45 protein-coding genes and 1 pseudogene (1 of these 46 running past the window's edge) are annotated in these 57,671 nt (G+C 53.7%); 27 read left to right on the top strand and 19 right to left on the bottom strand.

From position 1 onward, the window contains the following. Positions 1-759, top strand: the 3' portion of a protein-coding gene (locus tag AMR42_RS17690) for a glycosyltransferase family 2 protein (protein ID WP_099535003.1). It extends 204 nt beyond the left edge of the window; only the last 759 of its 963 coding nucleotides appear in the window; its start codon lies beyond the left edge, outside the window; the stop codon is at positions 757-759. A gap of 74 nt (positions 760-833) precedes the next feature. On the opposite strand, the gene argS is transcribed toward AMR42_RS17690, so the two are convergent. Then, entirely contained in the window at positions 834-2,588 is a 1,755-nt protein-coding gene (gene argS / locus AMR42_RS17685; RefSeq protein WP_099535002.1) for an arginine--tRNA ligase, read from the bottom strand. Between the two features lie 218 nt (positions 2,589-2,806). Continuing rightward, complete coding sequence (locus AMR42_RS17680) at positions 2,807-3,337, bottom strand: pentapeptide repeat-containing protein (protein WP_099534969.1); 531 nt, start codon at positions 3,335-3,337, stop codon at positions 2,807-2,809. A gap of 469 nt (positions 3,338-3,806) precedes the next feature. On the opposite strand from AMR42_RS17680, the gene AMR42_RS17675 reads away from it, so the two are divergent. Further along, positions 3,807-4,586, top strand: coding sequence for a tetratricopeptide repeat protein (locus AMR42_RS17675; protein WP_099534968.1), 780 nt, complete (start codon positions 3,807-3,809; stop codon positions 4,584-4,586). A gap of 93 nt (positions 4,587-4,679) precedes the next feature. On the opposite strand, the gene AMR42_RS17670 is transcribed toward AMR42_RS17675, so the two are convergent. The 5 genes from AMR42_RS17670 to AMR42_RS17650 all read right to left on the bottom strand — a co-directional run bounded on the left by AMR42_RS17670 (position 4,680) and on the right by AMR42_RS17650 (position 9,765). Beyond that, complete coding sequence (locus AMR42_RS17670; RefSeq protein ID WP_199858232.1) at positions 4,680-5,576, bottom strand: tetratricopeptide repeat protein; 897 nt, start codon at positions 5,574-5,576, stop codon at positions 4,680-4,682. Between the two features lie 221 nt (positions 5,577-5,797). Next, on the bottom strand, positions 5,798-6,160 hold the full coding sequence (locus AMR42_RS17665; protein ID WP_099534967.1) for a response regulator transcription factor: 363 nt from the start codon (positions 6,158-6,160) through the stop codon (positions 5,798-5,800). A 59-nt stretch (positions 6,161-6,219) separates the two neighbouring features. Continuing rightward, positions 6,220-6,699 carry a secondary thiamine-phosphate synthase enzyme YjbQ gene (locus AMR42_RS17660; RefSeq protein ID WP_099534966.1) on the bottom strand — a complete coding sequence of 160 codons (480 nt, stop codon included), beginning with the start codon at positions 6,697-6,699 and terminating at the stop codon, positions 6,220-6,222. 547 nt (positions 6,700-7,246) lie between these two features. Beyond that, entirely contained in the window at positions 7,247-8,932 is a 1,686-nt protein-coding gene (locus AMR42_RS17655) for a ShlB/FhaC/HecB family hemolysin secretion/activation protein (protein ID WP_234407083.1), read from the bottom strand. Between the two features lie 371 nt (positions 8,933-9,303). Beyond that, positions 9,304-9,765: a GUN4 domain-containing protein gene (locus AMR42_RS17650; RefSeq protein WP_143473168.1), complete on the bottom strand. Its 462-nt coding sequence runs from the start codon at positions 9,763-9,765 to the stop codon at positions 9,304-9,306. Between the two features lie 292 nt (positions 9,766-10,057). Here AMR42_RS17650 and AMR42_RS17645 point away from each other — a divergent pair, with 292 nt between their 5' ends. The 5 genes from AMR42_RS17645 to miaA all read left to right on the top strand — a co-directional run bounded on the left by AMR42_RS17645 (position 10,058) and on the right by miaA (position 15,989). Continuing rightward, entirely contained in the window at positions 10,058-11,146 is a 1,089-nt protein-coding gene (locus tag AMR42_RS17645) for an isochorismatase (RefSeq protein ID WP_099534963.1), read from the top strand. Between the two features lie 145 nt (positions 11,147-11,291). Continuing rightward, a complete protein-coding gene (locus tag AMR42_RS17640) occupies positions 11,292-11,777 on the top strand; it encodes a SufE family protein (RefSeq protein ID WP_368670752.1) in 486 nt (161 codons plus the stop codon). Between the two features lie 122 nt (positions 11,778-11,899). After that, positions 11,900-13,228, top strand: coding sequence for a recombinase family protein (locus tag AMR42_RS17635; RefSeq protein WP_099534961.1), 1,329 nt, complete (start codon positions 11,900-11,902; stop codon positions 13,226-13,228). A gap of 538 nt (positions 13,229-13,766) precedes the next feature. Next, positions 13,767-14,648 carry a prohibitin family protein gene (locus AMR42_RS17630; protein WP_099534960.1) on the top strand — a complete coding sequence of 294 codons (882 nt, stop codon included), beginning with the start codon at positions 13,767-13,769 and terminating at the stop codon, positions 14,646-14,648. 186 nt (positions 14,649-14,834) lie between these two features. Then, positions 14,835-15,989 carry a tRNA (adenosine(37)-N6)-dimethylallyltransferase MiaA gene (miaA, locus tag AMR42_RS17625; RefSeq protein ID WP_158234534.1) on the top strand — a complete coding sequence of 385 codons (1,155 nt, stop codon included), beginning with the start codon at positions 14,835-14,837 and terminating at the stop codon, positions 15,987-15,989. Positions 15,990-16,209: 220 nt separating this feature from the next. Here the strand turns inward: miaA and AMR42_RS21430 are convergent, their stop codons facing one another. Continuing rightward, complete coding sequence (locus AMR42_RS21430) at positions 16,210-17,940, bottom strand: ATP-binding protein (RefSeq protein ID WP_099534958.1); 1,731 nt, start codon at positions 17,938-17,940, stop codon at positions 16,210-16,212. Positions 17,941-19,369: 1,429 nt separating this feature from the next. On the opposite strand from AMR42_RS21430, the gene AMR42_RS17615 reads away from it, so the two are divergent. From AMR42_RS17615 to AMR42_RS17590, 6 genes are all read left to right on the top strand, one after another. Then, a complete protein-coding gene (locus AMR42_RS17615; RefSeq protein ID WP_099534957.1) occupies positions 19,370-20,596 on the top strand; it encodes an EAL domain-containing protein in 1,227 nt (408 codons plus the stop codon). 1,059 nt (positions 20,597-21,655) lie between these two features. Then, entirely contained in the window at positions 21,656-22,951 is a 1,296-nt protein-coding gene (locus tag AMR42_RS17610) for a response regulator (RefSeq protein ID WP_158234533.1), read from the top strand. A 309-nt stretch (positions 22,952-23,260) separates the two neighbouring features. Continuing rightward, positions 23,261-23,563 (top strand): glutaredoxin family protein, encoded by a 303-nt coding sequence (locus AMR42_RS17605; RefSeq protein ID WP_234407082.1) that lies wholly within the window; start codon positions 23,261-23,263, stop codon positions 23,561-23,563. 24 nt (positions 23,564-23,587) lie between these two features. Then, positions 23,588-25,114 carry a UDP-N-acetylmuramoyl-L-alanyl-D-glutamate--2,6-diaminopimelate ligase gene (locus tag AMR42_RS17600; RefSeq protein ID WP_099535000.1) on the top strand — a complete coding sequence of 509 codons (1,527 nt, stop codon included), beginning with the start codon at positions 23,588-23,590 and terminating at the stop codon, positions 25,112-25,114. A 207-nt stretch (positions 25,115-25,321) separates the two neighbouring features. Continuing rightward, complete coding sequence (locus AMR42_RS17595) at positions 25,322-27,256, top strand: response regulator transcription factor (protein WP_158234532.1); 1,935 nt, start codon at positions 25,322-25,324, stop codon at positions 27,254-27,256. Positions 27,257-27,688: 432 nt separating this feature from the next. Continuing rightward, positions 27,689-28,066 (top strand): response regulator, encoded by a 378-nt coding sequence (locus AMR42_RS17590; RefSeq protein ID WP_099534953.1) that lies wholly within the window; start codon positions 27,689-27,691, stop codon positions 28,064-28,066. Between the two features lie 152 nt (positions 28,067-28,218). Here AMR42_RS17590 and AMR42_RS17585 read toward each other — a convergent pair whose 3' ends face one another. The 7 genes from AMR42_RS17585 to AMR42_RS17550 all read right to left on the bottom strand — a co-directional run bounded on the left by AMR42_RS17585 (position 28,219) and on the right by AMR42_RS17550 (position 39,015). Further along, complete coding sequence (locus AMR42_RS17585; RefSeq protein ID WP_099534952.1) at positions 28,219-29,094, bottom strand: transglutaminase family protein; 876 nt, start codon at positions 29,092-29,094, stop codon at positions 28,219-28,221. Positions 29,095-29,172: 78 nt separating this feature from the next. Beyond that, entirely contained in the window at positions 29,173-29,841 is a 669-nt protein-coding gene (locus AMR42_RS17580) for a pseudouridine synthase (protein ID WP_099534951.1), read from the bottom strand. A gap of 65 nt (positions 29,842-29,906) precedes the next feature. Then, positions 29,907-31,643 (bottom strand): diflavin flavoprotein, encoded by a 1,737-nt coding sequence (locus AMR42_RS17575; RefSeq protein WP_099534950.1) that lies wholly within the window; start codon positions 31,641-31,643, stop codon positions 29,907-29,909. A gap of 263 nt (positions 31,644-31,906) precedes the next feature. Beyond that, on the bottom strand, positions 31,907-33,322 hold the full coding sequence (locus tag AMR42_RS17565; RefSeq protein WP_099534948.1) for an aldehyde dehydrogenase: 1,416 nt from the start codon (positions 33,320-33,322) through the stop codon (positions 31,907-31,909). Positions 33,323-33,592: 270 nt separating this feature from the next. Continuing rightward, positions 33,593-34,639, bottom strand: a complete 1,047-nt coding sequence (locus tag AMR42_RS17560) for an ABC transporter substrate-binding protein (RefSeq protein WP_099534947.1) — start codon at positions 34,637-34,639, stop codon at positions 33,593-33,595. Between the two features lie 377 nt (positions 34,640-35,016). Further along, positions 35,017-35,547: a DUF4214 domain-containing protein gene (locus tag AMR42_RS17555; RefSeq protein ID WP_158234531.1), complete on the bottom strand. Its 531-nt coding sequence runs from the start codon at positions 35,545-35,547 to the stop codon at positions 35,017-35,019. Between the two features lie 309 nt (positions 35,548-35,856). Then, positions 35,857-39,015, bottom strand: a complete 3,159-nt coding sequence (locus AMR42_RS17550) for an AAA family ATPase (RefSeq protein WP_143473167.1) — start codon at positions 39,013-39,015, stop codon at positions 35,857-35,859. Positions 39,016-39,286: 271 nt separating this feature from the next. Here AMR42_RS17550 and AMR42_RS17545 point away from each other — a divergent pair, with 271 nt between their 5' ends. From AMR42_RS17545 to AMR42_RS17520, 6 genes are all read left to right on the top strand, one after another. Further along, positions 39,287-40,411 (top strand): C1 family peptidase, encoded by a 1,125-nt coding sequence (locus AMR42_RS17545; protein ID WP_099534944.1) that lies wholly within the window; start codon positions 39,287-39,289, stop codon positions 40,409-40,411. A gap of 272 nt (positions 40,412-40,683) precedes the next feature. Beyond that, positions 40,684-41,763, top strand: coding sequence for a type 2 isopentenyl-diphosphate Delta-isomerase (gene fni, locus AMR42_RS17540; protein WP_099534999.1), 1,080 nt, complete (start codon positions 40,684-40,686; stop codon positions 41,761-41,763). 579 nt (positions 41,764-42,342) lie between these two features. Beyond that, complete coding sequence (locus AMR42_RS17535; RefSeq protein WP_099534943.1) at positions 42,343-43,392, top strand: diguanylate cyclase; 1,050 nt, start codon at positions 42,343-42,345, stop codon at positions 43,390-43,392. A gap of 112 nt (positions 43,393-43,504) precedes the next feature. After that, the gene (locus AMR42_RS17530) at positions 43,505-43,675 is read left to right on the top strand and encodes a chlorophyll a/b-binding protein (protein WP_099534942.1); all 171 of its coding nucleotides are present in this window, start codon (positions 43,505-43,507) and stop codon (positions 43,673-43,675) included. A 379-nt stretch (positions 43,676-44,054) separates the two neighbouring features. After that, positions 44,055-44,423 (top strand): hypothetical protein, encoded by a 369-nt coding sequence (locus tag AMR42_RS17525; protein ID WP_143473166.1) that lies wholly within the window; start codon positions 44,055-44,057, stop codon positions 44,421-44,423. A 92-nt stretch (positions 44,424-44,515) separates the two neighbouring features. Continuing rightward, positions 44,516-45,424: a 6-carboxytetrahydropterin synthase gene (locus AMR42_RS17520; RefSeq protein WP_099534940.1), complete on the top strand. Its 909-nt coding sequence runs from the start codon at positions 44,516-44,518 to the stop codon at positions 45,422-45,424. 29 nt (positions 45,425-45,453) lie between these two features. On the opposite strand, the gene AMR42_RS17515 is transcribed toward AMR42_RS17520, so the two are convergent. Together AMR42_RS17515 and AMR42_RS17510 are read right to left on the bottom strand one after the other, a co-directional pair. Next, complete coding sequence (locus AMR42_RS17515; RefSeq protein WP_099534939.1) at positions 45,454-45,780, bottom strand: heavy metal-binding domain-containing protein; 327 nt, start codon at positions 45,778-45,780, stop codon at positions 45,454-45,456. A gap of 201 nt (positions 45,781-45,981) precedes the next feature. Next, positions 45,982-47,340: a helix-turn-helix domain-containing protein gene (locus tag AMR42_RS17510; protein ID WP_099534938.1), complete on the bottom strand. Its 1,359-nt coding sequence runs from the start codon at positions 47,338-47,340 to the stop codon at positions 45,982-45,984. Between the two features lie 275 nt (positions 47,341-47,615). Between AMR42_RS17510 and AMR42_RS17505 the strand changes: the two are divergent. The 8 genes and pseudogenes from AMR42_RS17505 to AMR42_RS17470 form a co-directional block, all read left to right on the top strand. Continuing rightward, a pseudogene (locus tag AMR42_RS17505) lies at positions 47,616-47,948 on the top strand (cupin domain-containing protein); the annotation flags it as partial. A 218-nt stretch (positions 47,949-48,166) separates the two neighbouring features. Further along, complete coding sequence (locus AMR42_RS17500) at positions 48,167-49,552, top strand: nicotinate phosphoribosyltransferase (protein ID WP_099534936.1); 1,386 nt, start codon at positions 48,167-48,169, stop codon at positions 49,550-49,552. Between the two features lie 130 nt (positions 49,553-49,682). Further along, entirely contained in the window at positions 49,683-50,258 is a 576-nt protein-coding gene (locus tag AMR42_RS17495; protein ID WP_199291613.1) for a nicotinate-nucleotide adenylyltransferase, read from the top strand. Next, complete coding sequence (locus AMR42_RS17490; RefSeq protein WP_099534934.1) at positions 50,240-51,079, top strand: NUDIX domain-containing protein; 840 nt, start codon at positions 50,240-50,242, stop codon at positions 51,077-51,079. Before AMR42_RS17495 ends, AMR42_RS17490 begins: the two co-directional genes overlap by 19 nt. A gap of 63 nt (positions 51,080-51,142) precedes the next feature. Then, positions 51,143-51,844, top strand: a complete 702-nt coding sequence (locus tag AMR42_RS17485; protein ID WP_234407079.1) for a DUF2834 domain-containing protein — start codon at positions 51,143-51,145, stop codon at positions 51,842-51,844. A 167-nt stretch (positions 51,845-52,011) separates the two neighbouring features. After that, positions 52,012-53,109 (top strand): TRAP transporter substrate-binding protein, encoded by a 1,098-nt coding sequence (locus AMR42_RS17480; protein WP_099534933.1) that lies wholly within the window; start codon positions 52,012-52,014, stop codon positions 53,107-53,109. A 58-nt stretch (positions 53,110-53,167) separates the two neighbouring features. Beyond that, complete coding sequence (locus AMR42_RS17475) at positions 53,168-53,845, top strand: TRAP transporter small permease subunit (RefSeq protein WP_234407078.1); 678 nt, start codon at positions 53,168-53,170, stop codon at positions 53,843-53,845. Then, a complete protein-coding gene (locus tag AMR42_RS17470; protein ID WP_099534932.1) occupies positions 53,845-55,188 on the top strand; it encodes a TRAP transporter large permease subunit in 1,344 nt (447 codons plus the stop codon). Before AMR42_RS17475 ends, AMR42_RS17470 begins: the two co-directional genes overlap by 1 nt. A gap of 218 nt (positions 55,189-55,406) precedes the next feature. Here AMR42_RS17470 and hpsN read toward each other — a convergent pair whose 3' ends face one another. Together hpsN and AMR42_RS17460 are read right to left on the bottom strand one after the other, a co-directional pair. Then, positions 55,407-56,420, bottom strand: coding sequence for a hormogonium polysaccharide biosynthesis glycosyltransferase HpsN (gene hpsN / locus AMR42_RS17465; RefSeq protein ID WP_099534931.1), 1,014 nt, complete (start codon positions 56,418-56,420; stop codon positions 55,407-55,409). Positions 56,421-56,519: 99 nt separating this feature from the next. After that, positions 56,520-57,077, bottom strand: a complete 558-nt coding sequence (locus AMR42_RS17460) for a rhomboid family intramembrane serine protease (RefSeq protein WP_099534930.1) — start codon at positions 57,075-57,077, stop codon at positions 56,520-56,522. Between the last annotated feature and the right edge of the window lie 594 nt (positions 57,078-57,671).

Raw genomic sequence — 57,671 nt, 5'->3', positions numbered from 1 at the left:
CAACTGCATCCTCTTCAGGAATTGACGATTCAGTCGTCCTATGCGGCGCGGAACCGGGGAATTCGGGTAGCGCGGGGGGAAATTCTGGTGTTTACGGATGCGGACTGTCGCCCTCAACCGCAATGGCTGCGATCGCTGATTGGAGATTTTGCCGATCCCGCGATTGGGATGGTGGCTGGGGAAATCACGTCCCTGCCGGGCCATACCCTGCTAGAACGCTATGCCGATCGCCAAGAAACCCTCTCGCAAAAACACACGATCGACCATCCCTTTTTGCCCTATGGCCAAACGGCGAACCTGGCGGTGCGGCGAGAAGTTTTCCAGGCGATCGGGCTATTTCGTCCTTATCTGACCACCGGAGGCGATGCGGATTTGTGTTGGCGGATGCAACAGGCCACGGATTGGGCGATCGCCTTTGCACCGGGGGCCATTGTGGAACACCGCCATCGGGCCACCTGGCAGGAATTTGCCAGTCAATGGCGGCGCTATGGCCGCTCCAATCGGTACCTACACCAGTTGCATGGTGTGCCGCTGATGCGTCGTCGATCGGCTCGCCAGGAATTGCGCCGTTGGGTGCGCTGGAGCCTGCGAGAGTTGCCCCTGGCTTTTGGGCGCTGGCTGTTTAAAAAAGGCTCCCTGCTCGATGCCCTATCAACGCCCATTGAACTGTTGGGCAGTCGTGAACGTTGGCGCGGGCAAGTGCGGGCCCAATTACCCGATCGCGCGGATTGGATTGAGCCATTTGAGGCATTGAAATGAACTGTTGCTGAACCTTTTGGGTTCGCTTCTGAGATAACCAATTAGCTTGTTAACTTGGCTCGGAATTGATGAGCTTAGATTCGATCGAGCACTGCAATACCCAACAAATTCAGCCCCAGTTTCAGGGTACGTGCCGTGGCATCACAGAGCACTAATCGGGAAGTGCGATCGGGTTCTGCGGCATTCAAAACCGGGCAGCGATCATAGAATTTATTGAATTTTTTGCTCAGTTCAAAAAGATATTCACAGAGACGATTGGGCATCAATTCCGCCGCGATCGCCTCTAGAACTTCATCCAGTCGCAAAAGGTGCTTGAGCAATGCCCACTCGCTCTCGTCACTGAGGATGAGTTCGGCACTGTCCAAGTTCTGAAAATCAATTTCACCCTTACGGCTAATGCTTTGAATCCGAGCGTAGGCATAGAGCATATAGGGTGCTGTGTTGCCCTGAAGCGCCAACATTTTGTCGTAGCTAAAGGCATAGCTACTGGTGCGGTTTTGGGACAAGTCCGCATATTTCACCGCGCTGAGGCCCACAATTTGCGCCACCTGTTCAATGAACTCGGGAGTTTCACTGCGCTCTTCTGACTGCAACCGCTGTTCCACGTCGGCCCGCGATCGATCGATCGCCTCCGCCAACAAATCCTTTAGCTTCGGTGTATCTCCCGATCGGGTCTTCAGCTTTTTGCCGTCCTCACCCAGCACCAAACCAAAGGGCACATGCACCAGCTCCACTCCCGCCGGAACCCAGCCGGCCCGCTCGGCCACCTGAAACACCTGGGCAAAGTGGTTTGCTTGCCCCGAATCGGTGACGTAAATGATTCGATCGGCCCGGTCTTGGGTGGTGCGATAGCGAATGGCGGCCAAATCCGTTGTGGCGTAGTTGTAGCCCCCATCGGACTTTTGAACAATCAGGGGCAGCGGGTTCCCGTCCTTATTCACAAAACCGTCCAGGAACACGCAGCGGGCCCCCGCATCCTCCACCAGCAGGCCCGCCGTTTCCAGGGCGCTCACCACCTCCGACAGCAGGGGGTTATAGAACGATTCTCCCCGTTCCGTGAGTTGGATATCGAGCAGGTCGTAGATTTTTTGGAATTCTCGCCGGGATTGATCGCAGAGCAATTGCCAGGCGCGGCGGCTGTCGGAATCGCCGCCCTGCAAGCGCACAACCTCTTGGCGCGATCGCTCTTTGAAATCCTCGTCCTCATCAAACCGCTTTTTCGCTTTTTGATAGAACGCCACCAGATCGCCCAGGTCGATCGCATTGGCGTTGGTGAGGGCTTCCGGAGCCACTTCCCGCAGATGGGTAATCAACATCCCAAACTGCGTGCCCCAATCGCCCACATGGTTCAGCCGCAACACGTCGTGGCCCAAAAACTCCAAAACCCGGGCCAGCACATCGCCAATGATCGTGGAGCGCAAATGGCCCACATGCATTTCCTTGGCAATGTTGGGGCTGGAAAAGTCCACCAAAATGCGCTGCGGTTGCGCTACGGGGTCAATGCCCAGTCGATCGCTCCCTTGGCTTGATCGCAATTGCCCCAACAGGTAGTCGGCCTTGAGGGTCAGGTTAATGAAGCCCGGCCCCGCAATGGTAGGGGGTTCGCAGAAATCCTCGATCGCCAAGGCCGCCACGATCGCGCTGGCGACCTCGCGCGGTGGCTTGCCCCACTGTTTCGCTAAGGACAGGGCCACATTGGCTTGGTAATCCCCAAACTTGGGATTGCTGGCCGGAACCAGCATCGGATCCGTGCCAACCAACTCCGGGCCAAAGGCCTTGACCAGGGCGGTTTCCAGGGCTGAACGAAGGCGGGCGATCGCGTCTTTCACCGGCAAAAAGGGGAACGGTTTCCAGAAAAAAATCTCGCCCACAAGATAAGGCGCGGGGCGTTCGGCCGCGGCCAAACGTGGAGTTCCCCGCGCGCGAAGAGCAAAGGGCAATAGAAGATTTTACTGGAATTGGGGGAGAGCGAGGCCGCCCGCAAGCCGGATTCTGTTGGCTAGGTCAGTTGCGATCGGGTTAGCTAGGGCTAATTAGACTGCTGGCCCTAGCGATTCCGGCAGCGCACCCGCTCCAGATCGCCTTCAACGTTGCGGGGAATCCGCCGTAAATCGACACCGGAGCGGTAGAGGGTTGCAGAATCCCAAAGCTTGGCCCCTTCAAGGTTGGCCCCTTCAAAGTTGGTGTTTTCGTCCACGATCGCCCCGCCCAAGTCCACATTGCGCAGATCAGCTCCCCGCAGGTCAGTTCCGCTGAGGTTGGCATCCACAAAATTGGCAAACCGCAGCTTGGTGTTGCGCAGGTTGGCACTGGCCAAGTTGGCGCAGGTGAAGTAGCTGCCCTCGAAGTTGCTGTCGGAAAGATTGGCCAGTTGCAGTTGGGCCTGACGCAGCCGCGCATTGACCCGACTGATGCCGCTGAGGTTGGCTTCCTGAAGATCGCAACCTTGGCAACTGCGGGCGCTGCCGCTGATGAACTGCTGGGGATCGGTGGTGTTTTGGGCCCAGGCCACGCTGGCCAAGCTGCCTGCCAGCAGGAAGGTGATCGCGGCAGTCCAAGTTTTGTGGGACGTTTTCATGGGTTGACCTCTCAGCAAATCGGCAAGGATGGACAGGGTACGCGCCTTAGGCAGACATCGGTGAAACGGCTGTAATGGCAGGGAACGATCGCGCTAGGATGCTTATCGGTGTCCCCCAGAGTTCCAACCTATGCGAGTTTTACGCTTGTTCCAACTGTTGTTGGCCTTGGCTGACTCGATCGTGACCGGTCGTCAATGGGGTTCGGGTCAGGGTCAGCACAGGGAGCACCGCAGGGAACCACAGGGGCGATCGGCGGTGACCGTGATGGGCAACCGGGTGAGTCGTTCTGGGTCAATACAACTCGATCGTCAGTTCGCCCGGATCGCTTGCGGGACAGTATTCAAACCGATATCTCAATTCGTAACCGTCCGTTGGCTCCAAGTCCAGGGGAGGCTTGAGTCAGAAGGGGCTGAACGCTTTCAATGGCGGTGCTTGCAGGGAATAGGGCGCAGTTTGGCGATCGGGCTGATGGGATTCCTGATTTGTGCCAGTTGGGCAATTGTGCCAATACCGAGTTTGGCCGATGAGTTGCCCCTGGAAGCCCGCGTTCAGGCCGCGCGATCGCTCTTTGACCAAGCTTTTGAGGCCACCAATGGCGGGCAATTTGCCCAGGCCGAGCGTTACTGGACGCAAATTTTGGAACTTTTTCCCGACAATGCGGAAATTTGGAGCAACCGGGGCAATGCCCGCGCCAGCCAAAATCGGCTGCAGGAGGCGATCGCGGACTATAACGAAGCGATTAGCCGTGCTCCCAATGCGCCGGATCCCTACCTGAATCGGGGGGCGGCTCGGGAGAATGCGGGCGATTTGACGGGGGCGATCGCGGACTATGACCACGTGTTGGAATTGGATCCCAATGATGCGGCCGCCTACAACAACCGGGGCAACGCGGAGGCGGGCCTTGGCCAATGGGCGATCGCGGTTGATGACTATGCCCAGGCGGAGCGCTTGGCTCCCGATTTTGCGATCGCCCGGGTGAACCATGCCCTCGCCCTGTTCCAGGTGGGCGATCGGGCGGAGGCTTTGCGCCTGTTGCGGAATTTGGTGCGGAAATATCCCACCTTTGCCGATGCGCGGGCGGCCCTGACGGCGGCCCTGTGGGATGCGGGCGATCGGGGCGAGGCCGAAAGCCAGTGGGTCTCGGTGGTGGGTCTCGATCGGCGCTACAAGGACTTGGAGTGGGTGGCGAAGGTGCGCCGTTGGCCGCCCGCCATGGTGACCGCCCTGGAAAAATTCCTCAAGCTTTAACCTCTAGAGCAATCCAGCGGGCAAGAACTGGCATTGTCCAGCCCTGCTGGATTGAGGTGAAGTTGAGCGAGTTGAAGTTGAGCGAACTGGCATTTAGCGAGCTGCGGCTCGATCGCGCTTGAGGCGATCGAGCAACACTTGTGCATCCTTCAACAGTTGAGTGCCCCAGAGGTTGTCCTTCAGGTACTGCAAATCCGCATAGCGCTCATCGGTGTCCAAAGCTTCCTGGGCCAGGGCCAACCCCTTCAGGCAGTTGGGATCTCGGGCTTGGCTTTGGCAACCGGCAGCGGTGTAGGTGGCCGCAGCGATCGCCAGTTTGGGTTCTGCGGCGGTTGGATCCACGGCCAAAGCCGCTTCCCACTCCTTGAGGGCATTGTCCCGATCGCCCAACTCATACAGCGCCAAGCCGATATTGTTCACCGCTGGCCACATCCGTGCTTCCAGGGTCACCGCTTGCCGAAACTGCTCGATCGCCTGCTGGAACCGGCCCATGGTTAGGTAGACATTCCCCAAGTCAAACCGGCCCGTGGGCGAGTCCTGAAGCTTGAGGCCCGCCTGCAACGTGGTTAGCGCCTCATCCCAGCGCTTCTGTTGCCCGTAGGCCGACCCTAACGCCAATAACACCGATGGATCTTCCGGAGCCAAGGCCCGGGCCGATTCCAGCACCTGAATGCCCCGATCGATTTGCTGAGATTGGAGATATAACCCGCCCATCAATCGCAAAACCTGCGGATTTTTGGGAGCGAGATAGGCCGCCACTCGAATGCGGGCCAGGGCCTCATCGTATTGCTCAAACTGCACCAAACGCGCCGCATCTTGGGCTAGATCCAAAGCCTGCTCAGACCACTGGGGATCAATTGGCGGTGCATAGGGCAGCAACACTTCCGCCCGGGCCGGCATGGATAGCCCCATGCAACCCCAAAGCACAGCCAGAACCTGGAGCGCTCGGATGCTCTGTTGTTTCAAGCTCAGTTTGCCCAGTTTGCTCACAGTCCTGTTTATCCAATGCTGCTGACAACGATCGCAAGGCCATCTTAGCAACCTGAATTAATCCGGCGGGCGGTTAATCCGGCGTGGCGGGTGAACAGGGGCACAAAACTGGGTTGGGTTCAAGACTCGATCGCCCAATATCCCTGGGATCCCGCGCGATCGCAGGTGTTGCCAGGGAGGGGATTGGCCCAATTTCAAGATTCCAGACGCTCCTTCAGGTGCTACTTCAACAGTTGCCGCACCGTGTCAATCAGCTCTTCCGGTTGGAAGGGCTTGGCGATGTAAGCATCGGCCCCTTGTTTCATGCCCCAGTAGCGATCGAACTCTTCGCTCTTACTGGTGCAAAGCACCACGGGCACATCCTTTCGGTTGTTATCCGACTTCATCCAACGACAAAACTCATAGCCATTCATCCGGGGCATCACAATGTCTGTGATCACCAAATCCGGAGCACTGGCCTCAAATTGCACCTGCGCCTCTACCCCATCGCCCGCCAAAACCGTCGTCATGCCGTGTTTTTGGAGGAGTGCGGCAATCATCTCGCGCATCGTTGCGCTGTCATCGACAATTAGCACCTTACTCACGACATCCTCCTTCGCAGTTGGCGGCGGTTGCTGACCGCCATCCCTCGCAATCGGGCGAGTTAACCACCCATGATATGTACCACAACTTCGCGCGTGCGACCGTGCTGTCGATGTTCCCAGAGATAGATTCCCTGCCAAATCCCCAGTCCCAGTTGACCATGCACGATCGGAATTTGTTCAGAAGTGTGGGTCAAGGCGGTGCGAATGTGGGCCGGCATGTCGTCGGGCCCTTCGGCACTGTGTTGGTAGGGAGCCGATTCGGGGACGAGGCCGGCGAGGAAGGCTTCCAGGTCTTGTAACACGTCAGAATCGGCGTTTTCCTGGATCACCAGGCTGGCGGAGGTATGCTGCACAAACAGCGTACAGAGGCCGGTGGTCACTCCCGATCGCGCCACCAGTTCCGCGATCGCGCTGGTGATGTTGTGCAACCGTTTGCCTTGGGTTGAAAGGCGCAGCACCTGTTGCACATGAGTCGTTTGCGATCGCTGGTCGATCGCCCCAACCGAAATGACAGTGGCGGAGGCGCTAGAACGACTCATGGAAACTGGAATAGGGACTGAAAAAGTTCTGCATGGAGCGATCGAAATATTTCAAAAAGCAATTATTCACAAACAACCACGAACAATCACAAACAATTATTCATGGATCCGGATCGGTCGCTCTATTCCGATGCAATACCGCCATCAAAAATAGGGTTGACATCCTCCCCACCGCAAGCGAACGGGGATTCCCAAACCTCGCGATTTGGGTTTCTGCTTCATCGTGCCAGCCCTCTGAGATTGGTTCTCTTCGGGTCTTGCGGTTGCTCCACAGACTGAAACCGCTAGCCCAGCGGCCACCTGTAATTTAGCATGACCTGAAAGGGCGGGGTTTTAGGCCCAAATTTTTCTATAAATCGATTTTTGGCGAGATTTATGGACAGGATTTCCGCCATTGCCCCCGTGGTCTAGTGGTTATTTTGGACGATCGCTCCCCATCGTTCCTAGCGGCAACGGGGCAATGGGAGCCATGAATTTTTGGAATTCGTGCCTGATCGCGCCGATCGCCGTTGGGTCAAGGGAATTCGCCAGCGGTGGAACTCCGCAATCAAAAAGCTCGCCACTGCACGGAAAAATAGAGGCCATTTTCCTGCCAGGTGTCTTGGTCTGGGTTGTCCACCTCCACCAGGGGAATGGCGTAGTCTAGGCGCGCTGTGAATCGATCGCCCTGTTGCCATCGGAGGCCCAACCCGAGACCAACGAGGGTTTGGGGATCGGGATCGGGTCGATCGCCCCGGTTCCAGCCGGTTCCCACATCCAGAAAGGGCACAATTTGCATCACCCCTTTAATTTTGGGCGCGCGGAACAGGGGCAGGCGCAATTCAGCCGACCCAAACAGCCCGCCATCGGTCAGCAGCAAGTCTTGGCGATAGCCCCGAACGCTTTCAAATCCCCCTAGGCCAAACTGCTCCACGGGCAAGAGCGGGCGATCGGCCCATTGGGCCTCACCCCGCACCAGCAGCAGCGTATCGGGCGCAAATTGGCGCACCCACTGGGCTTGGCCACGCCAGGCCAAGAATTGACTATCGGGCGACTCGCGATTGATGGTGGAGTCAAGGGCATCCAGTCCCAAACTTAGTTGCGATCGCAAGGCCAAAACGTAGCTTTCGCTGCGACTAGTCCACTCGTGAAACCACCGCAGGGCAGTGACGCTGGTTTGCCCTTGGTCATCAGCTCCCGGGGAAAGGGGAAAGTCAATGCCGAGCAGGCTGGTTTGGCTGTCTAGGTGCGAGAGGGTCAAGCCCGTGACGACTTCATAGTTGGGCTGCTGCACCAGGGGGCGGCGATAGGTCAGTTCGTATTGGTAGGAGTCGGCTTGGATGTCGAGGGGGCCGAAGGGATCTTCAACGATGCTGCTGCCGGTCCATTGGAAACGGGCCCCGATCGTGCTGTTGCGACTGTCGATCGGGATGGTGTAACTGGCTTCGATCGAGTCGCTGCCGTCGGTATTGGTGTAGCTGAGGCTGATGCCATCGCCTAGCCCCAGCAGGTTGGCTTGGGTGATGGTGGCGCGTCGCCGGACTGTGCCCACGCTGGGCGATCGCCCGTTATCCACCGATAGATCGCCATGGAGGCTGTCGGCTTCCGTGAGGGTGATCCGCAGTAGGTTCGTGCCCGGCTCGGTTCCTGCCGAAAGTTCTGCGGAAACGGTCTCAATGAGCGGATCGGCCTGCAACAGTTGTAAAGCGGTCAGCAGGCGATCGACCTGAAGCGGCGGCTGGGTGGCCCGTTCAATGCGCCGTTGCACATAGCTGGGGCGCAGTCGCCGTAACCCCTGCACCTCGATCGCCTCTAGCCGGCCTTCCAGCACCCGAATTTCCACAATGCCCTGGGCCGGATCAATTTCTTGGGGCGGCAAAAAGGCTCCAGAGGTCTTGTACCCTTTGTTGACATATTGCTGCGTCACCGCCGATCGCGCTTCCAGCAACTCCGCAAAGGTGAGAGGGCGATTGGTGTAGGGCTGCAGCAGGGTCGCAAATTCACTATCTGTAAAAATCGTGCTGCCCGTGACCCGAAAGGCCTTCACAACAATTTGACCGGGAATCGGCGGCAGGTCAGAGGGTGCGGCGGGCTGCTCGATCGGGGGCGGCTGCAAAGTGGGTGGGGGTTGGTCTGGCTCCGGAATGGTGATCGAATCCGGCAGGCGATCGGGACGGGGCAAAGGGGGAGTTTGGGCGATGGCCGCCACGGCCCCACCGCCCAAACAGCCCAAGCTCGCCAGCGATCCCAGCAACCACCGCCAATGAAGATCCGCGCAATGCCTGAATACAGGCTTCAAGTCACGGTTCTGATGGTTCAATTCAGGCTTTGAGATGGGGGATCTAAAGACTGGAGATCTGAAGGCCGGAGATCTGAAGGTCAAAGATCTCAAAGCTGGAGGTCTAAGCGCTGAAAATTGCAAAGATAGAAATTGCAAGGCTAGATATCGCAAGGCCATAGGTTAAGAGACTGATCGACCAAACGATCGCACCAACCGTAACAGATCAGGCAATCGGGGTCGAGCCATCTGCAATCCTTGGCCACAACCCGTTTGTGTTCAAAAGTGGGTAACGGGGTTGCTCCAAAATCGTCCATCACAATCATGCTTTGGCGGAAGCTGTCGCTCTAGCGCTTGCATTGCTCAAAACGGGCGATCGCCAGGGCTGTCAGGTCGGCCAATCCCGGGCCTTGGTGGGTACTGGCCGCATTGGGTAGGCTGCCGGGCGGAGGCAGGGGTGCGGGAGCCTCCTGGGCCGCCCACTCCTGGGCTAGGCTCGTGGGAGCGGCCATGGTGGCCAGGCGCGATTGGGTGCGCAATCCCAACTGACCGTCGCTATAGTCGCTCCAGAGGCGATCGACTTCCAGCAGCAAATCACAGTCCGTCTGCATCAGGCTGTCCACCTGAGCATTAGGAGCCAAAATTTGCCAAGTCAAGACATTGGCCGTTTGCCAATGGCCGCTGGCCAACTGCTCCGCAAGACGGCTGAGGGTCTCGTTGCGAGGCCGCATAACCACCAAGGCCGCAGCCCCGGCCCAAAGCAGAATCGCAATGACCGATAAACGCTTAAAATTCACGGCCGATGTCATGACTGTTCCCGGTTGCCCCTCCATTGCGCCAGGACAATTGGCTGCCTCAGCGGTTGTTAGTGTAGTGGCCGCTGGGCTTGGGTAAGTTGACACGAGTGAATGATGCTGGGGGCTGTTTAACAACATAAGAAGCTCGTCTGCGAGAGAGCCTTGAGCGATCGCTGCTGCTGAGGCTAAGCAACCAATCCCTTCTGTTTATTCATTCTGAGGAAAAATCAGACTATCCGAATAATCTGGCATTCATTTTTGAACCATTTGAATACAGACTTTTCACATTGGAGAAAATTGCTTGATGTCCTTATCATTACCGATTCCTGACTGGTTTGAGGGCGATCGCGTTGGCGAAGTTTGGCGTGTACCCTATGCCCAACTGGCCACCGCAGCTCAACAATGGGCGAAGGCACATCAAATTACACCGGCACAGGAGGATTCGCAACGGATTGCCCTGTTAATGATTGATGTGCAAAATACGTTCTGCATCCCTGATTTTGAGTTGTTCGTGGGCGGGCGATCGGGGCAAGGGGCAGTCGAAGATAATGTCCGCCTATGTCAATTTATTTACCGAAATTTGAGCTTCCTCACGGAACTCATCCCCACATTGGACACCCATGGGATGGCTCAGATTTTCCATCCGATCTTTTGGGTCGATGCCGCAGGAAACCATCCTGCCCCCTTGACTAACATTGATTGGGAAGCGGTCAAAACCGGCCGTTGGCGACCCAATCCCCAATTGCAAGCCAGTTTCCAGCTTCTGCCTGATTCCCTTGGCCAAGGGGCATCACCCGATCGCTCTCCAGAAGCCGGGAAGGTGCATGGAAACTTGGCCACCTACGCCGCCCACTACACCAAAACCCTGGAAGATTTAGGTAAATATCCCCTGACCATTTGGCCTTACCATTCCATGCTGGGTGGTATTGGTCATGCAATGGTTTCGGCCGTTGAAGCCGCCTGTTTTACCCATGCCATCGCGCGGCAAATTTCAACACGATTTGAGCTGAAAGGTGGTCATCCCCTAACGGAAAACTATTCGATTCTCAGCCCTGAAATTCTGAGTGATGAACATCAACAACCGATCGCCCAAAAGAATCAGGCCCTGATTCAGCATCTTTTTGAATTTGACGCGGTGATTATTGCCGGGCAAGCAAAGAGTCATTGTGTGGCTTGGACAGTGGCTGACTTTTTGCGGGAGATTCAAACGCAAAAGCCGGAATTTGTCGATCGAGTCTATTTGCTAGAAGATTGCATGTCGCCCGTGGTGGTTCCTGGGGTAATTGACTTCACGGAATTGGCCGATCAAACCTTCCAGGACTTTGCTTCAGCGGGAATGCATTTGGTGCGGTCTACGGATTCGATCGAGCAATGGCCAATGTTTAATCGCTAATCCCCAAAGGCGAAAAATTCAATCCGAGAACCTGCGCTGAAGTCATTTCGACAAAATGGTAAACTAGAAATAGTTTTTCCAAAAAAAGCTCATTCAACTCGCGCTTCTGCCCATGACTGTTCCCACCTCTGCCCTGCCGGAATCCTTGGCTAAATTAGTTCAGCGATTTTCCCGAGTTACCAATCCTAAGCAAGGTTACGAGCAACTCATCTGGTTTTCGAAGCGGCTTCCTGAGCTAGATGAAGCGGATCGTAGCCCTGAAAATAAGGTTCATGGCTGCACTTCGCAGGTGTATGTGGCTTCAGCACTCACCGATGGCAAAGTTTGGTATCGGGGAGATTCTGATTCGCAACTGGTGAAAGGATTGGTGGCATTTTTAGTGGAAGGATTGAATGGTCTAGCGCCGGATGTGATCATTGCTTTGAAGCCAGATTTCATTCAACAAACAAAACTCAATGCTAGCTTGACTCCTTCGCGGGCTAATGGGTTTTTCAATATTTTCAAAAAGATGCAAGATCAGGCGCGATCGCTTCAGTCAGAGTCCCATGCGGATTTGAATGCTTTGGGTTCATTATCCTCCCCACCGAGCCTTGAATCTAATCATGAAGGGCCTGAAAAGGTGACTGATTGAACTGTTGATGAACGCTCAATGATGCAAACAAAGTGGGAATGCAAACAAAGTGGTGATGCAAACACGGTAACGCAAACGCAATGAACCAAGCGCGATGAATCAAGTGCAATGAACCAGACGCGATGACTCAAACGGTTGCCTATATTTATCATGACCCCATTTTGGAATCGGTGACAGAGCCGATCGATTGGGAAATTGATGTGCAAAACCTGTATGTGGACTTGGGCGATCGGCAGGCGTTGGGGCAGCTCATGCAGTTGGTGAATCAGGGAGCAATTCACACGCTTCTCATCCGACAAATTCGCGACTTGGGCGACTCGATTGAGTCCATTCTCCATGTTTTGAATCAGTTAGAACATGCCAAAGTGGCGCTGCGGGTGATGCAGGGTGACCTCCCCAAGGGAGCCGATCCTAACTGGATTCAACAGTTGCAATGGCTTCAGGAACTGAACCAAGACCAGCACCGACAGGCCATTCAAAAAGGCCACGCCCGTAATCGGTTAGCAGCCTTGCCGCCGCCGGGGCGTGCTCCCTTTGGCTATCGACGGGGCAAAGATCGGTATGTGATCGATCGAGCGGCGGCCAGTATCGTAAAAGATTTTTTTGAAAACTTTTTGCTCTATGGTTCCTTGCGGGGAGCCGTGCGGTTCATTAACCAAAAACATCAAAAGAAAATTTCAATTTCGACGGGCCGTAATTGGCTGACCAATCCTGCTTATCGAGGTGATCTAGCCTATAAAAATGGTGATGTGATTTTGAATACGCACCCCCCGCTGGTGTCTCGCGAAGAAGCGGCCCAGGTCGATCGACTCTTGCGACGTAATCAGACCTTAGCTCCCAAAACGGCCAGCGCCGCGCGTTCCTTGGCGGGGTTAGTGAGCTGTGCCCAATGCCAAGCAAAATTAGCCATAACTTCCACGCGATCGCGGGGATCTAAAACCCCCAACTATCTTTACTTGCGACCCAATCCTTGCGGAAAAGGCCCATCAGCTCCCGATCGATGCCCATTAGCGGACTATAACCAGGTTCTGAAGAAAACAATTCAGCGCATTTGCCGAGAATTGCCACAACGAGTGAGTCAAGCGCAGTTGCCCAATATTGAGCAATTAAAGTCCCAAATTCAACAACAACTTCAAGCCCAGGAAGCACGCTTAACTCAGCTTATTCAGCTTAAGGAAAATGGAATTTTAGATGAAAATACATTGCAAATTCGTTCCTATCAAATTCGGGTCGAAATGGGAACTTTGCAAGATCGACTCTCGCAATTGCCTCCTGCCAGCTTATCGATGATTTCCCGATCGGTGTCAATTCCAGAATTTTGGCAAGATCTATCCGAAGCCGAACGGCGTTTTTACTTTCGCGAATTCCTGAAAGGCATCTGGCTAACTTATTCAGCCAAGGGAAAGGGAGAACCGACTTGGCGCGTGCAATCTCTGGATTTTGTTTTTTAAGATATTTTAAACAATACAGCCTTTACCTAGAATTATTGGCACGCCATATTGCAGATGCCATGAAGCAACGGTTTGGTGGGCAATGCCCACCCTACGGGCAACTGTGCTTAGTAATCGGGGTAAGGGCTGTATTTAAAATCCAAGCTGACGATTAAGGGAATTTTGAAAAATCAAATATTGATATTCTTTTGGTTTCATTGATGAGTGAAAGCAGAGAACTTTCGTCTTTTTTCTATGATTGACTTTCAAGAGAACCCATAAATCTAAAACAGATTTTGAATAGTTTTAGTGTTTTTGGTGGCTACTAATTGGGGGTTTACGCTGCAATTTAAACTGACTTCAAAATCAAATCTTAAATAAATTTTGCGTATTTTTACTTTCTCGTAAAATAAATTGCCCATCTCCACAACTTATAAATCGCTGTCTATAATGTCGCTTATGGGGCAGTTTGATCACAGCTTAAAAGCTGATTGTTCAGGCTTTTGATTAGGCTTGAGCTTTAATATTCAATGGCAGTACTAGTGCTTTAGGCGGATCTATGTTTACGTTTTTTCTAATGCTATTGATTGGTGGTGGTGCAGCCTTTGCTGCTTTGAAAAGTGATGATTTACCCGTCCCATTGCCTATTCGATGGGCCGTACGGGGCGGCGGTGGCTTTGTGGCAGTTTTTGTGGCGCTCTATGTCATTAGTCGTTTCGTTGCGAATGTGCCGACGGGAAGCGTTGGTGTGCGCGATTCCTTGGGTAATGTGGAAGAGAGTCCATTGTTGCCCGGGTTGCATTTCAACACACCTTTTTCGCGAGTGGTGATGTTTTCGACACGCCTAAAAAATATTCAAGAAGGTATTGAAGCAACATCCCAAGAAGGTTTGATTTTTGATTTGAATGTTAGCCTCCAATATCGGATTGATCCGCGAAAAGTGTCGCAAGTTTATCGAACTATTGGCACTAGTGAATCAGAAATTGTCGTGTCTCGATTTCGGGCAATTGTTCGCTCAATTACTGCATTACATCCAGCCGAGTCTATTTATTCAACCAAGCGGACAATGATCGCTGAAGAAATGCGCCGACAGTTGGCGCAACAACTGGAGCCTTTGGGGTTTGTGGTGGAAGCGGCTCTGTTGCGAGAAGTGAAATTGCCAGAAACTGTCCAAGCAGCAATTCAACAGAAACTGAAAATCGAACAAGAAAGCAAGCAAATGGAATTTGTACTGTCAAAAACTCGTCAAGAGGCTCAACGAAAACAAATTGAGGCCCAGGCGATCGCCAACTACAATCGAACGGTTGCTCAGGGCTTGACTAGTCAGGTCATTCAATTGAAGCAAATTGAAGCCATGCAAAGTCTAGCAGAATCCAAAAATACAAAGGTAATCATTACCAATGGCAATTCACCGATTTTGGTTTCTCCAGGTGGTAATTAGTGCAACGCCAAGAGATCTGTAATTGATTGCTATTGAGCTGACTCAGTTCGATCGAGCAATCTCTTGAATTGAGTCATGGATGGCGCTAAATCAATTTGCTGAAAAGCTGTGACCCAAAATTACCTATAATCTTGAGACTCTATTGATTAAACATCTGAATTGGCGACGCAAATGTCGGAACCCACCATGGCAGCAGATGAGCGTCACCCCGATCGCCCATTGAATTCAACTTCAGAAGGTGCGAACTTTACACCTAAGCTGATTGTGATTGTGGGGCCAACAGCTTCGGGCAAGTCTGCCTTAGCGATCGAGCTAGGGCGCTTTTTGAGTTCTGTCATTTTGGGAGCAGATTCTCGCCAAATTTATCGCAATTTTGATATTGGAACTGCTAAGCCATCGTTGAGCGATCGCGCGGTGGTTCCCCACGAGTTAATTGATATTTGTGATCCAGTTGAGGTCTTCACGGTTGCTGAATTTCAGACCCAGGCAAATCAACTGATTAATCATTATCATCAACGTCAAATAATTCCCCTATTGGTTGGAGGAACCGGACTTTATATTAAGTCTGTGGTTCGAGGGTTACGCATTCCCCAAGTGCCACCCCAGCCAACCTTGCGATCGCAATTAGAGCAACTGACTCGCCTCGATCGCCGCCAACTTTTGTTGACTGTTGACCCTGTTTCTGCCCAACAAATCCATGAGCGTGATGATGTGCGAACCATCCGAGCACTGGAAGTTTTTTACGCCACAGGTCAGCCGATTTCTAGCTTGCAAGGGGAAGCTCCCCCCGCTTATCCAATTTTGCAGATTGGTCTAGACTGCCTCGGTACTAAAAGTTTAGATGGCCTAATTGCTAACTCGCGATCGACTACCGATTCAAACGATTCAAAGAGGGCGATCGAGCAACCCGATCGTTCCCAAATTCATCCTCAAAATCCTTCTCGTAAGCTACCTAAAAAGCACGGAAAAGAAAAATCAGCCCCAGATGAAAATGATCGGTTATGGCAGCGAATTCAACAGCGCACTCGCTCGATGTTTGAGCAAGGGTTTGTGGAGGAGGTTCACCAGTTAGTGGAACTTTACGGTCAAGATTTGCCCCTATTTCAAACCTTGGGCTATCGCGAAGTGTTGCAAGCAATGAATGGCGAAATAACTTGGACAGAAGCAGAACAGTTAACCGCTGTTCATACTCGCCAATTTGCAAAACGGCAGCGAACTTGGTTTCGGGCAGACCCTAACATTCATTGGTTGGATGCCGATCACCCAAGACTCTTAGAGATGGCTCTAGAATTGGTACAAAACTTCTTGAGTAACAGTAACAAATTCGATCAAAATTCTTGATTGAGCTGATGTAAAAATAGACTAAAAATGACAAGATGCTCCATCAAATCAACCAAAATTGACTAAGAATCAACCAAGGCTTAACCGAGAATCATATCAATAGCCAGTAGGTTGGGTTGAGGTACGAAACCCAACAACAGTAAGATTCGCGGTGGTCTGAAAACTAATCAAGGTTTAACCAAGAATCATATCAATAGCTAATCAAATTCCTGAACTTTTCTTAGGAAGACGATAGCCTTGGTTCTTGAGAAATGGTGTAAGTAGTTTGGATAATTCCTTCAATGTTATTACTTCGATCCAGACTAGTACAGTCAAGGGAACCTGGTGCAAGATGATTGGCTTCTGGATTTTGAGATTCCGGAAGCTCGCTCCAATTTTGAGGTAAAGAAATATGGAAAGTGCTGCCCTTTCCTAGTTCACTGGTAACCCAAATTTGTCCGCCATGCTGCTCCACAATCCGACGACAAAGGGTTAGGCTAACACCCAGTCCACCGCGCGATCGGGAGTCGGAGGAGTCCACTTGATAGAAGGGTTCAAAGATTTGCTCTAGGTCTGTGGGAGGAATGCCGCAGCCGTGGTCAGTGATATGAAAAATCACATCCTGCGGCGAAAGGGTGACCGCAAATCCTAAGACTGAGCCAGGGGATGAAAACTTGATTGCATTATCTAAAATGCGATCGAACAAATCCAAAATGGCATCGGGATCCGCCCAAACGGTTAAGTCGTTGGGAATTGAATAAGTAATGGATAAATTTTGAGCTTGTAATCGATTGACCACGCGATCGTAGGCTCGATTGGCCAAATCTTGAACCCAACAGCGTTGTTTGGCCAGGCTTTCGGTAGAGGCTAAATCGGCCAATCGCAACACCACATCAATCGCTTGCCCCAGCCGTTCTGCACTTCGCAAGGCCACCGCAATTAATTGTTGTCCTTGCATGGATTGCAAATCACAACGCCCCGTGGCCAAAAGCTTAATTGCACCCTGCAAAGAGCTGAAGGGAGTGCGTAACTCGTGGCTCACGATCGAGACAAATTCATCCTTCATTCGCTCGATCGCCTTGTATTGGGTAATGTTGCGACACATCAGCCGCACACCATCACCCAACTTGCAGGCATCCACCCGAAACCAACTGTTCAATCGCCGATCGAACACCTCGCGCGATTGGTTGGCTTCCTCCGTCACCACCGGCAGCAACCAGGTGAATAACTCTTGGCTGGCCCTTGCCGCCTGCTCCACTTCCGATTCGCCCATCACCACCGGCTCCGCGCTAAACGGCACGGCCGCCCGTGCTCCCGGATCCGTGCCATGGGCCAGCAAACTACGCTGGGCCAGCACCGCCGCCGAGCAGCCCGTTGCCCGCTCCGCCGCCGGATTCACCAACCGCCACTGGAAATTCACCACCCGATCCCGGTCATCCCGCATCACCTGCAACACCGCGATCGCGTCCGGCGACAGGTTCAACACATCCATCAAAAATGATTGGGAATCCGCTAGCCGCAACTCCGCCTGTTTCCGTTCGATCGCATAGCGCATCGATCGCACCAACAGCGTGGGCGAAATTTCCCCCTTAATTAAGTAGTCTTGGGCCCCCAACCTCAGGGCATCAACCCCCGCCTGCTCGTCACCCGTTGCCGTCAACACCACCACGGGAATCGTAGGTTGGGCAGCCTGCAGTTGGCGCAGCGTCCCCAGCCCCACCGAATCCGGCAACGACAAATCCAGCAACGTCACATCAAAACGCTGCTGTCGAATGCAAACCAGCGCCTCTGCCAAGGTGCCCACCGCCACCAGATCAACCCCCGACAGCAAAAACTCCGCCTTCCGCAGCATGAGTTGCACAAGGCGAACGTCGATCGGGCTGTCTTCAACCAGCAACACTCGGGGCGAAAACAGCGAGGACGATTGGTTGAGCAAGGGATTGCCCTGAGATGCAGAATCAGAAAACGTCATACGCCCGACTGTTTGGGCCTGGTACAGCACTTGCAGAGCCACATAAGTTGCACAGAAGCAGCAGACAACATCGCTACCTGAAAAACTTTTGAATTTTAACTGCGATCGACAGGCTCTCTAGTTCATCTTATGCGTTCCCCTGAATTGTCCCCATCGTTTATTGCCTGACCCGCAATCCGATTCGTGATGAGAGCCACCCGATTCGCAATCGCCGAACCCTGGTTTCACCTTTCTTTCATATTCAATTTTATTTGCAGAGGGAGATGAGATGCACCTGATCAGAGACGGATTTGAGCGTCTCCTGTCACCCAGCCACAGAGAATTGATTCGGTATTAACAGAGAATTTAACAAAAATCTGATGAATGAAGCAGTTAAATCAAGCACTTTGGTCTGGAGGATAGAGGTAGCTCCAAATAACAAATCGCTCCATGGCAATGTTTGAATTGCAACGGGATCGCGACATGACCATCAAGCCTTCAACTACACCCGCAATTACGACAGTGCAACCGCCATCGTTTATACCATCATTACGCGAAATTCCGTGTTAGTCATCAGGGAAATACTTCGCACGGGGCCCTTGTCGCGACCTGTTATGGGCAGGTCACCCTCAATTTCCCCAAGCAACGGGCGGCTTGTAGAACTTATCCGGTCTTCCCCTCCATTACAGCATTTGAACCCTCCCGCCGCTCGGGATTTGTTCGATCGCCCTGAAGTTCACCACCATCCGCCCCGATCGCCAATTCAGTGACCATCAGTCCATTGCAAATTGCTCTATTTTAAAAACTCCTTAAATAAATCGCTTATAATAAATCTCGTCAGGTATCTAATCAGATATTTGACCAATTCCGATCCGTCAGGATCTTGTCTGTATGTTGCTCGCGCTTGGGTCGCAAAATTGGTTCAACAACCTTGAAAACTATCTTGAAAACTATTTGTCATGGAAATTGACTATCGTTAAAAGAACTTAACTTGAATTTTTATTCCAAGCATCTCTTGAAATTTGCAACATCAGATCATGATTTTTGATTTGTATCAGCTCTTGGCTCATTCTTGTCAGCAAACTTGCCAAGGATCAAAACTTGATGCAGTGCTATCAGTTCATTATTGATTGATTTTGAGTGCGTCTGCTTTTGTGAGCTTTTTCCAAAAAAGATTGAAAATCATATCTTTTCAAGAAATTTTTAACAATAAATATCAAAACAAAGTTTGAAAAATCGCAAAAACATTCAAAATAATTTCATATTCTGAATCGAACATTGATCGAAATGGCTTGATAAAGGTGAAGAGAACTTGAGGTGTTCAGTTAATCTAAAAAATGCCTCATATACCTATGAAATTTCGCGCAATTCTCGACTTTTTCACCTTTTCTGCCTAGTCTGGCATTGAACAGCGGTGGATCCACGATACCTACTAGAGCGAGTTTGGATAATGTTTCTCATTTCTGACTCAGAGTTATCGCCCAGGGCGATCGACTTACCTGAACCAAACCCATTCGATTCCCCTTCCCCCGCTCTTGCAACGGCCTCCTTGCCCGCCCACGCGCCCGCTAACCTACCCGCTAATTTGTCTGCAAATCTGCCCCCAAATTTGCCCCAAAGTTTACCCACAAGCAATCACCTCAATGCCAAAGATCATCTGAAAACTACCGCTAACACAAACAGCAATACCAACAGCAACACCAGCGTTTCTCTGGGGTACGAATTGCGGGCTTCCCTCGCCTCAATTCACGGGGCCCTGCGACTGCTCACCAGGGATCAAGACTCAGTGACCGACCCCAACGCACGGCGGCTGTTGCGAATTGCCATGTCTAACACGCATCGGTTGCTGAGTTTGGCCGTTGCGATCGAGGGCGAAACCCAACAACCCAACGTCCTGACAACCGCCGCGATCGAACGCCTAAGGCTGGCCAACGAACTGCAAGGGGCGGTTGAGCGGGGAGAATTTGTGCTGGTTTACCAACCCGTGATTTGCTTGGGCAGCGGACGCGCCGTGGGCCTGGAAGCGCTGGCGCGCTGGGAGCATCCTACCCGAGGATTGATGCAGCCCAATAGTTTCATCGAGATCGCCGAAAGTAGCGGTTTCATTGCTGAATTGGGCCTGTGGGCCATTCGGGAAGCCTGCACCCAGCTTCGTCACTGGCAGCGAACGGGGATGATTGACTCAAATCTGTGGGTTAGCGTGAACCTCTCCCCCTGCCAACTGTTGGAACCGAACCTGCTGGGGCAGTGCGAAGCCATCTTGCACGAAACGGAATTACCCCCCCATTGTTTGCACCTGGAGCTAACGGAATCCGTTGCTTTGGACTTGGGCATGGATGTGCTGGCAATTTTGCAAGGATTCCGGCAACTGGGCATTGCGATCTATGTGGATGACTTCGGCACGGGCTATTCTTCCTTGGCCCGACTCCATGAGTTCCCGATCGATGCGCTGAAGATCGATCGCTCATTCATCCTGCGGGAGCAGTGGGAAATCGTGCGCATGATTGCCCTCCTGGCCGAGCACCTGGGAATTCAAATTGTGGCCGAGGGGATTGAGTCGGTACACCACCTGCACACGCTCCAAGGCTTGGGGTGTCAGATGGCCCAAGGATTTTTAATCTCGCGCCCTTTGGATGCGGCGGCGGTGATTGACTTCATTCAAGATCTAGACTCCTAGGAAATCACGATCTGACGGATTGAGTCACTCAGTAGCCAATTTAACCATCAACTCATCTAGTCAGATTTGCCCAAAAACCGAATAACCAGCAGCGGCTACTGGTCTATGGGGGCGTTCTTTAGCTGTTGCTGGCAAGTTCACCAGTTACAAATTCACGGATTATGAGTTTATCATTCGCGGCTGTCGGTTTGGAAGCATAAACACAGCCCCAGCAGCTATTACAAACCTAATTATTGAAACTGTGCACTAGATCACATCCGCAATCGTCACTTAGCTCCTAATATAGCTACCGTTTATGGAATTGGTGTTCAGCCCTGCTGTAACGATGAAGGTGCAACTATTGTCTAACGCATCACTCTCTGATTGGGCATTGTTGCTCTCTATGATCTTCACTACCGGGCTACTTCCCAATCTTTTAAGAGTTTTGCATCAAGTCTGAACACCAACCGAGTCACTGCTCAGCCGAGAGATTAATCCAGAATTCAAGCCGAAAACTCTATTGGATAAGAGTCAAAATTGGTTTGAATTCAGTATTAACACTTAATGATCGAGAGTTGAAATGATCGCTCTTGGCATAAACCTGGCTGAGTCATAGGCTCCGTAGCTGATGGGTGTTAATTGTCACATGCTGGCGTTCAATTAGTTGAATGATCGATCATCCTTTCCGAGTTTTTCACAATTTTTTCCTAAAATTTTGTGCGTAACTTGGGGGTGTTTCTGCCAAATTGACCATGCTTCTAATCAACTCTAAACGAGGAGATGAAGCTGATTAATGAATGACTGAAAATGTCTGAAAAATACCTGAAAACCATGTAATCATTTACCAAATCTTAAAGAATGGGAATGCAAATCAACTACTGAGTTAGTTTCAAGATTGATCGTAAGAGTAAATCCATTAGCTGTAAATAAGCTCTGAGAAATTCTGAGAAATTCTGGGATTGCTCTGGCGATTGATAGACCAAGAGGGATGCGCATTACTGAAATCACCTAAGATCTTCAGTTGCCTTTCCCCGGATGCAAGTCACTTCTATGAACACAGGCGCAGTTGCGAGGCACGCTATGTCAAACCAAGTTGTCGGTCTGCTATCCCTCGCGCGGGCCATCGCCCAGGTGAACCACAATCAGGTGTCTGGAACATTGATGGTTCGGCAGGGCCAAATCCATTGGCGGCTGGAGTTTCATCAGGGCAAGTTGGTTTGCACCACGGGCAGCGATCATCGGGTGCGGCGTTGGCGGCGTGCTCTGATGGGGCAACAGATTGAGCCGGCGGAATTAACGACGGGGCAGCCTCCGACTTCTTATGATCCTTGGGAATATGCGCTGTTGAGTCGGGCGGTGATGGCAGGCCGGCTAGATAGCGGCAAGGCGGAGCAGGTGTTGGCGGCACTGACCCTGGAGGCGCTGACGCAAATTGCGACCGATACGGCGATTCGGGTGACTTGGGAGGCGCGATCGAACCGGTTGCTAGACTGTGCGGCGGTTGGTTCGGGACTGCATTTGCCGGGCGATCGCCTGCAACAATTACTGAAAGATGCGCGGGACTTGAGCCAACTGTTGCCGAGTGACCGGCCGGCCCAAGCTTGGATCGATCGGGGGCTGTCGTTGGATGCCGGCATTGAGCTGGATGATAGCCGTCAGCACACTACCCTGAGCTTGCAACCGCTGTTTAATGGCCGGCGCACCTTTTGGGATTTGGCCCTGAAGTTAAACCAATCCCCTGCCATGACGGCTCGGATGCTGGGTTACTTTTTCCGGCAGCAGTTGCTGACCTTTCAGGTGTTGCCGGATTTGGAGTTTCACCCCATGCTCTCATCCACGGGTTCCGCAGCAGGTTCCGCCACCCCGGCGACTAAAGCCGAACCGCCTTTGGTGGTTTGCATTGATGACAGCATGGTGGTGCTGCAACGGCTGGAACGAATTGTGACCCAGGCGGGCTATCGGTTCTGTGGAATGCGGGATTCGGTGCAGGCGCTGACGCAGTTGATTGAGCTAAAGCCGGATTTGATCCTGCTGGATGTGGTGATGCCGGTGGTGAATGGCTATGAGATTTGTGCGCAAATTCGCCGGGTGAAGGCCCTGGAGCATACCCCGATCGTGATTTTGACCGGGCACGATGGCACGATCGATCGGGTGCGGGCCAAGTTGGCGCGGGCTTCCGAGTTTCTCTCGAAGGTTTCGGATAGCGGGCGAATTCTGGCGACGTTGGAACGGCACTTGCCGAGCCATAATTCCACCCGCCCACATCCACCCCATCCAGATCCGTCCCTGTCCGGTCGCACTGCCAATGGGCAAGATCAGGGGGCTGGCTTCAACCTGAATTCACCCCCCAGCGCGTTCAAGTCTGCTTTGGCCTGAGAGAATCTTGAAGAGGATGGCGAAAAAGCCAAACTTGCATCAGCTCCATAGACCAATCTTCATTCCAGATCCATCCCAGCCAGATCCATCGCAGTACGAATCCGGCGGATGAGCGGTTTCTGTTGCGCCCGAATTGGCCAAGATGCGCCCAAAGTGGCTCCTCGATGTTGTTGCTGGGGGTAGTTGCTGGGAGTATGATTCCGGCATCGGTGGCCGTCAGGATTAGTGATCAGTGAGCGATCGACTAGCCATTCATGAGACCTCATGAGCCATCAGCCGTCATTCAACAAGTCATTCAACGCCCGTCCCTTGTCTCATCATCTGCCCCATCATTTGATTTTGTATAGCAAGCCCGGTTGCCATCTCTGTGAGGGATTGCAGGAAAAGTTGGAAATGGTGAACCTGTCGAGCGATCTGCGCCTCACGATCGAGCTGCGGGACATCACCACCAATGATCGCTGGTTTGCCGCGTTTCAATACGAAATTCCGGTGTTGCGTTGGCTGGCGGATGGGGAATCTGAATTGCCGATTCCGCGGCCGTCGCCCCGCTGTTCGGTGGTTCAGCTCGAACAACACCTCCGGAAAGCCTTTGCCACAATTGAGCCATCTTAGGAGAGGCAACCGCCCATGGAACCCATGACTTTGCGCGAACTGCTGGCCAGCGTCTCCACAGAACTGGTGATTCCCGACCATCCGGCACTCGATCGCCCAGTGAAGGGGCTGACGACCAATTCCCAGGCTTGCCAACCGGGCGACCTGTTCGTTGGTCTGCCGGGGACTCGGGTTGATGGCGGTGAATTTTGGCCCAATGCGATCGAGTCGGGGGCGATCGCGGCGGTGGTGTCGCCGGCCATTGCAGCCGCCCAACCAACCCAGCCGGCCGGGCCCTGCCTGATTGGGGCCATGGACGTGGTGGGGGCTTGCGCAGATTTGGCGGCGGCGTTCCATGGCCATCCAACCCAGCAGTTGCAATTGGTGGGGGTGACGGGTACCAATGGCAAAACTACCACCACGCAACTGATTGAGTTTTTGTTGAAAACGGCCGACCGCCCCACGGCACTACTGGGCACGTTGGTGGTGCGTTGGCCGGGCTTTGAGCAAACGGCGATTCACACCACGCCCTTTGCGGTGGAGTTGCAGGAGCAGTTGGCCAATGCCCGATCGGCCGGGGCGGACTATGCCGTGATGGAAGTTAGCTCCCATGCCCTGGCCCAACGACGGGTGCAAGGTTGTGAATTTCAGGTGGCGGTTTTCACCAACCTGACGCAGGATCACCTGGACTTCCACAACACGATGGAAGAATATTTTGCGGCGAAGGCCCTGCTCTTCCAGCCCAATTATTTGCGGGGCCGGGCGATCGTTAACCTTGATGATCCCTATGGAGCGGCCCTCGCAGCTCAGCTCGATCATGATCGCTGCTGGTGCTATAGCATTGACGACTCCGAGGCCGATTTTTATTTGAGTGATTTGAGCTATGGCCTCGATGGGGTCAGCGGCACGTTGCACACGCCGGCTGGCGCGATCGCGTTTCGATCGCCCCTCGTGGGTCAATTCAACCTGCAAAACTGGCTGGCCGCCGCCGCCACCGGGTTGCACTTGGGTTTGGATCTCTCGGCAATGGTGCAGGCCCTGGCCCAGTTCCCCGGTGTGCCAGGCCGAATGCAGCTAGTCCAAGTGACCGATGGGCCCTTGCCCCAGGACATTAGCGCGATCGTGGACTATGCCCACACGCCCGACAGCTTGGACAATGCCCTGCGGGCGGCCCGTCCGTTTGTGCAAGGGCGCTTGATTTGTGTGTTTGGTTGTGGGGGCGATCGCGATCGCACCAAACGGCCCATCATGGGTGGCATTGCAGCCCAGGAGTCTGACTGGGCGATCGTCACTTCCGACAACCCCCGCACCGAAAATCCCCAGCGAATTTTGAATGATGTGGTGGCCGGGATTCCCGTCGCTGCGAACTACACCGTGGAGGGCGATCGCGCCAAGGCCATCCAACGGGCCATCCTGGAAGCCCAACCCGGCGATTGCGTCTTAATTGCGGGCAAAGGCCACGAAGACTACCAAATCCTAGGTACCGAAAAAGTGCATTTTGACGATCGGGAACAGGCCGAAGCAGCCCTGCGCCTGCGATTGCAAGCAACCATGGCAACTAATGCAAATTAATGCAAGTTGCAGCAGGTTGAAGCGTCTGGATCGGACTCCATGGGATTCAGCGATCGAAAAATCAGGGGCGCATCCCAAGCTCCGACCCCGCCCGCCCGCGATCCATGGGTCAGGTCTGTTAAAAACTGTTAAATCTCATCCCGGAGCGCCCCCGTTTGGATTTGCCCATGATTCTGTGGAAGATTGATACCGTTTCTGCGAAGTTGCGTGAGATTCCTGTTAGTTGAAGATGACCCAGCCATTTCCCACACGCTCGGCGCAGCCCTGGCGGAGCAGTTCTATGTAGTGGATGTGGCTGAGGATGGGCAAGAGGGACTGGACTACACCCGATCGTTTACCTATGACCTGATTATTCTGGATGTGACCCTGCCCCGACTGGATGGCCTGAGTCTTTGTCGCCATCTGCGGCGGGAAAAGTATACGGGCCCCATCTTGCTGTTGACCGCCAAGGGCGAAACCGAAGACAAGGTAAAGGGTCTGGATGCCGGGGCCGATGATTATGTGGTCAAGCCTTGCACCGTCCAAGAACTGATGGCGCGGGTGCGGGCCCTGTTGCGCCGCCAGCGATCGACCGATGCGCCCGTGTTGGAATGGGGCCCCCTGCGTTTGGATCCGAGCGCCGGTCAAGTGACCTATAGCAATCGCCCCATTAACCTCAGCCCCAAGGAATACAGCCTCCTGGAATTGTTTTTGCGCCATCCCCGGCGGTTATTTTCCCGCAACGCCATCCTCGAACACCTGTGGTCTGTGGGCGATTTTCCCGGTGAAGAAACCGTCAAAGCCCACATCAAAGGCGTGCGGCGCAAGTTGGCCCTGGTGGGAGCGCGGGATCTCATTGAAACGGTTTATGGCATGGGCTACCGGCTACGGCCCGGGAGCGCTCAGGTACCGGAACCCCAGGATGGGGATGTGTCCCTGCGGTTGCGCTCAGCGCTCGATCGCGCCTGGGAACGCTTTGAAGGGATGATCTATGAGCGACTGGAATCCCTGGAGCGAGTAACAGCGGGCATTGGGGCTGATCGCCTCTGCGAAGCCGATCGCCTGCGGGCCCTGGAAGATGCCCATAAACTAATCGGCTCCTTGGGGCCGTTTGGCTTAGTGCGCGGTTCCCAACTGGCCCGCGCCATTGAAGAACAGCTACAACAACTGCAACCCTACGCCCAGGATCCCCACAGCCCTCCTGACCCCAACGGCTTCGGTTTCGCCGCCAATTCGGCCGCCACGAGTCCAACGGCCACCAATCGCCACAGCATCCTGCAACTGGCCCACCAAACCCTGATTTCCCTGGTGGGTGATCTGCGCCGCGAAATTCAAAGCCGCCAGCAAATCGAACACAATCGCCTACGGCTGGTTTATTTGGGCAACAACAGCCGCTGGTCTCAGGCCCTGGCCGCCGCTATCGCCCAAGAAGGGGCCCTGATTGACCTGGCGCTGCCCAGTTCTCCCACCACTTGGCTCACACAACCTGCCACCGCCTTGCCCAGTGTGGTAATTATGGATTGGAGCGATTCGGAGCGGGCCGATTTTCTGGCGGTATTGCCCAGCTTGCGCCAGCGCCAACCATCCCTGATCACGATCGCCCTGATGGAGCAGTTTGACCCCAATGATCTGCTGCAATTTGCGAACGAAGGCTGGGACACCGATTGGGCAGTCGATCGCCCGATCACACCCCTGATCCAAGCCCTCAGTCAGTACCAAACCGAACAACGCATTGGGGGCAATCTGCGAATTCTGGCCATTGGCCTGTCTAACAACGCCAACAACCTGGTAAGGCGCTGTTGCCAGCAACAACAATGGACGCTGGCCGCCGTTTCCCAACCCCAACGAGTCAGCGCCAGCATGGCCGCCAGCCGGCCGGATCTCATTTTGCTGGCGGCCGATAGCAGTCCCTGGGGAGGCGTTTTATGGACGAGGGCCCTCCGCAGCGAGGGATTTGGCGGGCGGCGAATCCCGGTGATTGTTTTTGCCTCCGAAGCCTCGCCCCAAACCCTCGATCGACTCTACCAAGCCGGGGCAACTGCCTGTATCCTAGAGCTTCCAAGTGCTGAGGAATTGGCGGATAGTCTGCGACAGCAGCTCATCCGAGCCAGTCGATCAGAATTGTTCAATGGCCGAGCCACCAAACCAATCAGTAAATATTAACTGGCTTTAATTGGCTTGATGAACTGGAATAATTAACTGGAATGAATTAGATTCATGGGCTTGACTCAACTTAACTGAATTTAACCCATTCAATCAACTGGTTGTACTCAATTAATCAATCGGTAAATTGAGCTAATGAACTCGATCAACTCAATTTGATTAAATTCATTAATTTGATTCACTAGTTGAATGACTTGGTTAAATTAATCGATTGAGTTTGTTCGGTGAAACTGATAACCCAATTAATTAAACTGATGAACAAGGCTGATGGTGCTGCTGGCACTCCCTAAGCCAGTTAGACTGCTTGACTGAATCCGATGGCACTTGATTGAATTCCTGGACTGGCCATGGCTCTTGGGTGCATACGAAAAAAGTCCACAATTCATATTTTCTGCAATTTTTCCGCAATTCATATTTTCCTCTCCATCTCCGATGACTAAACAAGTGCTTGTTATTGATGATGAACCAGACATGCGAGAAATTGCGCGCATTGGCCTGGAGGTTTGTAATGGCTGGCAGGTGTTGTTGGCGGCTTCCGGTGCTGAAGGAATTGCCATGGCTGCGGCCCAACAACCTGACGCAATTTTGTTGGATGTGATGATGCCACAAATGGATGGCACGGCGACCTTGGAAGCATTGCAAAAAAATCCCTCCACCAGTCATATTCCTGTCATTTTATTGACCGCCAAGGTGCAAGCGGCCGATCGCCAACGCTATGCCCATTTGAAGGCGGCCGCAGTGGTTACCAAGCCATTTGATCCCTTGGTGTTGGGAGATTCCATTTGTCAGATTTTGGGCTGGTCTTCCTAATAATTTCTAATACAGCCTTTACCTAAAATAATCGGCACGTCATATCGCAAATGCCATGAATCAACGGTTCGGTGGGCAGTGCCCACCCTACGGGCAACTACGGGCGACTGTACTTAGTAATTCAGGTAAGGGCTGCAATCCGGTTGAAATAATCAGGATCTAATTGGATCCAGCGGCTCGATTTCTAATTCAAAGGTCATATGAGCCGAGGCCGATCGCCCGCGAAACGTGCCCGGCATGGGGGCCGTGTTTTGAGGAAAAGCGCTGGCAGCCAGGGGAATATGCCGATCGGCCGTGACCAGCCCTTGGGTGGGGTCATAGCCTCGCCACCCGGCCCCCGGCAAAAAGACTTCAACCCAGGCGTGCAGGTGCTTTTCGGGCAATTTGGGGTCACCCGCCTCATAGCCGCTGACAAACCGCACCGCCAAGCCCACCACCCGGCAAACCTCCATAAACAACACCGACAAATCACGACAGGAGCCGGTTTTGCGCCGCCAAGTCATGCCCGGTGGCATTGGGTCACCGGTTTCTCGCTGCTGATAGCAACAGTGGTTATAGACCGTTTGGTTCAAGTCGCCCAAAAAGTCCAGGGTGTTGCCATGGTTTTTGTAAAGCAACCCTTGGGCCAGCTCCCAAATGGCGGGATCGAGTCGATCGCTCCCCAACCGTTGATCGCTCAGGTAAGGTCGCACCTGGGCCAGCGTTGAGGCGGGATAGTCAAAGGGGAGCGACAGGGCCCAAGGTTCCAGCAAAAAGTTAAACGGGTTCGATCGCAGGGTTTCCACAATGCTGGTGGCCTTCACATGCAAGGACTCCACCAGATCTCGGTTAAACCAACTTTGAATGACCGTGTTGCCTTCCAGGTCAAAAATATCGGCTAAACCCAGGGGGTGCGGTGACACCTGAAGCTGAAAATCGTGCAAGACCTGGGATCCATCGCAGCGGGGCCGCAATCGCAGGGTATGGGGGCCAAGTTCGACGGGTTGGCTATAGGTGTAATGAATTGCGTGATGGATGCGATAGCGCATGGCCCGGCCTAACGAACGATGGGGATTCCATGGCCATTTTAAGGAAGTCGCCCTTGGAAGTGGGTTTTCCGAGGCGGCTTACGATCGCGCCGATCGCCCCCGACGTTTGGCCGGGCGACTTCGGGGCGATCGCGCAGTGGGTTCACCCCTGGCCGCCGAGGCTGGCTGGGAAGATTGGGCGATCGCCCGCAGGCTGGCTAGTTCCGTTGCGGTCAGGAAGCGCCACTGGCCCGGCTCCAACCCCGCCAAGGTGAGCGACCCGATCGCCACTCGCACCAAGCGCAAGGTGGGATGGCCCACGGCCGCCGTCATCCGTCGCACCTGGCGATTGCGGCCCTCGGTGAGGGTTAACTCTAACCAGGCGGTGGGCACGGATTTCCGAAACCGAATGGGCGGATCGCGAGGCGGCAGGGTTGGCTCCTCGGGCAACAGACGCACCTGAGCGGGGCGGGTTCGGTAGTCTTGAATGGTCACGCCCCGTTGCAGTTGGGCGATCGCCTGATCCGGGGGAATCTGTTCCACCTGGGCCCAGTAGGTGCGGGGATGGCCCCAGCGGGGATCACTTAACCGGTGTTGCAGCGGCCCATCATCTGACAGCAGCATTAACCCTTCGCTGTCCCAATCCAACCGCCCGATCGGGTAGATCTCCGGCACATCAATAAAGTCCTTCAGGGTGGCCTTGCCCTCGGAGGGGCTAAATTGGCTCATCACCTGAAAGGGCTTATAAAACAGGACGTAGCGGGCCATGGTCGGGCGGAAAAAAGGGGCAAGGGGCAGTGGGGTGTTGCAGTGCGGTGTTGCAGTGCGGTGTTTTAGTATTGGCTGCCCGATCTCCGGTGGTGAACCGCCGTGACTCCTGTGGTGTCGAGCACTTTGCCGCTGTTGGCAGTGGCATAAACCACCCAGTGATCGCCACATTCCATGCGACTGCGCACGGTGCATTCCAGAAACGCCAGGGCATCGGTCAACACCGGGCAACCATTGCTGGCGGTTTCTACTTGTAATCCCTCGAACCGATCGGCCCCTGGCGGGAAGTTTTTCATGAAGTGCCGCCGCAGTTGTTTGCCTTCCGCCAACACGTTCAGGACAAACTGCGAACCCTCATGCATCAGGGACTCGATCGCCCGTTCCTTAGCCACGGCGATCGTCACCCCCGGCGGCTTGAAGGTGGCTTGGGAGACCCAGGAGGCCAGCATGGCGGTTTGCACATCATCCTGGCTGGCGGTGACCACGCACAGGGAACCCACCACGCGCCCAACGGCCTGGGCCGTGCGATCGGCCGTACCGGCGGCCGGTTTGGGAGCGCGGCGCTTGTTGGCCCGTTGCAGGGCCTGGGCAAAGTCCGTGCCCGCCTCTTCGCACTGTTGCAAGACCGCTTGGGTAGGGGCAAATTTGACCCGGATCGTGGGCATGGCAAATTGGTAGCCCCCGTCCTGGAGTTTGCTTTCCAACAGGTCGATCGCCTCGCCGCTCCAACCAAAGGAACCGAACACCCCAGCGGGTTTGCTCTTGTCAGCGCTGTTCAGAACAATGCCCAGGGCCGTTTGGATTTGGGTGGGAGCATGGCCGCCCAAGGTGGGGGAGCCGATGATGAAACCGGCGCATTTCTCGATCGCCCCTTTAATTTCCTCGGGATCCAAATATTCGCAGTTGATCGACTCCACCGCCACGCCGGCCTTGGTGATGCCTCGGGCAATGCTTTGGGCAACGGCGGCCGTGTTGCCATAGGCCGAGGCAAAAATCAGGGCCACGGAAAGTTCCTTTTCTGTCTGCTGTTGCGTCCAGTGGCGATAGGCGTGGCGCAGTTCCGCAAAGCCATAGCGCACGATCGGCCCGTGGCCCGGCGCGTAGGTGGCGGCGGGCAGGTCGTCTAATTTATCAAGGGCGGTGCTGACCTGTTTGGACTGGGAAGCGTGCAGGCAGTCGTAATAAAACCGCCGATCGTCCTCGTAAATCTGCCAACCCTCATCAAAAATCTGATCGCCGCAAACATGGGCCCCGTAAAGCTTGTCGGTGAAGGCAATTTGGCTGGCGGGGTCGTAGGTAACCATGCCATCGGGCCAACGGGGAGTCGGAATCGGGATGAATTTCAGCAGGTGACCTTGGCCCAGGTCAAGGGTTTCTTCGCCACGCACCACCTCGATCACCAAGTCCCGATCGGGAAAGAGCGATCGCAGGGTGATGGCCGCCGGGTTGGAGCAAATGAAGCGGGGGGGCTGGCTGGCTTCCAGGAGTCTTTCAATGGTGGCGGCCCGGTTGGCGTTCAGGTGGCCCAAAATAACGTAGTCGATCGCCCGATCGCCCAACCGCTGCGCCAATTTGTTCAAAAATACATCGGTGAAGGTTTGCCCCGGCGGGTCAATCAGGGCCACCTGATCGCCTTGGATCAGATAGGCATTGGCGGTAGTGCCTTTTTTGAGGGAATATTCAATCTCAAATTTCAGGCGTTCCCAGGTGCGCGATCGCAACACGGTGGTGCCAGGGCCAATCGGCATCACTTGCACGTCGCGGGGTTTGGCCGTTGGGGGGGTTGCTGTGGCGATCGTCATTGCTGTGGCTCCGTGGTTCAAGCCTGATCCCTATAGTTGCCATCCTAGCGGGATCGTGGGCGCAATCAACGGGCGATCGCTTTGCAAAATGTAATCGGCTGGTTAATCAAATCTGAGAGGGGAGCTGAACAGAGCCTTGAAGTCTTGGCACAGCACCCCTGGTTTTGGGCGCAAGGGGCTGAAGCCCCTTGTCTTTGTGGATTGGGAGGGATCGGGAGGGATCTCGGGAGGGATCGGGAGGGATCTCGGGAGGATCGCCGGTTCTAGCCCATGCCCAGCAATTTTTTAATCAGGCCGACCTTTTGGGCATAGGGGGCATAGCGCCAATCTAAATCGAGCCAAGTGGCCTTTTTCAAAACGCTGCGATGGTGCGAGAAGGTGTCAAAGCTGGCCTTGCCGTGATAGCTGCCGATGCCGCTGTCGCCCACCCCGCCAAAGGGCAGCGACGGACAACCCACATGCATCACCGTTTCATTGATGCAAGCGCCGCCGGAACTGGTGCGATCGAGCAAGTAGCGTTGGGTTTGGGTATTTTCCGAAAACACATACAGCGCCAGGGGTTTGGGGCGACTGTTCACTTGGGCGATCGCCTGATCCAGTTGGTCGTAGGGCAACATCGGCAGAATGGGCCCAAAGATTTCATCGGCCATCACGGGGCTGTCCCAATCCACATCGGTGAGGATGGTGGGGGCAATGTAGCGATCGGCCCGGTTGTGTTGGCCGCCCAAGAACGGTTTCCCAGACTCCAGCAACGCAGCCAGGCGATCGAACTGGCGATCGTTAATAATTCGCCCGAAATCCCCACTCTGGGCCGGATCGGTTCCATAAAATGCCGTGACCGCCCCGCGCAATTGGGCCAGCAACTCCGGCATCACCGCTCGATCGACCAAAAGATAATCCGGTGCGATACAAGTTTGGCCAGCGTTGAGGAATTTGCCCCAAGCGATCCGCTTCGCCGCGATCGCCAGATTGGCATCCGCCGTCACAAAGCAAGGACTCTTACCCCCCAACTCCAGGGTGACCGGCGTGAGGTGCTGGGCCGCCGCTGCCATCACAATGCGCCCAATGGCCGTCCCACCCGTGAAGAAAATATGGTCAAACTTGTTGGCCAACAGGGCTTGGCTGGTGGCAGCATCCCCTTCAAACACCGCCACAAAAGCCGGGTCAAAGGTTTCCCGAATCAGGGTTGCCACCACTGCCGCCGTGGCCGGAGCCACTTCCGAGGGTTTCACGATCGCGCAATTTCCCGCCGCGATCGCCCCCACCAACGGTGAAATCGCCAAAGAAAAGGGATAGTTCCAGGGGCCAATAATCAACGCCACCCCCAGGGGTTGCGGTTCAATCCAAGCGGAACCCGGCCATTGATCGATCGACAACTTGGCCTTTTGGGGCTTGGCCCATTGGGTCAAATTTTTCAGGGCCCCGTCAACTTCCGCGATCGAAGCCAATTCAAAATAGGCCTCATATTCCGGTCGGCCCAAGTCCTGTTGTACCGCCGCCACGATCGCGTCCTGTTTGGCCTGAATCGCTTGGCGCAGCTTGGTTAATTGGTCGCGCCGAAATTCCAAATCGCGGGTGCGACCGGTGGCAAAAAACTGTCGTTGGCGATCGAGGGTTTCCCGAATTTGGGTCTCAAGATCCCAATGAGCCGAATTGGTCGGTTGCGTGGCGATCACCATAACTGTTGATTAACCCTTGAATTAACCCTCGAATGACTCGAAAGGGAGTTGTCCCGCAAGTGTGCGCTAATCACTAATCTACTGAAAAATTCCGATTCCAGCTTCGGAACGGTAACTAGGATCTAGCATCCGTTCAGTCAAGCTCAATGGGCACTGGAAGGCTGTTTTTTCAACCGATCTGACCCAGGCAAGGAGATCAAGCACCTTGTCTTCGATCGCGCGATGATGGAATTAGGCGCTTGGACAGATGCTCACCAGCATTAGCCAGCCTTAGGCCGAGGTGGGCAAATCTTGCACAAAATCGAGGGTGAAAGCCTTGCGATAATCAAGTGTTTTGGGATAGACCCCATACTCAACCATGTTTTCAAAAAATTCCTGCCAGCGGGCTTCGGTCATGTAGCCAATGCCATTAGTAATTGCATCGCCCGAAAGCACAATGCCATATTCCTTGAGCTTCCCGAGACCATAGGTCAAGCGATCGTCTGTCATCTCCGGATAGTCTTTTTTAATCAAGGCATTGCCAGGCGCTGGATCGGCTAAATAGCTATACCAACCTTTGGCAGAAGCCTGCACAAAACGTTTCACCACATCGGGCTTTTCGGCAATCATTTGGGATGTGGTGTCGATGGTGGTGGCGTAGGGTTTATAACCCACATCAGCTAGCAGGAAAACGCTGGGTTTGAAGCCACCTTCTTTCTCAATGGTGTAGGGTTCTGAGGTGACAAATCCCTGCTGGGCAGAAGTTTTATCAGCCAAAAAGGGGGCGGGATTAAAGTTATAAACTCGGCGCTGACTATCCGTAAATCCGTATTTTTTAGCCAACAGTCCCCAAAAATCTGAAACGGCTTGGGGCGTGACAAACAGGGGCTTGCCCTTCAGTTCCGACAAATCTTTTACACCGGGATGAGCCACAATGCAGCGGGGATCCTTTTGGAAATAGGCGGCGACGGTGATTTTGGGAACGCCTTCCGCGACGGCATTCAGGGCGATCGTGCTGTTGCTCATGGCAAAGTCCACCACTTTCCCAAACAGCAGTTGTGTGCCCGTGGCCGCCTGGGGGCCGCCCATCCGAATTTTTACATCCAAGCCATATTCCTGATAAATGCCGGTGGCCAGGGCTTGGTAAAAGCCGCCATGTTCCGCTTGGGCAACCCAGTCTGTGGCGAGGGTGACCCGATCGAGGCCCTTTTCGCCGGTTGGGCTGGGTTCGCTGCTGGTGTTGTTGCCACAGGCGGTGACCAAGCCGGAACCGAGGGCGATTGCCCCGTATTGCAGCAACCGACGACGGGTGAAGGCGGAATCGTTCAACGGAGACATAGGGTTAATTATCGGGAAAATTGAGGATTTTGAGTTCAACGGCTCGATCGGTCAGCCCTGATTAGCCCTGCCCCTTGAATTCTAAACTTCCCATGCCTTGCGCCGTCATTTTCAAGCTTCGTTGCCAAACTTCGTTTCTCAGCCGCGTTTCTAGGTCTTATCGCTGAATCTGCGCTCAATCTGTGGGATGCCAGCAATTTCTAAATCGGTTTCTAAATTAGCGGGATCGCAGCAAGCCCACGCTTGCTTTCGATGGCAGCGTGGGCTTTTGGATTTTGGAATTCGTTTTGCGATTTCGGGCCGGTTGGGTGCGGCTCCTGGCTGTCCAGAGCGAGACCTTCGCCAGACTCTTCGCCAGATTGGGGGTAACCGATCGCCTAGCTGGTGAGGCTGCGGCGGCGGGATTGGGCTTCGTAGCTGGAGCCAATGTCGGTGCGAACGCGACTCAGTTCCCAGCCTCGTTCCAGGCGATCGCGATAGGTATCCAGGCCTTCTTCGTCGGCCGCGCGATCGAGCACTTCTCGATAGATGCGGTGAATCGCCACCTGCGCTTCGGCACTGTTGGCAATGGCCCAGCGCACTTTGCGCACTGACCAACCCTGTTCCAGCGCCCGAGCGTAGGTGCGCAGCCCGGCCAAATCTGCCGGACGACCCAGAACGGATTGATAGAGGCGATCGACCTCGGCCGCATGGCCAGGATCGATGCCCGTTGCCAACAGCGACTCATCCCAAGCGCCGGCCACACTCACGTACTGCGCGCCGGACTCCAGGCAGAGGGACTGTTGGCGATCGCCCACGCAAAGGCTGCTGGCCTGGCTGGGCAGGGCGATCGCGCTGGCGGCGAGGGTGGTGGCCAGCACGGTACTGAGCGATCGGCGGGGCGATCGGCTCGGGAGCATTTGGAGCATCTCGTTGAGCTTCAGCATCAGATGCCAACCTAGGTTGCAAAGTCGGGTAGCAACGGTAAAGTTGTCTCCCCATTCTAAGGGGAAAGTTCCAAACCTCAAAAGGGATCCGGCACTTGTTCATGAAACTTTCACAGAAAACTTTCACAGAGGTTGAATGGCGGAAATTGGATTGCCCAAAGACTCCGCAACGAAAACCCGACTTGAGCTAGGTGGGGGAAGGGGCGTGGGCGCAAGAGGACCCGCGCTAAATCTGGGCGCCAGGTCAAAAGACTTAGAGAAAACCCTAGAGAAAAAACTGAGGGCAAAAACTTAGAGAAAAACGGCCAGTTTTGAACCTTCAGCGGTTTTTTGCACTTCAATGCGGGCGGTGAACGCCTCCTTGAGTTGGGGAATGTGGGTGACCGTGAGGATGCAACCAAAATCTGGAGCGATCGCATTAATGGCTGCCACCAGTCGATCGCGCCCCGCATCATCCTGGGTGCCAAATCCTTCATCAATGATCAGGAGTTGCAACGCCGTTCCCGATCGCTGGGCTAACAGTCGCGACAGGGCAAGCCGAATTGCAAAATTAATCCGAAAAGATTCGCCCCCAGAATAGGTTTCATAGGGACGAGTGCCTTGAGCATCGGCAATTTGAATCTCTAGGGTTTCGATGGTGGCGCTAGCTAAATCGGTTGCCTTCTGTCGCTTAGTTGCAGTTTTTTTGAGGCGTTGAGTCACAAAATTAATGTGCAGTTGGTTGGCACTTAATTGGGACAAAATTCGATTGGCTTCCGCTTCCAGTTGAGGCAAAAGGGTTTCGATCGCCAAGGCTTGAATTCCGTTTTTGCCAAAGGCCTTGGCTAACTCATCGTAAACGCGCTGTTGATGATGTTTTTGCTGAAGCTGTTGTCGATCGCGCCCGATTTGCTCCGCCAGTTGTTGCAAAAATTCCTGCTGTTGAGAAAGTTGGGCTTGCTTGGCCACCGTTGATTCGATCGCCCGTTGCAGATCATTGAGTTGTGCATCGAGCTGTTGTAAATCCTGGCTCGGATCCGGTTGGTTAGCCAGTTGCGATTGCACCTCTGTCCACTGTTTTGCGAGTTGATTTTGGGTTTCGGTTTGGCTCTGTTGGGCTTGGGCGAGCTGACGTTGCCGATCGAGCAGTTGGGGCGCTTCCTGTTGGCATTGACGCAGGGTTTCTGCTCGGGCTAACCACCCCTGAGCCGATCGCAATTTTGCCCGTACTTGTTCATGGTGATCGGGTTGATAATTTAGCGCCGTCAGTTGTTGGTTAATTAGGGCTAATTGAGCGGTTAATGAGGTGGGTTCGGCCGGGTCTAAGTGACTGGTTAAGGTTTTTTGAAGTCGATCGCGCTCTGCCAACAAATCCGGTCGGCGCTGTTGCAATTGCTCTAGTTTGCGTTGGGCTTGGTTCAGCTCATGTTGCTTCAGTTCCACCCATCGCCAGCGATCGACCTCGGCCCGCGCCAAAGCCAGGTTTCGATCGTCAAAATTCAAGGCCGTTAGGCGATCGTCCAACTCAGCTAGTTCATGCCGCAAATCTGGGAGCGATCGCCCCAATTCTGGTAACGGTTCGGGGACTGATCCGCCCCGATCAAACCAATCCAAAGTTGCTGTGAGCTGAGCGATTGTGGCCTCCTGAGCCGCCAAAGAAATTTGCTCTTGCTCCAGGGTTTGCAGTTGTTCTTGCAGCTTGCCCCGTTCCTCAATCAAACTATTCAGGGGCTGCAATTCCTGTTTGAGGTCTCGATATTCCTGGCGCAAAATCTGAATTTCGCGTTCTGTCAAAGCCAACTGCTCTTGAAGCACCCACAGGCGATCGCGCAGTTCCGTTTCTTCGAGTTTTTGCTTGGCTTGCACTCGCTCCAGATGATGTTGATCCAAGGGTTGGTCGCACAGGGGACAAGCACCGTAGTCCTCTAAAATTTCGTGAATTTCCTGGTTCTGACTCTTCTGAATCGCTGGTTGCTCCGCCAATAGGGTCATTTTTTCAGTCAGTTTTGCAAGCTGATTTTCTAAATCCAACCGCATTCCTGTTAAGCGATCAATAAACCCTTTTCGTTCAGTGCCTTTCTCTTGCACCCGATCTTGATAAACTTTGCGATTTTCAAGGGCTTGAATTCGCTGATCAATCTGTTCCCATTGCTGAATGAGTTGGGGACGACGCGCCACGGAAGCCATCGCTCGTTGCTGCAAATTTTGCAATTCCTCCAAGCGAGCTACCAAGCGAGATCGCACCCGATCGCCCTCTTGGATAAGCTGTTGCCGCCGTTGCACCAAGGGAGCCGCCTGGGTTTGCATTTGCTCCAATTGGTTTAAATGGTGGCGTGCAGTTTGCCACTGAGTGGCCGCCGACTCCACCTCCGATCGCTGATTCAGAATGCTGTGTAATTCCTGTTCCTGTTGTGCCAAATCTTGCAAGCGACTATGCAATGTGCGCTGCTCATTTTCCAATCGGTTCACTTCCCGATCGAGCGATTGTTGTTGCCGGTTTCGCTCCGTTGTCCATTGATGATATTGCTGGGATTTTTGACCCAAAATTTCATCTTCTCGTTGCCATTGCTGAAGCTGCTGAATTCCCGCTTCAATTTCCGTTTGGGCGGCCAGGGTGCGATCGATTTCTGCTTGTCGCTGGGCCAGCCGTTGGCCTTCCTGGGCTAACCGTTCCAGCTCCTGGTGAACGGTTTGTTGCTGCTGCTGAATCCATTGCAATTGTTGTTGCTGGGTTTGGCGTTGCACTGCAATCGATCGCAGTTGCTCCAGTCGGGTTTCTGCCTTTTGCCGATCGCCCCGTAACATCTTGAGCTGCTGCTCAACGGTGGCTAATTCTTGGGCCAAACTCGTTCGATCGGCTAGCTTTTGCTCCTGCGATTGAATCGACTCCTCCAGTTGCTTGGCTTCACCCTTCAGCAGCTTGGAGCGTTCCCTCGCCTGTTCTGCCAAATCATCGTATTGCCCCAGCTTCAACAAATCCGCCAAAATATCCTTGCGATCGGCCGGTGTTTTCAACATGAATTCATCGGCTCGTCCCTGACGCAAATAGGCGGAATTAACAAAAGTGTCATAGTCCAGCCGCAAGCGCTGCAAAATAGCGGCTTGGGTCGCCCTTGACCCCCGTTCCGTCAGGCTGCGAAAGGCCCATTGATCGGGATCGCCCTCATCGATCGCCATCTGAAATTCCAAAGCAGTGGTTTGGCCCAATCGGCGTGTTCGAATCACCCGATAAACCTCATGCCCAAACCGAAAGGTAAAGTTAACGGTTGCTTCCGTTTCGCCTGCGAAGATCACATCATCTTCAGTGGAAGCGCGACTTTTACCCCAAATTGCCCAAGCCATGGCTTCCAGTAGTGATGACTTCCCTGCACCATTGGCTCCACAAATGCAAGCCGTTTGTAGCCCCCCAAAGTGTAGGGTTGCTTCTCGATAACTAAGGAAATTTTTGAGGATGAGCTGTTCGGGGATCACGGTTAACCTCTGCCCTGCCTCTCCCAACCCACTGCCGATGAATGAGCTGGATTAATCTTGCTGAATGAGTTACTTTTCAGGCTCATTTTGACATTTTTGGTACGTCTTTTGGGTGCTCATTCAAAAACAGGCTATAACCAGAAACGGCAGCCCCCACATGGGGGGCGATCGCCCAAGCCCTGGCTACGGTGCGACCCGGGCAACGATCCAGCCTCCTCCAATGCCTACCCTTCTCAACCACTGATCGTCTATTTTTTAGGCTCTCTGAACCATGGCAAAAATTGGTTATTTGGTTAACCGCCGCAGCGGCAAAAAAATTCGGGTTGGCGCTTGTGTCAAATCCACGAGCAAGCCACCGAGATTTAGTCTGTTTCAGTCAAAGCTTGGTGCTGATCAGTTGCCCAGCCGCGTTGATTTGCGTCAATACATGACCCCCGTTGAAGATCAATCCACCGTGGGCAGTTGCACCGCCAACGCGATCGCCGGAGCCTATGAATATTTAGCGCAGCGAGCCCACGGAGAAGCGGGCGATATCAGCCGTCTGTTTATTTACTACAACACGCGGCGCGCGGAAGGAACCGTGGGCGACGGTGGCAGTTCCATCAGCGGCAGCATCCAAGTGCTCGAAGAAGTTGGCGCTTGCACCGAAGAAACCTGGCCCTATGTTCCTGAAGACTTTGACACGGAACCTTCCCCCGAAGCTTACGAGGAAGCACAGAACTTTTTGGTGGATGAAGCCCGTGAAATTCCCATTGATTTAGCAGCCATGAAAGGCTGTTTAGCAGAGGGTTATCCCTTTGCCTTTGGCTTGATTCTCTACGATTCTTTTAATCAAGCGGGAAAAGGCGGCCGCGTTCCGTTGCCCAGCCGCAATGAGCAAATTCGCGAAACCCACGGGGCCCACGCCATGCTCTGTGTGGGTTATTCCGATCGCAATGAAGCCTTTATTGTACGCAATTCTTGGGGATCGGATTGGGGTGATCAAGGCTATTGCTATATCCCCTATGACTACATGACCAACACGGATTTGTGTTTCGATTGCTGGGCAATTCAACAAGTTTCGGATCTAGATTTTTCGGCTGGTATTGACAGCGAAGATGACGAAGAATTTGCCAGTGACTACAACTCTGAGGACGATGAGAGTGATTATGATTACTCAGAGGAAGAGGACGAAGAAATCAGCGTCTCAGTAGACTACGACGGCGAGGAAAGCGACGAGGAAGAAGAGGAAGGCGACGAGGAAGAAGAATACGACGAAGAAGATTACGAAGATTCAGAAGAAGAGGAAGAGGAGGAATATGATGATGAAGAAGTAGAAGAGGATTACGAGGAAGAAGAGGAAGATTACGAGGAAGAAGAAGAGGAATATGATGAAGAGGAGGAAGAAGAAGAGTAAGTTGCTGATTGGGCATTCGCTCGATCGAACCTTTGGCTTTTCTCGGTTCTCCAGTAATTAATCAACACATCGGCTGATCGAGGATTGACCGATCGGCTGATCGACCATCTCGGGCAGGGGGCTTCAGCCCCTTGTCTGAAGCAATTTCAAGGCTTTTGGTCATGGGCTTTGCCACAGCCATTGGCCAGCCTCAATGTTGCAAAAGTTGGCGGGGACTCATGCAGGGTGATCGGGTCACGCGACACTAAGGGATGGTTCTTGTTCCCAGCGCCATGCAATCCACCGAGTTTTTGCCCCAACCCGCCCCCAGCACCGCGCCCGAAACCGCCCAGGCGACCCAAAATCGCAAGGCTGACCACCTGCGAGCCTGCTTGCAAGACGATGTGCAGTTCCGGCAGGTGAGCAGCGGCTTGGATCGCTACCGATTTGAGCATTGCTGTTTGCCGGAACTGGATCGATCGACCATTGATCCCAGTACTCAATTTTTGGGCAAACCGCTGCGGGCCCCGTTGCTCATTTCCTCCATGACGGGTGGCACAGACCAGGCAGAACAAATCAATATGCGGTTGGCAGCGGCAGCCCAGCGCTGGGGCTTGGCCATGGGCGTTGGTTCGCAGCGGGTGGCGGTGGAGCGGCCGGAAGTGCGCCGAACCTTTGCGGTGCGATCAGTCGCTCCAGACATTCCGTTGTTTGCCAACCTGGGGGCGGTGCAGCTTAACTATCGCTATGGTTTGGCTGAGTGCCAGTCTTTGGTGGATTGGTTGGCAGCAGATGCGTTGATTTTGCATCTGAACCCCTTGCAGGAGGCGGTGCAAACCAAGGGCGATCGTAACTTTGCTGGGTTGCTCGATCGAATTGCAGACCTTTGTGCCCAACTGCCCGTGCCTGTGATTGCCAAGGAGGTGGGCAACGGCATTTCACGCGCTATGGCTGAAAAGTTGCTGGCGGCCGGTGTCCAGGCGATCGACGTGGCCGGAGCGGGGGGCACGTCTTGGGCCAAGGTGGAGAGTGTACGGGCTTTGGATCCTAAGCAACGTCGCTTGGGCGAAACCTTTGGTGATTGGGGCATCCCCACGGCTGAATGTATCACTGCAATTCGCCAGGTGGCTCCAACGATTCCGCTAATTGCGTCCGGTGGTCTGCGCAATGGTTTGGATGCGGCTAAGGCGATCGCCCTCGGGGCAAATTTGGCGGGGTTCGCCATGCCCTTTTTACATGCGGCCAACGAGTCCGACAGTGCTTTGGATTTTCTGTGTGATGTGTTGATTGCGGAATTGGAAACCGCCATGTTTTGCACCGGCAATCGCACGATCGAAGATCTACAAACCCGCGGCCGACTGCAACTTCAGTAGGCGACTGTGCCTGATGGCAATCGCTTCTTGGGCGCTGAAGGGATGATCCCTTCAGCGATTCCTCAAGATGGGGTCAAATTGGATCGCTGCTTGAGCCAGACTTTAAAATAGTAGAACTTTGAGTGATCACAATCACAATCAAAATGTAATTTGCAGTTTCCCGAGTTAGGGACGCATCCCGCTTTCCTAGGGCTAGGGATTAAGATCAAGACAGCAAGATAAAGATAGAATAAGTATAAGCTTCTGACGATTCATTGTAACCACTTCATCAGTGGCTTTTCTTTGCTTTTTTGCCCTTCAAGAATGCGCCTCAAAAGGTGGCATTGCTTTTTGCGTGGCTTTTTTCATGATTTTTTCAGGGCTGTTTGGATGGCTGCTGGGATGCCCTTGATGGGTGAGTCCTGAATTCCTGGTGTTGAGTAGTTTGGCAAACGTTGCTCAACACGATCGCCCGGAAGCCACGACCAATACCCTGTTCAAAATCACTGCCCGATCGTTGCTCTGGTGACCCAATGGGGAATGGCGATCCGGCTCGAAATCAAGCTTCTTTCGCTCAATCTCCTCTCTAACGTTAGGTTCATGACCAATTCCCAGGCAATTGCAGCCAATTCAGAACCCATTCGACGATTAGCGACGGGCAAGGCAGAATCGCCAGCCCGGCCGTTTGATCCCGGATCGTTTCTAGTTTTGGTGGTTGATGATGTCAGCCAAAATGTGCGCCTGTCGATCGAAATGCTAGATCAGGCGGGCTATGAAACCACATTTGCCATGACGGGAGCCGAAGCGTTGATGAGGGTGCGATCGGCCCAACCGGATTTGATTTTGCTGGATTTGATGATGCCGGGAATGAGCGGTTTGCAACTGTGCGATCGCCTGAAAGAAGATCCGATTCTGCGGGATATTCCCGTGTTGTTTGTCACGGCCAGCAACGAAGAAACCCACATGCTCGAAGCCTTTCAGCTTGGCGCTGTGGACTACATCACCAAGCCCTTTCGATCGGCGGAACTCCTGGCCCGGGTACGGGTGCATTTGGAACTCAAGCAAGCACGCGATCGCCTTAGTCAGGCCCTGAATGCCCTGCAACGAACCCACGCCCAACTGCAAAGCGCCTACACCGAATTGGGCCGCTTGGCCACCACCGACCCCCTGACCGGTTTGGCCAATCGACGGCATTGGATGACCCTGGCCAAAAAAGAATTTCAGCGCAGTTGTCGCTACCAACATCCCCTTTCGGTGTTGATGTTGGATTTGGATCACTTCAAGGCCGTGAACGATACCTATGGCCATGCCGTGGGCGATTTGGCCTTGGCCACGGCCACCCAAGCCGCCAGCAGCATTCTGCGAACTCAGGATTGTCTGGGGCGCTATGGGGGTGAGGAATTTGTGATGCTGTTGCCGGAGACCGATGCGGCGGCCGCTGCAATCGTGGCGGAACGGATTCGCAAGGCGATCGCCGATCCGACCATCACCAGTTTGCCCAGCGCCCCGGGCTTAACCCTCACGGTCAGCATTGGCGGCACAAGTTGCCAGTCCACCGACACCTCGATCGAGGCGGCCTTGAACCGGGCCGATCGGGCCCTCTACCAAGCCAAAAACCGGGGGCGCAATCGAGTGATGATGGTGCTGTAGCGGCCCGATTGTTTACGGTTGATTAACCTTCGGCAAGGGCCCACTGCTGGCCGAGGTGCGATAAACTGTTACGAAATGTAAAACTCAAAACGTAACAATTCAGGAACAAACCATGACTCAACCACAACCGACCACCACCCCCAACCTCGAAGAACCCAAATTTGGCTTCAATGACTATGCCGAGCGCCTGAATGGCCGCGCCGCCATGGTGGGTTTCCTGCTGGCTTTGGCGATCGAGGCGGTGACGGGTCAAGGGCTGTTGGCTTGGTTGGGCCTGCTGTAGGGGCCTGCTGTTGTCCGTTGCTTGGCAACCTGCTGCAACTGGTTGAGCTTGTTGAGCGGGATTTGCCAAGCCTCATCCTTTGCAAAATGCTTTGTGAAATTAAGGGCGCAGCCCCTGCCCGATCGCTTGGCCCAAGAGGCGGGTGGGTGTGGCTGCGTCCCTTCCGTGGGCTGCGCATGAGTCGATTCCACAACTGTAGACTCCACAGCCGCAAATGTGGAAGGTTGTTGAAGGTCTTTTTTGAAGGTCTATTGATAGCAGCAGAAAAAATTTCTAGCAGCAGAAAGGTTTATACAATCAGAATTAGGGGCGACATGGCTAGGAATTGGCCATCGTTTGGGGATCACCCTTGGGATCAAAACCGCTGAGGACTAAACCGATGGGTAAGCGTTGGCCGCGGCTATTGCAGCAACGATATCGACGAGAGCCGATCGCCGCCTTCGTGCTAACCATGGGCCTGGTGCAGGTAACGATCGGGGGAGCGGATAGCGATGCAGGTTTGGCCGCTTTGGGGCTAATCTTTTTGGGCACGGCCGCCGCTCTCTATTGGCTGAAATATTCCGCGCGTGTGATTGACGCGGCCCGATCGCCCCGCATGACCTACCGCAGTTCCTCCGCCAGTCGCTTGCCCGTTTTGCCCGCCGCCCCCCGGCTAACCTCGGTTTACGGAGACCCGGTTTACACAGATCGATCGCGATCGCCCCTGCCGCCCTTGCGCCTCCGCGATCGCCCCAATTCCGCCGATTAGCCCTTGTCGCCAGCCTCCGCGATCCCCCAGCCCTCTTGCCAGGGCGAATCCAGAACTCTGAGCGAATCATCGTCCCGATCGAGCCGCATTGCATGAGCGATCTTTGCACCATCAGCCGTCGTGTCCAGTTTTCCGCAAGCTACCGTTACTGGTTGCCGGAACTGACGGAGGCGGAAAATCATCGGCGGTTCGGGATCGCCGCTCGATCGCCCGGCAGCACCTTCACGCTTTGGGTGCAAGTCCAAGGGCCGATCGATCCCTTTGGCATGGTGGCCAACCTATCCACCACCATCAAACGCGCCCTGCAACGGGAAGTGCTGGAACCCTTGCACGGAGCCAACCTCAACCAGGTTTGGCCAGAATTTGCCAACACCCTGCCCACCAGCGAGTGGCTGGCCCAGGTGCTGTGGCAGCGTTTGGGCCAATGTTGGCAGCGGCAGGGCTTGCAACTGCGGCAAGTGCAACTGTCGCCCGATCCCGGTTTAGTTGTGGAATATCGAGGGCAAGCTATGGAAGCTCATCTAACGGTTCATACCCACTTCAGCGCCGCCCATCGTTTGGCTCTGCCAACCCTGACCTTGGCTCAAAATAGCGAAATTTATGGCAAATGTTCCCGCCCCAGTGGCCATGGCCACAACTATCAATTGTGGGTGACGGTGCGTGGTCAAATTGACCCTAGAACAGGGATGGTTGTTGAACTCAACCGGCTCCACGATCTCATTGAAATGCAAGTGGTGGAGCAGCTTGATCACACCTTTTTGAATCAAGATATTGCCTACTTTCAAGACATTGTGCCCACGGCGGAAAATATTGCCGTTTATATTCGCGATCAACTGCTAGAGCCATTGCGAGAATTGGGAGTGCAGTTGGTCAAAATTCGGTTGGATGAAACCGAAAATAATTCCTGTGAAGTGTATGTGCAAACGGAGGCTCTGTGGGTCGATCGCCCCGTAACCAGCGCGATCGACCAAGGAAAACCGGCGGGCGTGGGTGCAAACTAGGGCAGTCCGTGCCAGCTATTCAAACCGCATTATTCAAACCGCACCGCCGTGCCACTGACCGCCACCATCAACATGCCACCGCCGTTGGACAGGCTAATGGTTTCATAATCAATATCAATGCCAATGATGCCGTTCGCTCCCAATTCCGTAGCGGCGGCTTTCATTTCATTCATTGCGATGTCTTTGGCCTTGCGCAGTTCTTTTTCGTAGGAACCCGATCGCCCGCCAATCACGTCTCGGATGCCAGCAAAAAAGTCCTTGAAAATGTTCGCCCCCAAGATCGCTTCTCCACTGACCACGCCGTAATAGGAGATGATGCGCTTGCCTTCGAGGCTGGAGGTTGTGGTTAGCAACATAATGTGATTGATTGCTCCATAAATGCTCTTTTGTTGTAGCAAGAGCAGCCTATGGAGCATCAAGGGCGGTTCACCCACCCTAGGCGATCGGTTTCACACCCTGTCATTTTAATTTCATATCTAAAGTTGAAAATTAATACTGGTTTCTCAAGGCAAGATTACAGAGGAGATGAGCGCAATAATAGCTATTGGTAGCTAGCTTTAAAGAGAGTTTTTAGAGCTAGTATGATTTGACTTATAAGCATCTATGAGAACTGAAGCAAAAGCACTAGCCAAAAATTCAGGTGGTAAACCACAAGCAATCCCAATATTGTGACATAAATACATCCATAGCCTATCTCTAGATTCAACTATTCTTCTCTTTTCTCCTTCTTCGTAGAACCGTATATAGTCTTGCATGATTACGGGCAAACCAAATCTATCAACATGTTCTCCCCAGAGGTCAATGTCATAAAACGGCACATATCTCCACACGCCATCAAATTCTAGGTTGACTTGAAATTCAGTAAAAGTTGTTGAAGTGTTCAAACATTCTTCTAAATAGAAACTTACAAGCGTAGCAACAAGTAGCCAAGTTGTTCCAATATTGAAAAATTTAAGGAGTACATTGCTCTCTTCATGATCTGACTCAACCCGATTAAAAATGTGCTTATAAACTACAGGAGAGCGAATTTCAGATAAGATATTTTGCATGAATTGAATCGGCTGTAGTGGAATGAAGATTTTTGCCCTTCCAAGACGATCAATTTCAATAGATAAAGAATTGAATGCTTCATATTCAATATTGGTTTGACGCAATATTATCGAAGTGGGAGTTGTACAAGCTGTATTTAATTCAAGGTGTCCTAAGATGATTGGCTTTTCAAAACTATCAAATAATGGAATTTTAATTGGCTTCTTACTAGCTGCAAGCAGATTTTCAAGCGTAGATTCAGAAAATAAAAATGAAAACTTAGGTGATCCCGTCGGATATGGAGCAATATAAATTTTCAACCAAGCATCCTTTTCTGCTTGACTAAAAGTACGCTCATCTCTTGAAAAATTTGTAAATTGCCTTGACACTTCCCTTCCACGCTCAAATAGTCTATCTAGAGTGTAGCGATCTGCCTCAGGTACAGGATCAGATGAATCATGGGTGCGTCTGTATATTCTTCCATCTTTTGTAACAAATGGAGTTTCCTGTTGATCGGGAATATAGACAATGAGTACTAAGTTACTATTACCCAAAGTAATAACTTTTGGAAATAAAATGGGAACCGGATTAATGTAATGCTTCACTAAGTCACGAATCACGGAAATCGGATCATGGCAAGACTCAGAAGTAAAGCCAGAAATTGCTGTTGCAACATTATGCTTATCAGTTTCTACGCCTACAATGTACCAGCCACCATAAGTATTCGCGAGTGACGCTAGGCTTCGGGCTATTTTGATTTTATCTTTTGGTATTTCCCTTTTGTACTCGATATAATAGCCTTCAGCAATTTGATTCGTGACCAAAATTTCCAAATCCACTTCTTGAATCGGCTCATTAATTGTTTTTTCAAAAGGATTGTAGATCATATAACAGTTTTACTTTGATGTTCAAGAGAAGTCCTATGTTAAATATAACATCAAAAATAAGACTTTTGTCCTCTAAAAATCAAGAAAATACACCTATTGTTAGGGCTAAACTTCAGGGCTACTTCAAATGAAGGTGTTGGTTTAAGATAAGGCGTTACGTTTAATATTTTGGTAGATTTTACAAAAACACTTGAAAGCTGTTAAAGCAACTCACGGGGTGATCGCACCCATCGACCGCTACGGGTGGTTGCAAATTTTGCTTGAATGGTCCGCAGATGTTGCACGGGGTCTCAACCACGCTGTTACAAAAATTGGGCGATTGCGCAGAATTTGTGGCGGGCGACAATTCGATTTTGCGGGAGTTGTTGTACCCCGATCAGCAGCCGATCGACCTGCGCTATAGCTTGGCCCATGCGATTTTGCCCGTGGGCGAAACCTCGCTGCCCCACTCCCTGACTACCTCAGAGGTCTACTACATCATGGCGGGGCGGGGAGAAATGCACATCGATGGCGAGGTGCAAATCATTGAGCCAGGGGATGCGGTTTATATTCCGCCCAACGCTAAACAATTCGTGCGCAGCCTGGGGCCCGAGCCGCTGACCTTCATCTTGGGGCATGGAAAATCAACTGTTTTCGTTGAATCCCAGGAAATGAAGACAGACCCTGACGACTTGTGCCAGTTGCAGGGGCGATCGGGAACAGGTGGGTTGCTATTTTTGGTAAAAATTACTATAAATAAATTGACCGGCCACCCGTCAACGGCCAGAGCGGTGTGACTGCCTCAAGATCCCTCCTGGCGATCGCCCGATCGATCGCTTCCCCAGTTATGTTGACCCTCACCACGCCCGACTTGGGGCCCGCAACCCTGGACGCTCAAGTGGGCAACAGCGCCCTGCTGACGGATCTGTATCAGTTGACGATGATCGCTTGCTATTGCGATCGGGCAGTGGAGCAACAAACCGCCAGTTTTGAGCTGTTTACGCGCCGGTTGCCCGATGGGTTTGGCTACTTGGTGGCCATGGGACTGGAACAGGCCCTGCAATACCTGGAGCAGTTTCAGGTCAGCGCGTCCCAACAGGCCCAACTGCGGGCCACGGGGCTGTTTGACCATGCGCCCGATCGATTTTGGGACTTGTTGGCGACGGCTCGGTTTACGGGAGACTTGTGGGCCGTGCCCGAAGGAACCGTGGTGTTTGCCCATGAACCGCTGCTGCGAATTGAGGCTCCCCTCTGGCAAGCCCAGTGGGTGGAAACCTATTTGCTGAATGTGCTGAACTATCAAACCCTGGTGGCCACGCGATCGGCTCGGTTGCGGGATGTGGCGGGCGATCGGGCGCAAATTTTGGAATTTGGCACAAGGCGGGCCTTCAGTCCCCAGGCGGCCCTGTGGGCGGCGCGGGCGGCCTTGGCGGCTGGTTTGGATGCCACTTCCAATGTGGAAGCGGCGTTGCAATTGGGGCGACAACCGGCGGGCACGATGGCCCATGCCCTGGTGATGGCCCTGGGCGCTTCCATGGGGTCAGAACTGGCGGCGTTTGAGGCTTTTCAGGGACTGTTCCCCCATGGGGCACTGCTGGTGGATACCTTTGACCCGGTGCGGGCGATCGAACAGTTGGCGGAGCGGGTGCGGGCCGGTGGGGCCCCCGTGCCGGCCATCCGGTTGGATTCGGGAGACTTGGTGAGCCTGTCACAGCTAGCGCGCGATCGATTGCCGGGAACGCAAATTTTGGTCAGCGGTGATCTGGATGAGGCGGAAATCGATCACCTACGGGCGGCCGGTGCTGAGATTGATGGCTATGGCGTGGGCACAAAGTTGGTGACGGGCCAGCCGGTGAATGGGGTCTATAAATTAGTGGAGTTGGCGGGGCAACCGGTGGCCAAAGGCTCCAGCGGCAAGGCCACCTATCCGGGCCGAAAACAGGTGCTGCGCGATCGGGACGAGGCGGGCCGTTGGTTGGGCGATCGGCTGGTGTTGGCTGATGAAGTGCCCCGATCAGAGCTGGGATTGTTGCGGCCCGTGATGCGTGCGGGACAACGGCTGACGGATCCAGAATCCCTGCTGACCATTGCCCAACGCACCCGATCGCAGGTTCAAAGCCTCCCGGAGACGGTGCGATCGATCCATGGCCCAACCCCAGTGCGGCCGGAACTGTCGCCTGCGCTACAATCGCTCACGACTCGGGTGCATCAATCGATCCAAGCTGCTTCCTAAGCTGCTTCCCACGCTCCTTCCCAAACTGTCCCAAGGCCAGCACCCCAGTGGTTGCCAATTCCGCTCCATCAACCCGTCATTTTCCACAAACCTGTATTCCTGCCGTTGTTTTGGCGGCCAGAATCCCATGATGTCGATCGCGTTGTTTGGAACCAGTGCAGATCCCCCAACCTATGGCCATCAGGCGATTGTTGCTTGGTTGGCCCAACGGTTCGATCGGGTTGCGGTTTGGGCTGCGGACAATCCCTTCAAAAGTCATCGCGCTCCCCTCGACTGTCGCACGGCCATGTTGCGGGTGCTGATCGAGTCGATCGAACCACGGCCCGCCCATGTGCAGGTTTGTCCAGACCTGAGCCACCCGCGCACGGTGGTGGTGTTGGAACGGGCCCGGGAACGCTGGCCCCACGCCCAGTTCAGCCTAGTCATTGGGTCAGATTTGGTGGCCCAACTGCCCCGTTGGTATCGCTCGGCGGACATTCTGCAATTTGCCCAATTGCTGGTGATTCCTCGGCCGGGCTATCCCTTGGAAACGGCCGCGATCGAACATTTAGCCGACCTGGGAGCCAGGGTGCAGGTGGCTGACCTCAGCAGCCCCGCCAGTTCTTCCACCGCCTATCGGGAAGCGGGCGATCGCAACAGTATCCCCCCCGAAATTGAAGCCTATATTCGGGGTGAGCAGCTTTACCTATGGCAGAACGTCGGCTAGGTTCCCATCGCCTCAATGCAAAACTCAGTGCCAAGCTTAGTGCCCAACAGAGCACCAAACAGAGCGCCAAACAGAGTGCCAAACAATCGCCTGCTCCCCTGGCGGGCGATTCCCTGGCCGATTTCAAAGTAGGAGTTGATAACGTCATTTTTTCCGTGGACAGCGACAAGCGCCGACTGTTGGTGTTGCTGGTGATGCGGCAACACGAACCCTTTGCCGGTTGTTGGAGCTTGCCCGGAACCTTGGTGCGCCAAGGCGAGGCCCTAGAAGCGGCGGCCTATCGCGTCTTGGCGGAAAAAATTCGCGTCCGGCATCTGTACCTAGAGCAGCTTTATACCTTTGGTGGGCCCGGCCGCGATCCCCGGGAAGCCGCCGACAGTTTCGGAGTGCGGTACTTGTCCGTCAGCTACTTTGCCCTGGTGCGCTATGCGGAGGTGGAGGCGATCGCGGATTTTGCCACCGATGGGGCGATCGGGATTGCTTGGTATCCGTTCGATCGCCTGCCGGAACTGGCTTTTGATCACGATCGAATTGTGCAATACGGTTATCAACGCTTGCGCAACAAATTGGAATACAGCCCGATCGCCTTTGATGTATTGCCGGAATCCTTCACCCTCAGCGATCTTTATCAGCTTTACACCATTGTTTTAGGCGAAAACTTTTCAGACTATTCCAACTTCCGCAGCCGCTTGCTGAAGCTGGGAATTTTGTTGGACACGGGCGTGAAGGTGTCGCGCGGTGCTGGTCGCCCGGCTAGTCTTTATCAATTTGATGCGATCGCCTTTCAACAATTGGAAAATAAGCCCCTTGTTTTTGTCTAAATCTTGGGCGAAATCCTGGTCTAATAGTCAAAATCGCCTGCAAAGACTCTGCCCAAAACGCCGATGACTGCGCCCAGTAACTCCCCCGATCTTGACCAGTTGCCGGCCGATCAAGCCAAGCAACCGGCCCAGCCTTGGTTTTGGCTCCTGTGGGCCGGCTTCACGCTCTATGCTTTCCTGCTGGCTCCGCCCGATCGCCCGGACACCTTGGATTTGATCATTCGCCTTTCGACGGGGCAAGTATCCGGCGAAAATCCGCTCATCGTGGCTCTTTTTAACCTGATGGGCATTTGGCCGCTGGTTTACTGCTGCTTGCTGTTTGCCGATGGGCGGGGGCAACCGGTGCGTGCTTGGCCCTTCGCGATCGGGTCAATGGCATTGGGGGCCTTTGCCCTGTTGCCTTACCTGGCCCTGCGGCGATCGAACCCACAGTTCACGGGCGAGCGATCAGGTCTGATTCGATTCTGGGATTCCCGTTGGCTGGCTTTGGGTCTCGCGGTTGGGGCGATCGGGCTGCTGGGTTGGGGTCTGTCCCAAGGCAACTGGTCAGATTTTGGACAACAGTGGCAAACCAGCCGATTTATCCATGTGATGAGCCTCGATTTTCTGATGCTTTCCCTGCTGTTTCCTGCCCTGGTGGGCGATGATTTGGCTCGGAGAGGTTGGTATCAGCAAACCATTTGGAAATGGCTAACGTTTTTGCCTTTGGTGGGGCCTTTGGCTTACCTTAGCCTTCGCCCACCGATTCAGGTGACGAATGAGTAACTAGCAATTATTGGGGGAGTGAACCTGGTTGGCTTTTAGCAAATTTCTAAAGTCTCTTCAGGGCTTTTTCAGAATTTTTTTGAATTTTATAAACTTTGCAAATTCCGTTGAAAGCTTCAATCCTTATTTAGGCTGTTCAAGCATCTTTTGGAAGAGTGTTTTAACCCATGAAACGTCGCCATTTAATGCAGTCGATCGGGCTGGGTTCCGTGACGGCCACTGCTGCCGCCTGTGCCTCCAAACCCAGTGGTGGCCCGCCCGTTGCCGCCGACTTACCTAGAATTCAGTGGCGGGCGATCGCCAGTTGGCCCAAAGCCCTCGACACCATTTTTGGTGGCTTAGTCAGCATCTGCGATCGGGTCAAAGAACTCAGCGATGGCCGATTCATCATCACGCCCCACACCGCCGGAGAAATTGTGGGCGCACTGGAAGTGATGGACGCAGTACAGCTCGGAGCGGCTGAATGCGGCCACAGTTCCAGCTATTACTATTTGGGCAAGCATCGAGGACTCGCTTTTGGCACTTCAGTGCCCTTTGGCCTCACGGCTCAACAACAAAATGCTTGGCTCTATGCTGGCGGCGGCTTAACAGCTTTGCAAGCCATTTATCGCAGCTTCAATATTATTAACTTTCCCGCTGGCAACACGGGAACCCAAATGGGGGGCTGGTTTAAACGAGAAATTCAAACCCTCAGTGATTTACAAGGTTTGAAAATGCGAATTCCTGGTCTTGGTGGCGAGGTGATGTCGCGATTGGGGGTGAATGTGCAGGTGTTGCCCGGTAGCGAAGTGTTCTTGGCACTCGATCGGGGAACCATTGATGCGGCCGAGTGGGTTGGCCCCTATGACGATGCGAAATTGGGACTGAACCGCGCCGCCCGTTTCTATTACTATCCCGGTTGGTGGGAACCCGGCAGCACACTCGATTTCTTTGTCAACTTAGAAGCCTGGAACCGATTGCCAAAAGCCTATCAACAGATGATTCAACTGGCAGCCCAAGAAGCCAACTATACCATGTTGTCAAACTATGAAGCCCTCAACGCGGCAGGCCTCAAAACCCTCATTGCCAGTGGCACACAACTGCGGCCCTATTCCGCCGAAATTTTAAAACAAGCCAAAACAGAAACAGAAGCACTGTTTGCAGACTTAGCCCAGCGAGATGCAAACTTCAAGGCCATTTATGAACCTTGGAAAACCTTTCAACAATCGGTGATTGCTTGGAACAACACCAATGAATGGGTTTTTGCAGAAGCGGTTAAACCTTAAACCATCCAATCTTGCCTTTAAATCTTTCAAATCCTTTAAATTTTCCCCGTTTAAACCTATGCAAACTATGCAGAATTGGCAACGGTGGCTTCAACGGCAACTCCCTCCCTGGTTGCGGCTGGCTCGACAAATCGATCGCTGGAATTTTCGCTTGGGCCAAGCCATGGGCTGGTTGGTGGTGGCCATGCTGGCGATCGGGTCTTGGAATGTGATTGGTCGCTATTTGGGCCGGGCGATCGGGCAAAATCTCACCTCCAACACCAGCATTGAGTTGCAGTGGTATCTCTTTAGCGGTGTGTTTTTGCTCGGTGCTGCTTACACAATGCAGCGGAATGGCCATGTGCGGGTAGATGTGTTCTATAAAAATTGGTCGCCCCGCACCCAGGCGATCGCCAATTTAGTTGGAACCGTTCTGTTTCTAATGCCCTTTTCGGCTTTGGTTTTGATGGCTTCTTGGCAATGGACAGCCAATGCTTGGATGGTTCAGGAACTCTCGCCCGATCCCGGTGGTTTGCCGCGCTATCCCATCAAAGGATTGATTTTAATTAGTTTTGTGGTTTTGATGATTCAGGGAGTTTCAGAAATCATTAAAAACTTGGCAATCATTGCCGGTTTAGGCGCAGATCCCTCGTCGCAGTCGATCGCCCACTCGATCGCCCCCCATCAACCTAGCCAACCATCGGCCAGCCAAGCATCGGAAAACCCCTCGGAAAACTCATCGGAGGGCGATCGCTAATGGAAACCCTTGGATTTGACTGGCTGGGGCCCCTCATGTTTTTGGGGGCGCTGCTCTTTTTGTCCCTCGGCTATCCCGTCGCCTTTTCCTTGGGTGGGGTTGCCATCGTTTTTGCCCTGATTGGAATCAATGTCGATGCGTTTGAGCCAAGCTTTTTAGCTGCCTTGCCCAGCCGCATTTTTGACATTATGAAAAACTACACGTTGCTGGCCATTCCTTATTTTATTTTCCTAGGATCCGTTCTGGAAAAGTCAGGAATTGCCGAGCAACTTTTAGAAACCGTCGGTATTTTGTTTGGCCGCTTGCGGGGTGGCTTGGCCCTGGCGGTGGTGGTGGTGGGGGCGATGCTGGCGGCCACAACGGGAGTCGTGGCGGCAACGGTCGTGGCCATGGGTCTCATTTCCCTGCCCATCATGCTGCGCTATGGCTACAATCGCGAGCTGGCCACGGGGGTGATTGCCGCTTCTGGAACCTTGGGGCAAATCATTCCGCCCAGTGTGGTGCTGGTGGTGCTGGGCGACCAATTGGGTGTTTCGGTTGGCAATCTGTTCCTGGGGGCAGTGATTCCCGGCCTGATGATGGCGGGGGCCTTTGCCTTGCATGTGTTGCTGGTGGCCTTTTTGAAGCCGGAAGCCGCGCCAGCCCTGCCGCCGGAGGTTTGCCAAATGCCGCGCCGGGAATTGCGGCAACGGGTGGTGCAGTCCATGCTGCCCCCGTTGGTGCTGATTTTGTTGGTATTGGGGAGCATTTTCTTTGGCATTGCCACTCCCACGGAGGCGGGCGCGGTGGGTTCCTTGGGGGCGATCGCCCTGGCTCTGTTGAATCGCCAATTCAGTTGGGTTGCCCTGCGGGACTCCTGCGAAGCCACCCTGCGCATTTCCAGCATGGCCCTATTTATTTTGATTGGTTCAACGGCTTTCAGTTTGGTTTTTCGGGGTCTCCATGGCGATCGGTTCATGTTCGAAATTCTGTCGAACCTGCCGGGCGAGGGAGTGGGTTTCTTAACCCTCAATATGTTGGTGGTTTTCCTGTTGGGGTTCTTTATTGACTTCTTTGAAATCGCCTTTATTGTGGTTCCGATTTTTGCCCCCGTTGCCAAAGCCCTTGGGTTCAATATGATTTGGTATGGGGTGATTTTAGGGGCGAACTTGCAAACTTCTTTCCTCACGCCACCCTTTGGATTTGCCCTGTTTTATCTACGGGGCGTTGCGCCTGCCATTGTCAAAACGGAGGAGCTATATCGGGGGGTAATTCCTTTTATTTGTCTGCAACTGCTGGTGTTGCTGATTATTATTCTGTTCCCGGATTTGGTGATGTGGTTACCGTCTCTCAGCTTCGACTGATTAGACAGTAGATCTCTTTCGCAAATCAGTAAAAAGCCTTCATCCTCTTCTCAAAATGGGCCGGCCAACAATCACGCTGTAGATCATCCCGTAGGTTGGGTTTCGTGCCTCAACCCAACAACAGTAAGTTGCAAAACCCAACAGCAACAAGGCTCGTGACGATCAAGTCGGGCTTTACAAAGCTCGGTCTAATCTACGGAAGAACCAAGCGAAGAAATTTAGGAATTCAGGGCCGGGCGATCGCGCTGTTGATCCTGCCGAGAATACACTTGACCATCATCCCAAAGGCCAACCAAAGCCGTGATTAAAGCTTTAGCAAAACCCATGCAGTAGCAGCCAAAACGTACCAATACTTTTAGGGGTGAACCGCTCTTGTAGCAGGGGGGATGACCCAAAACATGGCAGTCAAACAGTTTGGCAAAAAAGCGAATCTGTTGCCCAAGACTGAGGTGTTTAAATCCGAGCCAAAAATGGTTGTGATAAAAGGTGGTTTGATAGCCGATCGAACGGGTGCTGATGTCATGGCAGCCGCCGGTTTCTTCGCCTAAATGCACCAAATGGGCGGCGGGGTCATACCAAATTTTGAAGCCGGTTTTACGCAGGCTTAAGCAAAAGTCGGACTCTTCGCGAACAGCGCTGCCCCGATAGCGTTCATCAAACCGTAGGCCATGCTGCACAAACAGGTTGCGCCGAAAGGACATGTTACAACCTCGGGCAGTGATCACCGGTTGGGGCTGGGTGGCCCGCACGAGGTCAATGTGATACCAGGCGATCGCGGGGTCAGAGGCTTCCGGCACTTGGTAATCAAATTCGCCCACATGTTTGGTGCATTCTTGCTCCAATTTCATGCGATCGAACACGCGCCCGGCCACCGCTCCAATCTGGGGATCGCCATAGTTCGCCACATGAGCCGCAATGAAACCTGGCTCCAGGCGCACATCATCATCAATAAAAATCAGAATTTCACCGCTCGATCGCCGGGCCGCAAAGTTTCGGGCCCCTGGCAAACTCGCCCACCGCAGGCGATGCCATTGGATTTTGCCCCCATCGGCCCATTGGGCCAGTTTCGCTTCGGTTTCGGGCAGGTGCTGCGGGGTTTGGTCAACGACGATCACTTCAAAATCAGGATAGTCCTGGGCTAGCACATCCTCGATCGAGGTGCAAAGCACTTGTTCGCGCCCGTAGGTGGGCACAATGACTGAAACCTTTGGCAACTGGGAAACCTGACTCATATCCGCAACCGTGGGGGGATGGCTAGGATGGCTGGAGCGATTCGATCGAACCGTAAATCTTAATCCAAGAGCATCCGAGTGTTGTCCGGGGAAGGGCCGCTAGGGGCGGGGGCGGTCAACATACCGCGCCGCGATCGCCCCGCCGATGAACCCAAAAAGATGCATTTGCCAGGACACGCCCGAGCGCAACGGTAGCACCCCAAAGATCAAACTGCCATAGAGGCTGAAGATAAAAATCGAAAGCAAAATGCCGCTGGCGCTGCGTTCAAACCAACCCCGAAACAGCACATAGCTGAGATAGCCAAACACCAAACCACTTGCGCCGATGTGGATGGAGTTGCTGGGGCCAATCAGCCAGGTTCCCAGACCGCTAATTAGGGCGATCGCGCCGGTCACTTTCCAAAAGGTTTCGCGCCCGCGCACCAACACCAACCAACCCAGCACCCCCAGGGGCACGGTGTTGGCCATCAAATGGGCCAAGTCGCCATGGAGCAAGGGGGCAAAGACAATTCCCCGCAGGCCGATGACATTGCGGGGAACAATGCCCAACACATCGAGATAGCCCCGGAAAACGAACTGATCAACAATTTCCAGTAGCCACAGGAGGCCAATCAGCGATGCCAAAAATCGCCCTTGGGATTTGAGTTCTTCGGTCACATGCTCAAGGAGTGATTACTGAAATTGACGACTGGAAAGGATTCCCAGGGGAAAGCCATTGGAAAGGAGCACGGTGCGCGTTTTCCACTATAGCCAGGATAGCGAACGGAACCGTCGGTGAGGGCGCGATCGGGCGATTGTTGCGGTGTGCTGAATTCGAGGTGATGGCGATCGGGCGATCGACCGTTTTGGAAATCTGTCCCGCACAATCGCTAGTGAGATGGAAATGTTGGCTAGGCTGAAGACAGCCAGGCTTTTGATTCTCTGCATTCCAACGCCTTGGCCGTCCACTGCTGCTTTTCAACGACCGATCACCCATGGGTTCCCGGACTCAGTTCAAAATTCCAGAACCTGGGTTCAGGGTCTGCGTTGAGTTTGCCAGTTCGGGCAAGTTTCCCCTGCGCTTACCTCCTGGCCAGTCGGCCTCCGTGACCAGGGAGGATGGCAAGCGATCGCTGAAGACTTATTCGGGCCCCGTCGCCATGTTTCCTAATTGTTCTCCTCGTTTGGCTGCCCAGTTGCCCCTTGCTGTTCGATCGGGCCCTGCTGCTGCGCGTCGGTGGCGGGGACTTTGGGGCGGGGCGATCGCCCTGT

Origin of the sequence: Limnothrix sp. PR1529, assembly GCF_002742025.1 — a bacterium.
Classification (GTDB): domain Bacteria; phylum Cyanobacteriota; class Cyanobacteriia; order CACIAM-69d; family CACIAM-69d; genus CACIAM-69d.
Note: the sequence above shows the minus strand (reverse complement) of the source record. Positions and strands in the feature narration are given on the sequence as shown.

Excerpts from the sequence above, each read along its gene's own strand:
- AMR42_RS17600 (WP_099535000.1), top strand. The coding sequence starts at position 23,588 with ATGACTTTGCGCGAACTGCTGGCCAGCGTCTCCACAGAACTGGTGATT.
- fni (WP_099534999.1), top strand. The coding sequence starts at position 40,684 with ATGCAATCCACCGAGTTTTTGCCCCAACCCGCCCCCAGCACCGCGCCC.
- AMR42_RS17575 (WP_099534950.1), bottom strand. The coding sequence starts at position 31,643 with ATGACGATCGCCACAGCAACCCCCCCAACGGCCAAACCCCGCGACGTG.
- AMR42_RS17510 (WP_099534938.1), bottom strand. The coding sequence starts at position 47,340 with ATGATCTACAATCCTTTTGAAAAAACAATTAATGAGCCGATTCAAGAA.
- AMR42_RS17630 (WP_099534960.1), top strand. The coding sequence starts at position 13,767 with ATGTTTACGTTTTTTCTAATGCTATTGATTGGTGGTGGTGCAGCCTTT.
- AMR42_RS17590 (WP_099534953.1), top strand. The coding sequence starts at position 27,689 with ATGACTAAACAAGTGCTTGTTATTGATGATGAACCAGACATGCGAGAA.
- AMR42_RS17485 (WP_234407079.1), top strand. The coding sequence starts at position 51,143 with ATGACTGCGCCCAGTAACTCCCCCGATCTTGACCAGTTGCCGGCCGAT.
- AMR42_RS17580 (WP_099534951.1), bottom strand. The coding sequence starts at position 29,841 with ATGGCCCGCTACGTCCTGTTTTATAAGCCCTTTCAGGTGATGAGCCAA.
- AMR42_RS17680 (WP_099534969.1), bottom strand. The coding sequence starts at position 3,337 with ATGAAAACGTCCCACAAAACTTGGACTGCCGCGATCACCTTCCTGCTG.
- AMR42_RS17660 (WP_099534966.1), bottom strand. The coding sequence starts at position 6,699 with ATGAGTCGTTCTAGCGCCTCCGCCACTGTCATTTCGGTTGGGGCGATC.
- AMR42_RS17480 (WP_099534933.1), top strand. The coding sequence starts at position 52,012 with ATGAAACGTCGCCATTTAATGCAGTCGATCGGGCTGGGTTCCGTGACG.
- AMR42_RS17475 (WP_234407078.1), top strand. The coding sequence starts at position 53,168 with ATGCAAACTATGCAGAATTGGCAACGGTGGCTTCAACGGCAACTCCCT.
- AMR42_RS17560 (WP_099534947.1), bottom strand. The coding sequence starts at position 34,639 with ATGTCTCCGTTGAACGATTCCGCCTTCACCCGTCGTCGGTTGCTGCAA.
- AMR42_RS17645 (WP_099534963.1), top strand. The coding sequence starts at position 10,058 with ATGTCCTTATCATTACCGATTCCTGACTGGTTTGAGGGCGATCGCGTT.
- AMR42_RS17565 (WP_099534948.1), bottom strand. The coding sequence starts at position 33,322 with ATGGTGATCGCCACGCAACCGACCAATTCGGCTCATTGGGATCTTGAG.
- AMR42_RS17495 (WP_199291613.1), top strand. The coding sequence starts at position 49,683 with ATGTCGATCGCGTTGTTTGGAACCAGTGCAGATCCCCCAACCTATGGC.
- AMR42_RS17555 (WP_158234531.1), bottom strand. The coding sequence starts at position 35,547 with ATGCTCCAAATGCTCCCGAGCCGATCGCCCCGCCGATCGCTCAGTACC.
- AMR42_RS17675 (WP_099534968.1), top strand. The coding sequence starts at position 3,807 with ATGGGATTCCTGATTTGTGCCAGTTGGGCAATTGTGCCAATACCGAGT.
- AMR42_RS17585 (WP_099534952.1), bottom strand. The coding sequence starts at position 29,094 with ATGCGCTATCGCATCCATCACGCAATTCATTACACCTATAGCCAACCC.
- miaA (WP_158234534.1), top strand. The coding sequence starts at position 14,835 with ATGGCAGCAGATGAGCGTCACCCCGATCGCCCATTGAATTCAACTTCA.
- AMR42_RS17500 (WP_099534936.1), top strand. The coding sequence starts at position 48,167 with ATGTTGACCCTCACCACGCCCGACTTGGGGCCCGCAACCCTGGACGCT.
- AMR42_RS17525 (WP_143473166.1), top strand. The coding sequence starts at position 44,055 with ATGGGTAAGCGTTGGCCGCGGCTATTGCAGCAACGATATCGACGAGAG.
- AMR42_RS17615 (WP_099534957.1), top strand. The coding sequence starts at position 19,370 with ATGTTTCTCATTTCTGACTCAGAGTTATCGCCCAGGGCGATCGACTTA.
- AMR42_RS17490 (WP_099534934.1), top strand. The coding sequence starts at position 50,240 with ATGGCAGAACGTCGGCTAGGTTCCCATCGCCTCAATGCAAAACTCAGT.
- AMR42_RS17530 (WP_099534942.1), top strand. The coding sequence starts at position 43,505 with ATGACTCAACCACAACCGACCACCACCCCCAACCTCGAAGAACCCAAA.
- AMR42_RS17520 (WP_099534940.1), top strand. The coding sequence starts at position 44,516 with ATGAGCGATCTTTGCACCATCAGCCGTCGTGTCCAGTTTTCCGCAAGC.
- AMR42_RS17610 (WP_158234533.1), top strand. The coding sequence starts at position 21,656 with ATGTCAAACCAAGTTGTCGGTCTGCTATCCCTCGCGCGGGCCATCGCC.
- AMR42_RS17470 (WP_099534932.1), top strand. The coding sequence starts at position 53,845 with ATGGAAACCCTTGGATTTGACTGGCTGGGGCCCCTCATGTTTTTGGGG.
- AMR42_RS17515 (WP_099534939.1), bottom strand. The coding sequence starts at position 45,780 with ATGTTGCTAACCACAACCTCCAGCCTCGAAGGCAAGCGCATCATCTCC.
- AMR42_RS17635 (WP_099534961.1), top strand. The coding sequence starts at position 11,900 with ATGACTCAAACGGTTGCCTATATTTATCATGACCCCATTTTGGAATCG.
- AMR42_RS17535 (WP_099534943.1), top strand. The coding sequence starts at position 42,343 with ATGACCAATTCCCAGGCAATTGCAGCCAATTCAGAACCCATTCGACGA.
- hpsN (WP_099534931.1), bottom strand. The coding sequence starts at position 56,420 with ATGAGTCAGGTTTCCCAGTTGCCAAAGGTTTCAGTCATTGTGCCCACC.
- AMR42_RS17545 (WP_099534944.1), top strand. The coding sequence starts at position 39,287 with ATGGCAAAAATTGGTTATTTGGTTAACCGCCGCAGCGGCAAAAAAATT.
- AMR42_RS17650 (WP_143473168.1), bottom strand. The coding sequence starts at position 9,765 with ATGACATCGGCCGTGAATTTTAAGCGTTTATCGGTCATTGCGATTCTG.
- AMR42_RS21430 (WP_099534958.1), bottom strand. The coding sequence starts at position 17,940 with ATGACGTTTTCTGATTCTGCATCTCAGGGCAATCCCTTGCTCAACCAA.